The sequence below is a fragment of the Limosilactobacillus fermentum genome, assembly GCF_013394085.1.
In the GTDB taxonomy this organism is placed as follows: domain Bacteria; phylum Bacillota; class Bacilli; order Lactobacillales; family Lactobacillaceae; genus Limosilactobacillus; species Limosilactobacillus fermentum.
This window is the reverse complement of the sequence record NZ_CP040910.1, coordinates 389,872-445,959: the sequence shown is the minus strand read 5'-3', so window position 1 is coordinate 445,959 and position 56,088 is coordinate 389,872. Positions and strand designations below refer to the sequence as shown.

53 protein-coding genes, 1 other RNA gene and 6 pseudogenes (2 of these 60 cut by a window edge) are annotated in these 56,088 nt (G+C 52.5%); 8 read left to right on the top strand and 52 right to left on the bottom strand.

The features are described from left to right. The 3 genes from groL to FG166_RS02120 all read right to left on the bottom strand — a co-directional run. Positions 1–48, bottom strand: the 5' end (the start) of a protein-coding gene (groL, locus tag FG166_RS02130) for a chaperonin GroEL (RefSeq protein WP_003682571.1). 1,584 nt of this gene lie to the left of the window's left edge; the window shows 48 of its 1,632 coding nt (coding positions 1–48); the start codon lies at positions 46–48; its stop codon lies off the left edge, out of view. Between the two features lie 24 nt (positions 49–72). Beyond that, entirely contained in the window at positions 73–354 is a 282-nt protein-coding gene (gene groES, locus FG166_RS02125) for a co-chaperone GroES (protein WP_003682569.1), read from the bottom strand. Between the two features lie 312 nt (positions 355–666). Further along, positions 667–1,317, bottom strand: coding sequence for a redox-sensing transcriptional repressor Rex (locus tag FG166_RS02120; RefSeq protein WP_003682567.1), 651 nt, complete (start codon positions 1,315–1,317; stop codon positions 667–669). Positions 1,318–1,483: 166 nt separating this feature from the next. Here FG166_RS02120 and FG166_RS02115 point away from each other — a divergent pair, with 166 nt between their 5' ends. Further along, complete coding sequence (locus tag FG166_RS02115; protein ID WP_014562170.1) at positions 1,484–3,427, top strand: ABC-F family ATP-binding cassette domain-containing protein; 1,944 nt, start codon at positions 1,484–1,486, stop codon at positions 3,425–3,427. Positions 3,428–3,540: 113 nt separating this feature from the next. Here FG166_RS02115 and FG166_RS02110 read toward each other — a convergent pair whose 3' ends face one another. The 16 genes from FG166_RS02110 to FG166_RS02035 all read right to left on the bottom strand — a co-directional run bounded on the left by FG166_RS02110 (position 3,541) and on the right by FG166_RS02035 (position 15,238). Further along, positions 3,541–4,503, bottom strand: coding sequence for a biotin--[acetyl-CoA-carboxylase] ligase (locus FG166_RS02110; protein ID WP_003682563.1), 963 nt, complete (start codon positions 4,501–4,503; stop codon positions 3,541–3,543). Continuing rightward, positions 4,503–5,048 carry a biotin transporter BioY gene (locus FG166_RS02105; protein ID WP_012390850.1) on the bottom strand — a complete coding sequence of 182 codons (546 nt, stop codon included), beginning with the start codon at positions 5,046–5,048 and terminating at the stop codon, positions 4,503–4,505. Before FG166_RS02105 ends, FG166_RS02110 begins: the two co-directional genes overlap by 1 nt. A 108-nt stretch (positions 5,049–5,156) precedes the next feature. Next, positions 5,157–5,921 carry an enoyl-ACP reductase FabI gene (fabI, locus tag FG166_RS02100; RefSeq protein WP_003682560.1) on the bottom strand — a complete coding sequence of 255 codons (765 nt, stop codon included), beginning with the start codon at positions 5,919–5,921 and terminating at the stop codon, positions 5,157–5,159. Between the two features lie 17 nt (positions 5,922–5,938). Further along, positions 5,939–6,712: an acetyl-CoA carboxylase carboxyltransferase subunit alpha gene (accA, locus tag FG166_RS02095; protein WP_003682558.1), complete on the bottom strand. Its 774-nt coding sequence runs from the start codon at positions 6,710–6,712 to the stop codon at positions 5,939–5,941. Continuing rightward, a complete protein-coding gene (locus tag FG166_RS02090) occupies positions 6,705–7,553 on the bottom strand; it encodes an acetyl-CoA carboxylase carboxyltransferase subunit beta (RefSeq protein ID WP_003682555.1) in 849 nt (282 codons plus the stop codon). Before FG166_RS02090 ends, accA begins: the two co-directional genes overlap by 8 nt. Further along, the gene (gene accC / locus FG166_RS02085; RefSeq protein WP_003682553.1) at positions 7,522–8,919 is read right to left on the bottom strand and encodes an acetyl-CoA carboxylase biotin carboxylase subunit; all 1,398 of its coding nucleotides are present in this window, start codon (positions 8,917–8,919) and stop codon (positions 7,522–7,524) included. The genes FG166_RS02090 and accC overlap by 32 nt, the downstream gene beginning before the upstream one ends. 20 nt (positions 8,920–8,939) lie before the next feature. Next, positions 8,940–9,374: a 3-hydroxyacyl-ACP dehydratase FabZ gene (fabZ, locus tag FG166_RS02080; protein WP_003682551.1), complete on the bottom strand. Its 435-nt coding sequence runs from the start codon at positions 9,372–9,374 to the stop codon at positions 8,940–8,942. Positions 9,375–9,376: 2 nt separating this feature from the next. Beyond that, positions 9,377–9,823, bottom strand: a complete 447-nt coding sequence (accB, locus tag FG166_RS02075) for an acetyl-CoA carboxylase biotin carboxyl carrier protein (RefSeq protein WP_003682549.1) — start codon at positions 9,821–9,823, stop codon at positions 9,377–9,379. Positions 9,824–9,825: 2 nt separating this feature from the next. Further along, positions 9,826–11,064 (bottom strand): beta-ketoacyl-ACP synthase II, encoded by a 1,239-nt coding sequence (fabF, locus tag FG166_RS02070; RefSeq protein ID WP_003682547.1) that lies wholly within the window; start codon positions 11,062–11,064, stop codon positions 9,826–9,828. Between the two features lie 12 nt (positions 11,065–11,076). After that, on the bottom strand, positions 11,077–11,808 hold the full coding sequence (locus FG166_RS02065; RefSeq protein ID WP_003682544.1) for a 3-oxoacyl-ACP reductase family protein: 732 nt from the start codon (positions 11,806–11,808) through the stop codon (positions 11,077–11,079). Next, a complete protein-coding gene (locus tag FG166_RS02060) occupies positions 11,792–12,739 on the bottom strand; it encodes an ACP S-malonyltransferase (protein WP_003682542.1) in 948 nt (315 codons plus the stop codon). Before FG166_RS02060 ends, FG166_RS02065 begins: the two co-directional genes overlap by 17 nt. Beyond that, positions 12,739–12,987: an acyl carrier protein gene (locus tag FG166_RS02055; RefSeq protein ID WP_003682540.1), complete on the bottom strand. Its 249-nt coding sequence runs from the start codon at positions 12,985–12,987 to the stop codon at positions 12,739–12,741. Before FG166_RS02055 ends, FG166_RS02060 begins: the two co-directional genes overlap by 1 nt. Positions 12,988–13,015: 28 nt before the next feature. Beyond that, positions 13,016–13,975 carry a beta-ketoacyl-ACP synthase III gene (locus FG166_RS02050; protein WP_003682538.1) on the bottom strand — a complete coding sequence of 320 codons (960 nt, stop codon included), beginning with the start codon at positions 13,973–13,975 and terminating at the stop codon, positions 13,016–13,018. Positions 13,976–13,998: 23 nt separating this feature from the next. Then, entirely contained in the window at positions 13,999–14,439 is a 441-nt protein-coding gene (locus FG166_RS02045) for a MarR family winged helix-turn-helix transcriptional regulator (protein WP_003682535.1), read from the bottom strand. 75 nt (positions 14,440–14,514) lie between these two features. Then, positions 14,515–14,961: a 3-hydroxyacyl-ACP dehydratase FabZ gene (gene fabZ, locus FG166_RS02040; protein WP_004563311.1), complete on the bottom strand. Its 447-nt coding sequence runs from the start codon at positions 14,959–14,961 to the stop codon at positions 14,515–14,517. Continuing rightward, positions 14,885–15,238 (bottom strand): hypothetical protein, encoded by a 354-nt coding sequence (locus FG166_RS02035; RefSeq protein WP_003682532.1) that lies wholly within the window; start codon positions 15,236–15,238, stop codon positions 14,885–14,887. The genes fabZ (FG166_RS02040) and FG166_RS02035 overlap by 77 nt, the downstream gene beginning before the upstream one ends. Positions 15,239–15,316: 78 nt before the next feature. Between FG166_RS02035 and FG166_RS02030 the strand changes: the two genes are divergently transcribed. Further along, the gene (locus FG166_RS02030) at positions 15,317–15,799 is read left to right on the top strand and encodes a hypothetical protein (RefSeq protein WP_015638605.1); all 483 of its coding nucleotides are present in this window, start codon (positions 15,317–15,319) and stop codon (positions 15,797–15,799) included. A 135-nt stretch (positions 15,800–15,934) separates the two neighbouring features. On the opposite strand, the gene tsaD is transcribed toward FG166_RS02030, so the two are convergent. The 4 genes from tsaD to FG166_RS02010 form a co-directional block, all read right to left on the bottom strand. Beyond that, a complete protein-coding gene (gene tsaD, locus FG166_RS02025) occupies positions 15,935–16,969 on the bottom strand; it encodes a tRNA (adenosine(37)-N6)-threonylcarbamoyltransferase complex transferase subunit TsaD (protein WP_003682528.1) in 1,035 nt (344 codons plus the stop codon). Then, the gene (gene rimI / locus FG166_RS02020; protein ID WP_004563312.1) at positions 16,938–17,537 is read right to left on the bottom strand and encodes a ribosomal protein S18-alanine N-acetyltransferase; all 600 of its coding nucleotides are present in this window, start codon (positions 17,535–17,537) and stop codon (positions 16,938–16,940) included. The genes tsaD and rimI overlap by 32 nt, the downstream gene beginning before the upstream one ends. Beyond that, positions 17,527–18,258, bottom strand: a complete 732-nt coding sequence (tsaB, locus tag FG166_RS02015; RefSeq protein ID WP_137876820.1) for a tRNA (adenosine(37)-N6)-threonylcarbamoyltransferase complex dimerization subunit type 1 TsaB — start codon at positions 18,256–18,258, stop codon at positions 17,527–17,529. The genes rimI and tsaB (FG166_RS02015) overlap by 11 nt, the downstream gene beginning before the upstream one ends. 70 nt (positions 18,259–18,328) lie before the next feature. Next, the gene (locus FG166_RS02010) at positions 18,329–19,447 is read right to left on the bottom strand and encodes an aminotransferase (RefSeq protein WP_004563314.1); all 1,119 of its coding nucleotides are present in this window, start codon (positions 19,445–19,447) and stop codon (positions 18,329–18,331) included. A 463-nt stretch (positions 19,448–19,910) separates the two neighbouring features. Between FG166_RS02010 and FG166_RS02005 the strand changes: the two genes are divergently transcribed. Then, on the top strand, positions 19,911–21,032 hold the full coding sequence (locus tag FG166_RS02005) for a vitamin B12 independent methionine synthase (RefSeq protein ID WP_003684269.1): 1,122 nt from the start codon (positions 19,911–19,913) through the stop codon (positions 21,030–21,032). 150 nt (positions 21,033–21,182) lie between these two features. Here FG166_RS02005 and FG166_RS02000 read toward each other — a convergent pair. The 4 genes and pseudogenes from FG166_RS02000 to argF (FG166_RS01985) form a co-directional block, all read right to left on the bottom strand. Continuing rightward, a pseudogene (locus FG166_RS02000) lies at positions 21,183–22,569 on the bottom strand (basic amino acid/polyamine antiporter). A 120-nt stretch (positions 22,570–22,689) separates the two neighbouring features. After that, a pseudogene (gene arcA / locus FG166_RS01995) lies at positions 22,690–23,914 on the bottom strand (arginine deiminase). Between the two features lie 60 nt (positions 23,915–23,974). Then, entirely contained in the window at positions 23,975–24,904 is a 930-nt protein-coding gene (gene arcC / locus FG166_RS01990; protein WP_003684249.1) for a carbamate kinase, read from the bottom strand. Between the two features lie 15 nt (positions 24,905–24,919). Continuing rightward, entirely contained in the window at positions 24,920–25,921 is a 1,002-nt protein-coding gene (argF, locus tag FG166_RS01985; protein ID WP_004563317.1) for an ornithine carbamoyltransferase, read from the bottom strand. A gap of 488 nt (positions 25,922–26,409) precedes the next feature. On the opposite strand from argF (FG166_RS01985), the gene FG166_RS01980 reads away from it, so the two are divergent. Next, on the top strand, positions 26,410–27,261 hold the full coding sequence (locus FG166_RS01980; protein WP_178958860.1) for a DNA-binding domain-containing protein: 852 nt from the start codon (positions 26,410–26,412) through the stop codon (positions 27,259–27,261). 220 nt (positions 27,262–27,481) lie between these two features. Here the strand turns inward: FG166_RS01980 and galE (FG166_RS01975) are convergent, their stop codons facing one another. The 5 genes and pseudogenes from galE (FG166_RS01975) to FG166_RS01960 form a co-directional block, all read right to left on the bottom strand. Further along, on the bottom strand, positions 27,482–28,477 hold the full coding sequence (galE, locus tag FG166_RS01975; protein ID WP_003684257.1) for a UDP-glucose 4-epimerase GalE: 996 nt from the start codon (positions 28,475–28,477) through the stop codon (positions 27,482–27,484). Positions 28,478–28,566: 89 nt separating this feature from the next. After that, the gene (locus FG166_RS01970) at positions 28,567–29,520 is read right to left on the bottom strand and encodes a Ppx/GppA family phosphatase (protein WP_003684259.1); all 954 of its coding nucleotides are present in this window, start codon (positions 29,518–29,520) and stop codon (positions 28,567–28,569) included. 13 nt (positions 29,521–29,533) lie between these two features. Then, positions 29,534–31,684 (bottom strand): annotated as a pseudogene (locus tag FG166_RS01965) (RNA degradosome polyphosphate kinase); the annotation flags it as partial. 12 nt (positions 31,685–31,696) lie between these two features. After that, a pseudogene (gene tsaB, locus FG166_RS09495) lies at positions 31,697–32,341 on the bottom strand (tRNA (adenosine(37)-N6)-threonylcarbamoyltransferase complex dimerization subunit type 1 TsaB); the annotation flags it as partial. A 70-nt stretch (positions 32,342–32,411) separates the two neighbouring features. Continuing rightward, the gene (locus FG166_RS01960; RefSeq protein ID WP_004563314.1) at positions 32,412–33,530 is read right to left on the bottom strand and encodes an aminotransferase; all 1,119 of its coding nucleotides are present in this window, start codon (positions 33,528–33,530) and stop codon (positions 32,412–32,414) included. 463 nt (positions 33,531–33,993) lie between these two features. Between FG166_RS01960 and FG166_RS01955 the strand changes: the two genes are divergently transcribed. After that, positions 33,994–35,115: a vitamin B12 independent methionine synthase gene (locus tag FG166_RS01955; protein WP_003684269.1), complete on the top strand. Its 1,122-nt coding sequence runs from the start codon at positions 33,994–33,996 to the stop codon at positions 35,113–35,115. A 150-nt stretch (positions 35,116–35,265) separates the two neighbouring features. On the opposite strand, the gene FG166_RS01950 is transcribed toward FG166_RS01955, so the two are convergent. The 4 genes and pseudogenes from FG166_RS01950 to argF (FG166_RS01935) form a co-directional block, all read right to left on the bottom strand. Next, positions 35,266–36,684, bottom strand: a complete 1,419-nt coding sequence (locus FG166_RS01950) for a basic amino acid/polyamine antiporter (RefSeq protein WP_137876821.1) — start codon at positions 36,682–36,684, stop codon at positions 35,266–35,268. A gap of 120 nt (positions 36,685–36,804) precedes the next feature. Further along, complete coding sequence (gene arcA / locus FG166_RS01945) at positions 36,805–38,028, bottom strand: arginine deiminase (protein ID WP_003684247.1); 1,224 nt, start codon at positions 38,026–38,028, stop codon at positions 36,805–36,807. A 60-nt stretch (positions 38,029–38,088) separates the two neighbouring features. Further along, positions 38,089–39,018, bottom strand: coding sequence for a carbamate kinase (gene arcC, locus FG166_RS01940; RefSeq protein ID WP_003684249.1), 930 nt, complete (start codon positions 39,016–39,018; stop codon positions 38,089–38,091). Between the two features lie 15 nt (positions 39,019–39,033). Further along, positions 39,034–40,034 (bottom strand): annotated as a pseudogene (gene argF / locus FG166_RS01935) (ornithine carbamoyltransferase). A gap of 483 nt (positions 40,035–40,517) precedes the next feature. Between argF (FG166_RS01935) and FG166_RS01930 the strand changes: the two are divergent. Further along, positions 40,518–41,366 (top strand): annotated as a pseudogene (locus FG166_RS01930) (DNA-binding domain-containing protein). Positions 41,367–41,586: 220 nt separating this feature from the next. Here the strand turns inward: FG166_RS01930 and galE (FG166_RS01925) are convergent. The 16 genes from galE (FG166_RS01925) to tadA all read right to left on the bottom strand — a co-directional run bounded on the left by galE (FG166_RS01925) (position 41,587) and on the right by tadA (position 55,187). Further along, on the bottom strand, positions 41,587–42,582 hold the full coding sequence (galE, locus tag FG166_RS01925; protein ID WP_003684257.1) for a UDP-glucose 4-epimerase GalE: 996 nt from the start codon (positions 42,580–42,582) through the stop codon (positions 41,587–41,589). A gap of 89 nt (positions 42,583–42,671) precedes the next feature. Then, positions 42,672–43,625: a Ppx/GppA family phosphatase gene (locus FG166_RS01920; protein WP_003684259.1), complete on the bottom strand. Its 954-nt coding sequence runs from the start codon at positions 43,623–43,625 to the stop codon at positions 42,672–42,674. 13 nt (positions 43,626–43,638) lie between these two features. Then, positions 43,639–45,867, bottom strand: coding sequence for an RNA degradosome polyphosphate kinase (locus FG166_RS01915; RefSeq protein WP_004563319.1), 2,229 nt, complete (start codon positions 45,865–45,867; stop codon positions 43,639–43,641). Further along, positions 45,868–47,343: a hypothetical protein gene (locus FG166_RS01910; protein WP_014562160.1), complete on the bottom strand. Its 1,476-nt coding sequence runs from the start codon at positions 47,341–47,343 to the stop codon at positions 45,868–45,870. A 155-nt stretch (positions 47,344–47,498) separates the two neighbouring features. Further along, on the bottom strand, positions 47,499–48,254 hold the full coding sequence (locus tag FG166_RS01905) for an acyl-[acyl-carrier-protein] thioesterase (protein ID WP_004562769.1): 756 nt from the start codon (positions 48,252–48,254) through the stop codon (positions 47,499–47,501). 19 nt (positions 48,255–48,273) lie between these two features. Continuing rightward, complete coding sequence (gene rsmI / locus FG166_RS01900) at positions 48,274–49,134, bottom strand: 16S rRNA (cytidine(1402)-2'-O)-methyltransferase (protein ID WP_004562768.1); 861 nt, start codon at positions 49,132–49,134, stop codon at positions 48,274–48,276. A 2-nt stretch (positions 49,135–49,136) separates the two neighbouring features. After that, positions 49,137–49,472: a DNA replication initiation control protein YabA gene (locus FG166_RS01895; RefSeq protein ID WP_004562767.1), complete on the bottom strand. Its 336-nt coding sequence runs from the start codon at positions 49,470–49,472 to the stop codon at positions 49,137–49,139. Beyond that, complete coding sequence (gene holB, locus FG166_RS01890) at positions 49,465–50,505, bottom strand: DNA polymerase III subunit delta' (protein ID WP_004562766.1); 1,041 nt, start codon at positions 50,503–50,505, stop codon at positions 49,465–49,467. The genes FG166_RS01895 and holB overlap by 8 nt, the downstream gene beginning before the upstream one ends. Positions 50,506–50,522: 17 nt before the next feature. Continuing rightward, positions 50,523–50,843 (bottom strand): cyclic-di-AMP receptor, encoded by a 321-nt coding sequence (locus FG166_RS01885; RefSeq protein ID WP_004562765.1) that lies wholly within the window; start codon positions 50,841–50,843, stop codon positions 50,523–50,525. A gap of 12 nt (positions 50,844–50,855) precedes the next feature. Then, entirely contained in the window at positions 50,856–51,500 is a 645-nt protein-coding gene (gene tmk / locus FG166_RS01880) for a dTMP kinase (protein WP_004562764.1), read from the bottom strand. 19 nt (positions 51,501–51,519) lie between these two features. Then, entirely contained in the window at positions 51,520–51,768 is a 249-nt protein-coding gene (locus FG166_RS01875; RefSeq protein ID WP_004562763.1) for a YaaL family protein, read from the bottom strand. A 1-nt stretch (position 51,769) separates the two neighbouring features. Then, on the bottom strand, positions 51,770–52,369 hold the full coding sequence (gene recR, locus FG166_RS01870; protein WP_004562762.1) for a recombination mediator RecR: 600 nt from the start codon (positions 52,367–52,369) through the stop codon (positions 51,770–51,772). A gap of 15 nt (positions 52,370–52,384) precedes the next feature. Beyond that, positions 52,385–52,693, bottom strand: coding sequence for a YbaB/EbfC family nucleoid-associated protein (locus FG166_RS01865; RefSeq protein ID WP_004562761.1), 309 nt, complete (start codon positions 52,691–52,693; stop codon positions 52,385–52,387). Between the two features lie 22 nt (positions 52,694–52,715). Beyond that, positions 52,716–54,407, bottom strand: a complete 1,692-nt coding sequence (gene dnaX, locus FG166_RS01860) for a DNA polymerase III subunit gamma/tau (protein ID WP_004562760.1) — start codon at positions 54,405–54,407, stop codon at positions 52,716–52,718. A 129-nt stretch (positions 54,408–54,536) separates the two neighbouring features. Beyond that, positions 54,537–54,634: signal recognition particle sRNA small type (ffs, locus tag FG166_RS01855), an RNA gene on the bottom strand. 28 nt (positions 54,635–54,662) lie between these two features. Continuing rightward, positions 54,663–55,187: a tRNA adenosine(34) deaminase TadA gene (tadA, locus tag FG166_RS01850; RefSeq protein WP_004562759.1), complete on the bottom strand. Its 525-nt coding sequence runs from the start codon at positions 55,185–55,187 to the stop codon at positions 54,663–54,665. A 256-nt stretch (positions 55,188–55,443) separates the two neighbouring features. Here tadA and nrdH point away from each other — a divergent pair, with 256 nt between their 5' ends. Further along, a complete protein-coding gene (nrdH, locus tag FG166_RS01845; RefSeq protein ID WP_004563324.1) occupies positions 55,444–55,665 on the top strand; it encodes a glutaredoxin-like protein NrdH in 222 nt (73 codons plus the stop codon). Between the two features lie 99 nt (positions 55,666–55,764). Then, on the top strand, positions 55,765–56,088 hold the 5' portion of the coding sequence (nrdE, locus tag FG166_RS01840; protein WP_004562757.1) for a class 1b ribonucleoside-diphosphate reductase subunit alpha. It continues 1,848 nt past the right edge of the window; only the first 324 of its 2,172 coding nucleotides appear in the window; the start codon lies at positions 55,765–55,767; its stop codon lies off the right edge, out of view.

Below are 56,088 nucleotides of genomic sequence, written 5' to 3'. Positions count from 1 at the left end.
CAGCATTGCGCTCCGTGCGTCTTCTGAGAACTTTAATTCCTTTGCCATCTTTATCTCACCTCATTGAATTTCTTAGTCAACAACCGCAACTAAATCCTTTTCGTGGACAACCAGGTAGGTTTCACCATCGTATTCCACTTCGTTGCCGGCGTACTTGTCAAACAAGACCTTGTCGCCTTCCTTAACGGCGACCGCCACCACTTGGCCATTATCCAGCGTGCGACCTTGTCCAACGGCCACTACCACCCCAGTGGTTGGCTTGTTCTTAGCGTTGGAGGCTAAAACAATCCCCCCAACGGTTTGTTCTTCTTCTTGCGCCTTTAAAATGACACGATCTCCTAATGGTTTTAACATGGTTATCCCTCCATTATTTCAAGTCAATGATTAGTGGTTAGCACGGGGACGAGCACTCTGCTAGCACTCAACCCCCTCAAGTGCTAATTACATATTCTAATATAACACCTTTCCCCCGGAATGCAACCAAAAACTTTGACTAATTTTGACCAAACAAAAAAGAGGCTGGGAATTCCCAGCCTCCTTGCTGTATATCCGAATGTTAGACAGAAAAAGTGGCCAATCACCGCAGGTCTAGTGCCTAAGCAGGCCGAAGAACGATGCGCTCTTACATCCGACCCGCAGCGGAAGTTATTTTCCACTCTCTTCGGATTAATCTTCGTCGTCGGTCGTAACCTTGTTGCTTTCAATGAAGTAGATCAGTGTTTGCAACTCATTGGTTAAATCGATGTTTTGAACCTGCACGTCCTTTGGCACGGACAGGCGGACTGGCGTAAAGTTCAGGATCCCGTGAACCCCGGCTTCAACCAGTTGGTCGGTGACCGCTTGCGATTCCGAACCCGGCACCGTCAAAATAACGGCGTCGATTTGTTGCTCCTTAATCTGCTTTTTCATGTCTTCGACCGGGTAAACCGGAATCCCGCTCTTGACCGTGTTCGCCAGGGATTCCTTAGGGTCAAAGGCCGCTGAAATCCGCAGGTTGGTGCTCTGGTGGAAGTTGTAGTTCATCAGGGCCGACCCTAGGGAACCGACCCCCACTAGGGCGACGCTGGTTAACTTGTCTTGCTTCAAGATCCCCTTGAAAAAGTTCAACAACTTTTCGACGTCGTAGCCGTACCCCCGCTTTCCGAGCTCACCGAAGTAGGAAAAGTCCCGCCGGATCGTGGCAGAGTCCACCTGAACTGCTTCGGAAAGTTCCGTCGACGACACCCGGTGCTTATTAGCGTTCAATAAAACGTTTAGGTACCGGTAATAAACGGGTAAGCGCTTAGCCGTGGCACGGGGAATTTTACGATTTGGCATAATAATTCCTCCATTTCTTTGATTGTGAAATATTATTCCTTACTCATTCTAACAACCTCTAGTTTGTTTGTGAACTAACATTCATTACTTTTTGGTTATTTTTTCGGTTTTAAGATAAACTATGCTACACTTTGAAGTAGCTAAAATAGGAAAAGGATCACCACTCATGTTGTTACTTCAAACTAACGATGTCCTCCGCCGGTTTGGCGCCGACGTCTTATTTCACAATATTAACCTCCAGGTCGTTGATCATGCCCGCGTCGCCCTCGTTGGCCGTAACGGAGCTGGGAAGACGACCCTCTTAAAGATGATTGCCGGGATCACCCAGCCCGACGAGGGAACCATCACCAAGGCCAAGGGACTTTCCATTGGCTACCTAGCCCAGGATCAGGGCCTTGACAGCCAGAACTCGATCTGGGCGGAATTAGACACCGTCTTTGGTCCCCTCCACAAAATGGAAGCTGAAATTCACCACTTAGAAGGGCAGTTGGCAACGGTTGATTCAACCACCGACCGCTACCAAGAAATCTTAAGGGATTACGACCGCCTGCAAGAGCAGTTCCAAGAGGCGGGGGGCTTTGAGATTGACTCCCGGATGCGCGGCGTTTTGACCGGTTTTGGCTTTGAAGAAGAAAGCTACCAACGCCCCGTCAACTCCTTATCCGGGGGACAAAAAACCAAGCTGGCTCTAGCCAAGATCCTTTTACAAGCCCCCCAGCTACTGATCTTAGACGAACCGACCAACCACTTGGACATGGGGGTGTTAACCTGGTTAGAAGACTACTTAAAGGGCTACTCGGGCGCCCTTTTAATTGTCTCCCACGACCGTTACTTCTTAGACCGGGTGGTCAACGAAGTGTACGACCTCGATAACCAAACCCTCCACCACTACACGGGAAACTACTCGGCCTTCGTTAAAAACAAGACCGCCCGCTTGGCAACGGAAATGAAGCATTACGAACAACAACAAAAAGAGATTGCCAAGCTTGAGGACTTCGTTAATAAGAACCTAGTGCGGGCCTCCACCACCAAGCGCGCCCAAGCTCGGCGCCGCCAATTAGAAAAAATGGAACGCATGGAACGCCCCCAAACCGATGACAAGTCCATCCACTTCTCCTTTAGCTCCCAAAAGGAGAGTGGCAACGAGGTCCTAGACGTCGAAGGCCTCAAAATTGGCTACCAAGACACCGTTTTAGCTGGTCCCCTCACCTTTAACGAACGCAAGGGCCAACGCATCGGGATCATTGGCCCCAACGGGATCGGTAAGTCAACCCTGTTAAAGACACTGCTAAAAAAGATGCCGGCGATCGCGGGGACGATTAAGTTCGGCGCTAACCTAGACATTGGTTACTACGACCAGGAACAACAGCAGCTTCACCCGGAAAAGACGGTCTTAGACGAGGTCTGGGACGACCACCCCGAAATTGATGAAACCCAGATCCGCAACCTTTTGGGCTCCTTTTTATTCGTTGGTGACGACGTCTACAAACACGTCAGCGACCTGTCAGGGGGACAAAAGGCCCGTTTGGAGCTGACTAAGCTCTCCTTTGAACCGATTAACTTCTTGATCCTTGACGAACCGACTAACCACTTGGACATTGACAGTCGCGAGGTCTTAGAAGGGGCGATTAACGATTTCGACGGTACCGTCCTCTTCATTTCCCACGACCGCTACTTCATCAACCAGGTAGCTACCGATGTTTTAGCAATGCAAAAAGACGGCATTACCCGCTACCAGGGGGATTACGATGATTACCTACGGGCGGTCACCGAACAAGAACAAGCCAGCGCCGACGATTCAACCACCCCGGACCAAAAAAGGGCCCCCAAGGCTGGTTCCGCTGCCCAACAGTCCTACCAACAAAGCAAAGAAGCCCAAAAGGCCCGCCGTAAGTTGCAACGGACCGTTGCTGACCTTGAAGAACAGATGAACCAGTTGGGCGAACAACAAGAGCAAGTTGAAACCCAGATGGCCGACCCGGACGTGGCGACCGACATCGGCAAACTGACCGACCTGCAAAAAGAGCTCGACGCCCTGACAAAGCAACTAGAAGACGTCGAAGAACAATGGACCGCGGCCGCCGAACGGCTAGAAGAATTTGATAACTAAATTAAAACGAGGCTAAGAGCTAACAAACTACTCTTAACCTCGTTTTTAATTTTCGGCTGTTAATTGGTTATCCTTGGTCTCGCGTCTAAGTGTGGCCTGCAAGGCAATCCTCCTTAGAAGTTGACCTTAGTAACCTCCCCGGAAGAGAAGGTTCTTAGCTGACCATTAGGCGCCCTAACCACTAGTTGGCCTTGGTCATCAATGTTTTGGGCGATTCCGCTAAAGGTCGTTTGCCCAATTTGAAGGCTTACCGACCGCCCCAAAATCAGGGAGTGTGCCCGGTACTCCGGTAAAAAGATCCCTTGGGAATAGTCGGGGAGGTCGCTTAGGACTGCTTCGATCAACTCCGCAGCTAGACGGTTACGATCAACCGTGGCCGCCGGGTCAATTCCGGTTACCTTTTCTTTTAAGTCAGCCGGAAATTCCTTAGTGGTCAAGTTAATGCCAATCCCAATTACCAAAGAGGTCTGGCTAGTGGCTTCCAGGTCGGTTTGCATTTCCGTTAAAATCCCCACTACCTTTTGGTGTCCCAAGTACAGGTCATTGACCCACTTGTAACTCAGTCTTTGGGCGGGGAAAAACCGTTTTAAGACGGTTGCCACCGTTACGGCCACTCCGGTCGTTAACAAGCCTGGTTGCCCAGGAAAGGTAACGTTTGGAACCCCAATCGTCATATAAAGGCCCGTGGCTTTCGGGGCATAAAAGGCCCGGCCCCGCCTCCCGTAGGCCCCGATTTGGTGGTCAGCAATCACAACGAGGGGGGCGGTCGAATCTCCCGTTGCTAGTAGTTGCCGGGCCGTGGTTTGGGTTGATTCGAGTTCCTCTTCCACCACTAGTTTTACCTTCGTGGTGCCTAGGCCCAGTTCAATTACGGGTGCCAACATTTTAGCAGTCCCCCGGTAACAATAACCCCGTTTGCGGTCCGAATCAATTTGGTAGCCGGCCTGTTGGAGGGAACGAATTGCCTTCCAAACCGACTCCCGGCTAACGCCTAATTGGTCGGCTAGGCTCTGACCGGAAAACCACTGGTTTGGCGCTGAAAGTAAGTGGGCTAATAGCCGTTCTTTGGTCGCCATTAACGCCACCCCACCCGGTGGAGCTGTTGGCTAATCGTTACGCACAAGATGGCCTTCAACAAGTCCCCCGGCATGTAGACGACGCTCCCAATCAGGGCAGCCTTGAAGCTAATGTGGGTAATGAAGACTAACCCAATTGAACCCGCTAAGTTGATGAAGAGTACCCCACCGATTAAAACGGCGAAGAACTCCCATAACCAAGATGGGTTGGCCTTGAGGTTCATGATCGATGCGATGATCGCCGGGGCCAAGAGCCAGCCAACAAAGTAACCCGCTGAGGCACTGAAGAAGACGGCGACCCCGCCGGCACCACCGGTTAAAAATGGCATCCCAACGGCCACCAGGATAAAGAAACAAACCATGACCAAGGTCCCCTTCTTGGCCCCCAATAATTCACCCGCCAGCATGATCCCGGCGTTTTGCAACACAATTGGGGCCGGCAAAATACCCACTGGGATCCCCGGGAAGAAGGCTAAAACAATAATTACGGCTAGGACCATCCCGGCCCGGGTTAATTCAGTTATACGTGTACGACTTTGCGTCATTGATTTTTCATCCTTTCTCTTTTGTAACCCTAAAAAATCCAAGAGGGTTACAATCATGCCATGAAAAAGTCCCCCGCAAGGGACTAATTGAATAATTGCGAATAAATATTAAATTAAGTGGACACCTTTGTCAACGTAAATTACGTCACCGGTCACCCCGGTGGACAGATCGCTCATTAAGAAGGTGGCGGTGCCGCCCACCTCTTCGATCGTAACATCCTTGCCATCGACGGTCCGGGCCTTCGACATGGCCAATAATTCACCATGTCCTTGAATCCCCGTCACCGCTAAGGTCTTCAGGGCGCCAGCCGAAATGGCGTTGACCCGCACCCCATTTTTACCCATGTCACGCGCTAAATAGCGGACGTTGGCCTCTAGAGCCGCCTTGGCTACCCCCATCACGTTATAGTTAGGGATCGCCCGTTCGGCCCCAAAGTACGACATCGTGACCACGCTAGCTGGGTTCTTTAGCAACGGGGCTGCGGCCCGGCAAACGGCGATTAAGGAGTAGGCCGAAACGTCTTGGGCCAGGGCGTAACCCTCGCGTGAAACGTCGGTCATTTCCCCACCTAGTTCAGCCGGGTTGGCAAAGGCAACGGAATGAACCACCCCGTCCAGTTGGCCGAATTGTTCACCAATCTGTTGAAAGGCCCGTTGAATGCTTTCATCACTGGCCACGTCACATTGAATCATCCGGTCGGCCTTTTCTTCGCCCACTAGCTTAGTCAGGCGCTTTAAGGTCCGTTCCCGGTTGTAGGTGTAAATTACCGTAGCCCCTTGCTTTTCCATTTCCTGGACACAACCCCAAGCAATCGAACGACGGTTGGCAACCCCCATCACCACAATCGTCTTGTTCGCTAATAATCCTTCCATGAGTCTGTTTAATCCCCCTAAAACTTTCTGTATCGTGCCCGGCGCCGCTTGAGGAGTTCCTCGGGCGTCAGCTGGGCCAGCGTTGCAAGTTGTTTTTCTAAGACAACATCAATGTTTTGAATGGTTGCTTGGTGATCAGTTGTTTCTTCGATGATCCCTTCAATCACCCCTTGTTCAAGGAGTGCCTGGGGGGTCATCTTCATGACGGCGGCCGCTTCCGGTGCCCGACTACTATCCTTCCACAGGATCGAAGCAAAACCCTCCGGCGAAAGGACGGAGTAGGTGCTCTTTTCTAGCATCCAGATCTCATCGCCACAGGCCAGGGCTAAGGCGCCCCCACTGCCCCCTTCCCCGTAGATCAGGGTGATCAGTGGGGTCTTAGCCTGACTAATCTTGAGCAGGTTTTGGGCAATTGCCGATCCTTGCCCCTGTTCTTCGGCGGATTGGCCCGGGTAGGCTCCCGCCGTGTTGACCAAGGCAATCACCGGCCGGTGGAACTTAGCGGCGTTTTCAATTAAGCGCAGGGCCTTCCGGTAGCCACCAGGTGCCGGGCTCCCAAAGTGCTTGGCAACCCGTTGACCAACCGTCTTCCCACGGTCGGTGGTGATCACCGTAACTGGGCGGCCGTGATAGGTGGCTAGCCCCCCAATGATCGCCGGGTCATCGGTCCCGTTGCGGTCCCCGTGCAGCTCAAAGAAGTTATCAAAGAGTTGGTTGATGATCTCTAGCCCCGTCACCTTCCCGGCGCTACGGGCGGCTTGAACAATGGCATAAGCGTTTTCCTTAGTCATTTTGCTTCCCCCCGTACTTCATTAACCAGGCTAAGGTCGTCTTTTCATCCTGGCGGGTAACGATGTGATCGATGAAACCGTGCTTTAAGACGTTTTCGGCATCCTGTAAGTCGGCCGGGATTTCCGTGTGCGTGGTTTGTTCGATCACCCGGCGGCCGGCAAAGCCAACTAAGGCCCGCGGTTCAGCCAAAATTATGTCCCCCTCCATGGCAAAACTGGCCGTCACCCCACCCGTGGTTGGGTCGGTTAAGACCACAATGTACAGCAAGCCGGCGGCATCGTGTTCAGCAATCGCCGTTGAAACCTTGGCCATCTGCATCAAGGACATAATCCCCTCTTGCATTCGGGCCCCTCCGGAGGCGGTGAAGAGGACGACCGGACGCTGGTTTTTCGTGGCGTCTTCAAACAGGCGGGTAATCTTTTCGCCGGTAATCGTCCCCAAGGAACCCATAATAAAGGTCGGGTCCATGATCCCTAAGTTAAAGTCAACGTCACCAATCCGGGCACGGCCAGTCCAAACCGAATCATTGAGGCCGGACTTTTCCTGGGCCTTTTTCAATTTCCCCTCATAACCCGGGAAATTTAAGGGGTCTTGAGTTTGTAAAGCCGTGTCCATTGGCACCGCGGAATCCACCAGCCAACTCAGCCGCTGGTTAGCACTAATCCGAAACCCGTACCCGCAGCCCGGGCACGTAGCGTACTCATCCATCTGGGCGGCAAATAAGGTCCGCTGGCACTTTGGACAGGTCCGCCACAGGTCATCGGGGACCTTGGCGTCGGCCGTTCGGTCAGCTTGAACGTGGCGCTCACTAAGGGTGTTTTTCGCCTTGTAGAGTTTCACTTGCCAATTCCCCCTTCCAGCGTGGCAAAAATTCTTGTTCTAAGTAGTTAGTCGTAAAGGTGGCTTCATTAAAGACCGGATCGTTTAGAATCGCCAGGTGGAAATTCTGGTTGGTCGTGATCCCGGTAATTACCATTTCATTTAACAACCGCCTCAGGCGCGAAATGGCCTCCTGACGGTCGTTACCATGGGCAATTACCTTCGCCACCATCGAGTCATAATATGGGCTGACGGTTACCCCCGGGTACAAGGCGGTGTCGATTCGCATCCCGAGGTTACCAACTGGTAGGTATAAGTAAGTGACCTTCCCGGTTGACGGGAAAAAGCCCCGCTTTGGATCCTCAGCATTGATCCGGCATTCGATGGCGACCCCTTGGGCCTTGATGTCAGCTTGGGCAAACGGTAGGGCTTCCCCAGCCGCCACCACTAGTTGCGCCTTGACTAGGTCTATTCCCGTCACCATTTCCGTAACCGTGTGCTCAACTTGGATCCGGGTGTTCATTTCCATGAAGTAGAAGTTCTGGTCCTGGTCCATCAAAAATTCCAGGGTCCCAGTGTTGAGGTAATCAATTCCGTTGACGGCCCGCACGGCGATCTCACCTAACTCACGCCGCTTATCTTCTGAAATTAACGAGCACGGGCTTTCTTCGATCACCTTTTGCTTATTACGCTGCAGGGAACAGTCACGTTCCGGGAAGTAAACGGCATTACCAAAGCGATCACGGAATACCTGTACCTCAATGTGCTTAACGTTTTCCATGATCTTTTCCAGGTACATCCGGTCGTCGTTAAAGGATACCCGTGCCTCAGCCTGGGCCTCACTAAAGGCCTTCTCCAAGTCGCTGGCCTGTTCGATCTTTCGGATCCCCTTGCCACCACCACCGGCAGCGGCCTTCAGCAAAATCGGGTAACCAATCTTGTTGGCCACCGCTAGGGCAGTCTGGGCATCTTGAACGTACCCATCCGACCCCGGAATCACCGGCACACCCGCCTTTTGCATTTGCTCTCTGGCGTGCTCTTTATTCCCCATCAAATCAATTGTGGCGGCCTTGGGACCGATAAAGGTAATCCCGACGGCATCACACATTTGGGCAAAGGTGGCGTTTTCGGACAGGAAACCAAAGCCGGGGTGAATCGCCTGGGCCCCGGTTCCAATGGCGGCGGCCAGGATGTTTTTCATATTGAGGTAGGAGTCTTGCGGGCGGGGCCCCCCCACACACACCGCTTCATCAGCAAGCTGAACGTGAAGGCTGTCGCGGTCAGCGGTCGAATAAATCGCCACCGCTTTGATTCCCTGTTCCCTCAAGGAACGGATAATGCGGACCGCAATTTCCCCCCGGTTAGCTACTAAAACCTTCGCAAACATTCTTCTCTTCCCCTATCTATTTAGTCAATGAAGAAGGTCAGTTCCGCCGTGCAAGCTCGCTTGCCATCGACGGTTGCCACTCCCTTGCCCAGGCCAATGTGGCCGCGGACCTTTTCCAAGTGGACCTCTAACCTCATAGTATCGCCGGGGCGTACCACCTTCCGAAATTCAGCGGATTCGATCCCGCCGAAGTAGGCCGTCTTGCCCTTGAAATCCTCTTGGGATAAGAGGGCCACCGCCCCAGTTTGGGCCAGTGATTCCACGATTAAGGCTCCCGGTAACACCGGGTTGTTTGGGAAGTGGCCATTAAAGACCGCTTCGTTGATCGTGACGTTGCGCTTGGCAACCGCCATTTCCCCCGGCACCAATTCTTCGACCCGGTCGATCAAAAGCATTGGGTAGCGGTGCGGGATAATCTTTTGAATTGCCGTACTATCAAGCATTACCTTACTCATCGTTAGTCCTCCTTGAGGGTGATCAGGGGTTGTTCTACTTCAACTAACTCCCCGTCTTTAACGTTGATCGCACTCACGATCCCCGCGTGATCACTCTTGATTTCGGTCATCATCTTCATTGCTTCGATTACGCAAACCACGTCGCCTTCTTCAACCCGGTCGCCAACCTTAACAAAGGCCGGGGCCCCCGGTTTCGGTTGTAAGTAGACGGTCCCCACCAACGGGGCCTTCACACTAACCCCCGGTGCCTCCTTTGCGACGGGAGCTGGGGCTTGTGGTTCCGCCGGCGCCGCAGCTGGGGCCGGGGCTGCTTGAACCGGGGCCTCAACGGGGGCGTGGTGCTTATTTTTACTCAGGTAAAGGTGGAAGTCCCCGTCGTCAAGCTTAAACTCGCGACTGTCGGATTCTTCAAACACCTTCATCAGCTTCTCTAAATCCTTGAGTTCCATCCTTAATCATCCTCCCACTTCTTGAAGGTCAGCACAGCGTTGTGACCCCCAAAGCCAAAGGAATTACTGATGGCAAAGCGTGCTTGTGGTGCTGCTTGGTTTTCTGCGGTTACCAAGGTGACTGGGCAATCAGGATCTTGGTTATCGCAACCAACGTTAGCTGGTAACTTTCCTTGTTCTAAGGCAGCGACCGTCAAAACGGCTTCGATTGCCCCGGCAGCCCCTAAGAGGTGTCCGGTCATCCCCTTGGTCGAAGAAACCTTAACTTCGGAACCTTCGCCAAAGACCGTTTGAATGGCGTGCGCTTCACCAGAGTCGTTGGCGTGGGTAGCCGTCCCGTGAGCGTTAACGTATGCGACTTCGGCTGGCGTAATTCCGGCTTCGTCAATCGCCTGTTGCATAGCCCGCGCGGCGCCCTTCCCCGTAGGATCCGGTGAGGTGATGTGGTAGGCATCCCCCGTCGCCCCGTAACCAACAATTTCACCGAGGATCTTTGCCCCACGAGCCTTGGCGTGTTCGAGGCTTTCGAGCACCATGGCGGCGCCCCCTTCACCCAGCACAAACCCGTTGCGATCAACATCAAACGGCTTGGAGGCCTTCAGTGGATCTTCGGTCGTTGACAAAGCAGTCAGGGCCGCAAACCCGGCAATCCCGATTTCGTTAACGGAGGCTTCACTCCCCCCAGTGATCATTACCTGGGCTCGACCTTCCTTGACTTGACGGTATGCATCACCAATCGCGTTCGTCCCGGAAGCACATGCCGTTACCACCGCCGAGCACATGTTTTGGGCGTTGAAGCGAATCGCAATGTTACCGGCCGCCATGTTGGAAATAGCCATCGGAACAAACATTGGCGAAACCCGCTTTGGTCCTTTATCGTGCATCTTAATGATTTGTTCTTGGATCGTGGTTAAGCCCCCGATCCCAGACCCAAAGATCACCCCCATGTCCTCTGGGGCGGTGTTATCTTCGTTGATTCCGGCCATGTCAACGGCTTCTTGGGCCGTTTGAATGGCGTATTGGGAGTAGAGGTCCATCCGCCGGGCGTTTTTCTTGCCGACTACTTCAGCGGGATCGAAATCATCAATTTGACCTGCAACCGCAATCCCGGTCTCTTCGGCATCAAACTTAGTGATCTTCTTGATCCCGACCTGGCCGGCCAGACTGTTTTCTACGAAGGCGGTTAAGCCGTTTCCGTTCGGGGCAATGGCGCCCATTCCCGTGATTACTACGCGTGTCATCTTGTGTTCCTCCTAAATCGTCATCCCACCGTCAACGACCAATACTTGGCCGGTAACGTAATCATTTTGCGCCAAGAAGATTGCGCATTGTGCCACTTCATCGACCGTTCCTAGTCGCTTAAGCGGAATTTGTTCCACGATGCCCTCTTGAACCCGTTCGGAAAGGGCGGCCGTCATGTCGCTAGCAATCATCCCGGGTGCAATGGCGTTGCAACGAATTCCCCGCATGGCCCCTTCACGAGCCACCGTCTTGGTTAAGCCAACGATGCCGGCCTTACTTGCCGAGTAGTTGGCCTGCCCGGCATTACCGTGTAATCCAACTACGCTAGCCAGGTTGATAATGGCACCAGAGCGTTGCTTGTTAAACTTCTTGATCAAGGCCTTAATCAGTAAAAACGGTCCCCGCAAGTTAACGGCGATCACCTGGTCAAAGTCTGCTACCTTCATTCCGCCAATCAGACGGTCGCGGGTGATCCCGGCGTTATTAACCAAGACGTCGATGTGCCCGTAGGCATCCCAAGCCTCCTTGGCTAATTGAGCCACCGATTCTTCATCAGCTACGTCACCAATCAAGAACTTGTAATCGGCGCCAGCTTCTTCTAGCTTTTGCTTCATATCATCATCGAGGTCGTGGCGCCCGTTTAACACCAAGCGGCTCCCCTGCTTAGCAAAGGCCAGGGCGGTTGCCGCCCCAATTCCCCGGGTTGAACCGGTAATAAAGACAACCTTATCCTTGAGTTCCATCAGAAACCTCCTTAACAAAGGCCTGGTAATCGGCCAGGCTACTGATCCGGTAGCGGGTCAGCTTGCGATCAACTTGCTTAGCAAAGCGGGTGAGGGTCTTGCCCGGCCCAATTTCCAAGGTCGTATCAACCCCTTGGTGGTTAATCAGGTAGGCTAAGTCGTCACCAAAGTGAGTTGGCACTGCCAGTTGCCGGGCCAAGACGTCAGCCAGTCCCTCCTTTTCAAACGGGGTCACGGTGGTGTTAGAAATCACCGGCACCGTTGGCGTGTGGAAGGCGACGGTCTTTAAGCGCTCCGTCATCTTCTGGCGCGCACCGTTAAAGAACGGGGTGTGAAAGGCCCCGGAGACCTTTAAGACAACGGCTTTTTTCGCCGCTTCCTTAGCCGTGATTTCTTCAACCACTTGTTCCAAGGCTTCCTTAGCCCCCCCTAAAACCACCTGGTCCGGGGAGTTGTAGTTAGCAAAGTAAACTCCTTGCCCAGCCGCTTGTGCAGCTTCAACCGCTTGGCTGACCATGTCCAACTTGGGCTCAACAATCGCCGCAAGGGTGGACGGGACTTGGTCGGCATCTTCTTGCATGTAGCGGGCCCGGTCGGCTAACAAGGCCATTCCCGGTGTAAAGTCTAGCGCCCCAGCCGCCATCAAAGCGGCGTATTCACCCAGTGACAATCCGACCATCCCGGCAATCGGTAACTGCAGGTCGCGTTCCAACATCCGGTAAATCCCATAAGAAACCGTCACCAGGGCTGGTTGAACGTACTTGGTGTAATCAAGTTCGCCCCCCTCACCCTTCATCAGGGTGGCGATATCGAGACCGGTGGCTTGACTCGCTTCTTCTACCAATTGACAAAAGAGGGGGTCGCCCAAAAAGTCGACCCCCATCCCAGGTTTCTGGGCGCCCTGCCCGCTAAAAAGAACCCCGATTTGCATTAGGCGTCCTTTTCGTCCAGTTGCTTCTTAACAAAGTCAACCACGTCGCCGATCGTTTCGATCCCTTCTTCAACGTCTAATTGGATGTCGAACTTGTCTTCCAGTTCGTTCATGATTTCAAACACGTCCAGGCTGTCGGCTTCCAGGTCGTCCTTGATCTTAGCGTCCAAGGTTACTTGGTCTTCGTCAACGTCCAATTCTTCAACAACAACGTTCTTAACAGTTTCAAATACTTCTTCCTTAGTCATGGTAAATTTTCCTCACTTTAATTTTAATTTAGTATCTTAAGATTAGGGTTCCAACGGTCAGTCCACCGCCGAAACCGCTTAGGGCCACCAGGTCGCCCCGACGTAGGTGACCTTTTTGAACTTCTTCGGCAAATAAAATTGGCTCGCTGGCCGCCGACGTGTTCCCGTATTCGTTGATGTTAACGGGAAACCGTTGGCGATCCAGTTGCAAACGCTTCGCCACTTGATCGATAATCCGGGCGTTGGCTTGGTGCAACAAGAAGGCGTCAATATCTTCAATGGTTACCCCGGCCTGTTGGGCTGCTAACCGAATTGAAGTGGGCACCTCATGAGTGGCAAACCGGTAAACGGCCCGCCCGTTCATCGTAAAGGGAGCGACCTTCGTTACCGGTCCCGGGAAGGACGTTAATGGCGTCGTTTGCCCGGCACTCAGTTGGTCGGCTTGGTCGCCAAAGGTGGCTAGGTGCTCGCCCAACACGTGGGAGGGCCCGGTAGTTTCTTGTTCCACCAGCACCCCGCCGGCCCCGTCGCCAAACAGAACCGCCGTGGTTCGGTCTTGCCAATCAATCAGCTTGGATAAGACCTCGCTACCGATCACTAGGGCCCGCTGACCAGGGTTTAATAACCGCTCAACCGTGTGGAGGGCGTAAACAAAGCCCGAACACGCCGCTGACAGGTCAAAGGCCACCGCCTTGGTTGCCCCAATTTGTCCCTGGACAATTGCCGCCGTTGACGGGGTGTAACTGTCGGGTGACATGGTGGCCACCACGATCAGGGCCACTTGTTCCGCGGCTAGCCCCGCCTTTGCTAAAAGCTGATTAGCTACGTTAACCGCCAAGTCAGAGGTGGTCTCTCCTTGGCTGATGTGACGCTGCTTAATCCCCGTACGGGTGGTAATCCATTCGTCGCTGGTGTCCATCAACTGGCTCAACTCATCGTTAGTGACCACCCGGGCGGGAACGTAACTTGCGGTTTCAAGTATCCGCATGGCTATTTTCCTTTCTTCTAGAATCAGGATTTTTCATCTAAAAAGGCCTCGAGGTTCATCAAGGAACGGCGGATCACCCGTTTTTGTTCCTCATCGGTCCCCTTCAAAAAACTCTTCACCATCATGTTGTGAAAGGCCCGGTGGGAGCGGTACAAAACCCGCCCCCGTTTAGTTAAGCCCAAGCGGATTACCCGGCGATCATGCTCGTCTCGAAACCGTTGCACGTACCCCTTGCGAACCAGGCGGTCAGTGGTGGCGGTCATGGTACCCGGCGACAGGTGGAGTTTTTTGGCCACCTGCGAGGCCGTCTGGTGGTTATACATCGAGATCGCATCATTGGCGTGCATCTCCTTGATGGTCAAGTCCGAGAAGGAGGATTTCCTGAGTTCATGTTCTTCAATCCACATGATCCCGTTGTAAACCCGCACCAAGGCCTGATTGATTTCCCGGTAGTCGTCATCCATAATGCATTTCTCCTCTCGTTATTCTAGCAATTCGAATAATTTGAATATCAAAATACATTATAAACGAATTTGCTCCTAGAGTTTCTCCTCTCGCTCCGCCACGATAAAGGTCAGCTCTGCGCTGCAAACCCGCCGGTCGTCAACCGTCGCAACGGCCTTCACAATTCCCATGCGCGAGCGAACCTTCTCCATGTCGATGTGGAGCTTTAAGACGTCCCCCGGCCGAACCATCCCGCGAAACTTTGCTTTGCGGACCCGGCCCAGGTAGGCCGTCTTCTTATAAAAGTCGGGCGACTTGAGGATCAAGACCGAAGCCGCCTGGGCCAGGGTTTCAATAATTAAAACCCCTGGCATCACCGGGTTGCCCGGGAAGTGACCCCGAAAGAATGACTCGTTGATCGTCACGTTTTTCGTGCAGACGATCGACTTGCCTGGTTCCATTTCGTCAACCGCGTCGATGTAACAAATCGGGTAGCGGTTTGGAATCAGATCCATCACCTCTTGCGCTGTCATCAGTGCCAATTTTGTCACCTACCTTGTCGAAAAGTATTTCGAGTATCAAAAGATTCGATAGTGGAATTATATTCAATGTCTTTTGCACTGTCAAACCATCTTCGGCATTTTTAATTCTCCCGACCCCAACAAAGGTAATAGTTTGATCCTTCAAACTATCTTGTTTCAGAGCCAATTTGACGCGACCGGTTATCCATGAACTTTTATTCATTTTACTAGAAAACGACCCGCTAAATTTTTTCATTTTTGTTTCGACTATCAAAGTATTCTTCACTGTTTTTGCCATCACAAAAAGTTCACGATTTCCCTAATTGAATCCCCACGGGGCCTAGAGTAGAATAAAGTGAAATTTGGGAGGATTAAAATGAAAAAACCACTTTCCTATTCGCTGATCACCCTTTTGATCATTGGGCTAATCAGCGGAATTGGGTGGCACGGCTTAACCACGGCCACCAACCGGACCACCACTAGCCAAACCACCATCTCCGAATCCAAAGGCACAAGTTCCAGCACTAAGCAACGGAGCGCCGAATCATCGTCAGCCACTTTTTCTAGCGCCTCCGCTTCTTCGTCTAATTCGGCTTCCCCCACCACCCAAATAACGGTCGCTTCCACGGGCAATCACCGTTGGCACGGCCCCCGGGTTATTTCAAAGGAGGCCGCCATCAAGGTGGCCTCCCACAAACTAGGTACCAACGGCGGAGACTGGACCTGGGAGTGCGTCAGCTACGATGGTTACGCCTACCGCCTGCAAGCAACCTCCCAAAAAGCGATTAATAACGGCGCCCCCAATCCCATTGCCCTAACCGTTGTCGTTTACCACGATGGCTCACTAGAGGTAAACTAGGCACTATTAAAAAAGCTGGCGAGCACCGTTTGAAACGGTGCTCGCCAGCTTTTATTTACCACGTTTTCTGTCTAACATTCGTGGCTACAGTAAGGGGCCGGGAAAAACGATTTTCCCCTGGCCCCTTAATTGCCCTTAGTTTTCTTCTTTCAGGTGGGCAAAGGACAAGCCTGGCACGGCGTTTAAGGAACCATCGGCCCGATCCCCGTGTAAGTAGTTAACGTAGCCGGCCGCCCCGATCATGGCGGCGTTATCTCCACAATACTTGAGCGGGGCCTGAAGTAATTGCACCTCGGGATGCTTGGCTTGTAGACCGGCGCTTAGCTGCTTTCTGAGCCCCTGATTAGCGGCGACCCCCCCGGCCAAGATCAGTTGCTTAACCGGGAATTCATCTAACGCCCGAATGGTTTTGGCGACTAAGACGTCAACGACACTCTGCTGGAAACTCGCCGCCAGGTCATATTTATCCAGAACTTCGCCCCGTTGGTCGGCGTTATGAACCGTGTTGATAAAGGCCGATTTAAGGCCAGAAAAGGAGAAATCAAAGTTATCCTCTTTTTCCATCGCCCGCGGAAAGTGGAAGGTGTCATGCCCCTTGGCTGCCCACTGATCGACGGTTTTCCCGGCCGGATAATTGATCCCCATCACCCGGCCCACCTTATCGTAGGCCTCACCAGCGGCGTCATCGCGGGTTTCACCAATGATTTGGTAATCGTGCTCTTCTTTCATGTAGACCAGCTCCGTGTGACCACCGGAAACCAACAACCCAAGCATCGGGTAGGTAAAGTCACTCACGAACCGTGCCGCGTACAAGTGACCGGCCATGTGGTTGACCGGCACGAGCGGTAGTTGGTGGGCCCATGCGATCGTCTTAGCGGCCGTCACCCCAATCAAAAGGGAACCGACTAACCCCGGGCCATAGGTAACCGCCACCGCCGTTAGGTCTTGATAACTAACTCCGGCTTGCTCCAGGGCCTCCTTGGTACACTTGGTAATCTGTTCAATGTGGTGGCGGCTGGCCACTTCTGGTACCACCCCACCAAAGCGTTGGTGACTAGCAATCTGCGTCGCCACGATGTTTGATAACACACGGTGACCATCTTCGATCACCGCCACGCTGGTTTCATCACAACTCGATTCAAAGGCCAAGATCAGGTTTCGTTTTACCATTTGCTCGCTGTTCCCCCATCCTCATTAACTTCGTTTTCATTTCGTAGGCGTCACCACCGTCGGGCAGGTAGTAATGGTGTTTTTGCTGACACACCTCAAAGCCCAGGCGACGGTACAAGTGTTGGGCGCCTCGATTTTCAATCCGCACTTCTAGACTCATCGACGTCATCTTGTGAGCCACGGCCACGGCCATCATCGCCTTCATTAAATAGGTCCCCATTCCCCGTCCCTGGTAAGCTGGGGAAACGGCAATGTTGGTGATGTGACCATTCCGTTGGTGAAAGTGCAGTGACAACCCCACCAAGGCCACGATCACCTTACCCGTAGTTTCCACCACCACGTAAAGGCGGTCGGGCCGTTTAATATCGCCCACGAAGGCCGCTGCGTTCCACGGGGCTTCCCCGTAGATAACCCGTTCAATTTCGACCAAGGTGGGGGCGTCTTCGACCGTTGCTTGGCGCAGAATGTACGGGTCCCCCGCAATCATCACCCGCCGTGTCGCAAAGCAGAGCGAGGGATTACCCCCTTCCCTAGTCATCAGCCGGTGCAATAGGTCGTTAAACTTCATGAACGTACTCCTGGGCCGTTTGACCGGGATGTTGCTTTTGCCACTGGGCCTCGGCTTCGGTGAGTCGTAGGTAGTCTGGCACCAGGGCATCCGGATCGGCGACCGGGATGGCCGTTCTTCCCAGCAGGGCCAGGTGGTACGTTGACGGCAGGGTTAAATCGGCAGGCGCTAAAGTTACGTTAGTGGGCAACTTGGCCAGCTCGTCGGCCAGTTTCGGTGTGCTTTGCCCAATTAACAAAACGCCCTGTGGCTGTTGGGTCACCCTAACCATTAAGTCGCTAAAGGCGCAGTGCTGATCTTCCATCACCGCCACTAACTTTCCCGCTTGGTACTGGTACCCACCGGCAAAGACGTTGCCACGCCGGGCGTCGAAAAAGGGGACGATCAAGCGCTTGTCATCGGGAAGAACGTTGGTCGCCAAGACCTTCAGGCTTGATTCAGCCACCAAGTCGATCCCCAGCGTCGTGGCCAAAACCTTGGCCGTCGTGGTGGCAATCCGGATCCCGGTGTACGAACCCGGACCGTTTGCCACCACCACCCGGTTCAAATCCGCTGGTGTCCAGCCCAAATCATCCATTAACCGTTCAATGGTCGGCAAAACGTAAACGCTGTGGTTGCGGACCATGTTCAGGGTCGTTTGGGCCATGAGGCGGTCGTCTTCCACCAGGGCAATACTCATCGGGTGATTCGAGGTGTCAATCGCCAAAATTTTCAATTCCATCGATCCCTTCTACTTTTTTCTAACATACCCACGATACTCGCCCCACCAGCAATTGTCCATCCTATTCGCCTTAGTTTTGGGCGTGTAAAAAGGTGCTTAACCGGCGTAACCCTTCCTTTAAAACCGGTTGGGGAGCGCAGTAGCCTAAACGAACGTGGTGGGGCGTTTCGAAAGCCTCCCCGGGAACCAACAAGACGCCCGTTTGTTCCAGTAACCGGGTACAAAAACTAACCGTGTCTTCTTCAATTAACAGGCGGGGAAAGGAGGTTGAGACCCCGGCCGGGGCCACTAGGGAAACCAGCGGCTCCTTGGCCAGCCAGTCTTGATACAGGGCCCAGTTTTGTTCCACCAACGCCCGGTTGCGCGCCAAAACCTGGTGACGGTGGTTTAAGACGTAGGTGGCTAACAGGTCGTTGACCACCCCACCACAAATCATGGTGTAGTCCCGGACGCTTCGCAAACGGTCGGCCACTTCCCGGTTCGTCACCGTCCAGCCAATCCGTAGTCCCGGTACCGAGTAGGTCTTTGACAGGGAATCGGTCGCAATCCCCCGTTCGTAGAGGTCGACGATCGAACAAGCCGTCCCGTTTTTCATTAGTGGGTGGTAAACCTCGTCAACCAAAACGTAAGCCCCTACTTCACGGGCAATCTCAGCTACCCGACTTAACGTCTCCCTGTCTAGTACCGTACCAGTGGGGTTATTAGCGTTATTTAAGCAAATGAGCTTGGTTTTTTCGGTGACCAAGTTAGCTAACTCAGCCAACCGCGGCTGCCACCCTTCCTCTTCGCGTAGGCGCCAGTAATCAACCGTCGCTCCTAGCGAGCGTGGAATGTCAAATAACTGTTGGTAAGAAGGGTACTCCGCAATCACTTGATCTCCGGGCTCAACCAGTGCGTAGAGGACGGCTAGGTTAGCACCAGTGGCCCCGTTAGTTTGCAGAACCTGGTCGGGGTCGACGTGCTCGTACAGTTGCGCTACCGCCTCTTTAAAGGCTGGTGAACCTTCAATCAAACCGTAATTAAGCTTAGCGTCAAAGAGTAATTTGTCTAGGGTATTGGGATCATCGTCCAACTCCCGTAGGTCCGCCATCGATAAGGAGGCAATTGTGCTTTGTGAAATATCGTAGCGGGCCTTTTTTTCCCATTTATTTAACCAAGCTTCGACGCCAAACGGTGCTAATTCAACCATCTGTCCCACCCTTTCTATTAAAACCATTTTCATTTAATCTTAGCGCGCCTTCACCGGGTTTAACAAGGGGCGCCCGGATTAAATTTAGTACTTGCATTTTACCACCCCCTGGCTTAGAATGATGAAAATTAAATGATAAGTTGCTGAGAACAGATGAGTAACTAGTTGGCCCCCACCCAGAGAAGTGGGGGAGCTGAGAACCACGGGGTGGCTAACTAGTGAAGATGGTCTGGGAGCAAGTTCGACCAGTGAATTCATTAACTGGTGGCGGTTGGGCCCGTTATCACCCCGGGTATCTCCGTTTGGACGTACCTCGTGAGGGTTTTGCCGTGAGGGAGAACCGAATTAGGGTGGTAACACGCTTTTAAGATAACTTGAATGCGTCCCTAGAGAAGACAATGGTCTTTTCTAGGGACGTTTTTTAGTTCCCACACCATTGTTCAGATAGAAAGGATGTTTAATTATGACCACAACTTTAACCGCGCCCTTTAAAAATGACATCGTCGGCTCCTTTTTGCGTCCCCAAAAGCTCAAGGAAGCCCGGGAGCAATTCAAGCAGGGCGAACTGGATCAAGCCGGTTTAACCGCCGTGGAAGACGCCTGTATCACCGATTTAATTGAAAAGGAAAAGGCGGTCGGCCTGCACGCCGTGACCGATGGTGAATTTCGGCGGAGCTGGTGGCACCTGGACTTCTTGTGGGGGCTGACCGGGGTTGGTCACTACAACTACCACCAAAGCTACCGGTTTAAGGGTGCCAAAACCCGTACCGACAACGCCGAACTGGTCGGCAAGGTGGCCTACAACCCTGACCACCCCTTCTTCAAGCACTTCCAATTTACCAACCAGCAGGCCGGCCCGGACGTCTTAGCTAAGCAAACGATCCCGTCACCAACGATGCTCTTCCGGGATAACCGTTCCGACCACTGGCCGGACTTTTACGACCGCTACCAAGACTACTTAACTGACCTGGCAACGGCCTATCGACAAACGATCCACCGCTTTTACGAACTCGGCTGCCGTTACCTGCAAATTGACGACACCACCTGGGCCTTTTTAATCAGTAAGCTCAACGAAACTAAGGACCAACCTGGAGAACACCAAAAGTACGTCCAACTGTGCCAAGACGCCGTCACCGTAATTAACGGAGCCTTAAAAGACAAGCCGGCCGACCTAACAATTACCACCCACATTTGCCGGGGGAACTTCAAGTCCACCTTCCTCTTTTCCGGTGGGTACGCCCCGGTGGCCCCTTACTTAGCCCAGCTCAATTACGACGGCTTCTTCTTGGAATACGACAGCGAAGAACGCGACGGTAACTTTGCCCCGCTCAAGAAGATCCTCAATCAGCGCGACCAGGTCACCATCGTCTTGGGGCTAATCACCTCTAAGGACGGTCAACTAGAAGACCCCGACCAAGTCATCGCCCGGATCCACGAAGCCGCTAAAGAAGTGCCACTAGCTAACCTAGCCTTAAGTCCCCAGTGCGGGTTTGCCTCCACGGAAGAAGGCAATATCTTAACCGAAGAGCAACAATGGGCCAAGCTTAAGCTCATTAAGGAGATTGCGGACGCGGTTTGGGGCTAACGCGTGTCACCCCCTGAACACAAAAGCCACCTGCTACCTAATCGGTAACGGGTGGCTTTTATGTTTTCTAAACGCTACATCGCTAACGTGGTTAACAACCGCAGACCTAGCGCCTAAGTACGGCCGAGCAAGTTGTTTGCCACCTCTTTTCTACCCAACGGCAATCGTTCCGTTAAAGATCAGGAAGATGGCAATTAAACTAAAGGCTAAGACTACAACCATCGTTCCCTTTTCGCCCCCGCTCATCGTCCGGTTATTTTCACGTACCCCTTGGTAGTAGATGATAAAGCCCGGAATAAAGCTAATCGAAACCAGGAGCACTTGTTGCCAACCGGCCAAGAACATGCAGGCAATTTGGAAGAGAACCAACAAGAGTCCAATCGTCCACTGTCCCCACTCTTGGTGTTCTTGACTGTACTTCATTTGGTACAGCCCCACAAAAAGGTAGGAGAAGAGGATGGCGGCGGAGGCCAGTGAGTAAGCAAAGTTGTAGGCTTGTTCAGTGAAGAGTAAGGAGAACAGGAAGATCGTTTGCAAAACCCCGGTGATCATCAGCGAGGCCGTTGGGGCCTTCTTAGCGTTGAGTTTACCCCACACCTTTGGCATTGCCTTGTCTTCGGCAACTAGCATCGTCGTTTCGGCTGGCAGCATCGTCCAGGAAAGCCAGGAAATAATTACCGAAACAATTAAGCCGACGTTGATAATCGTGGCCCCCCAGGGCTGGTTGACTAGCGGCGGCCAGTTGGGCCCGGGTCAGGGTCCCGTAAGGAATAATCGAAATCATCACGTAAATGATCAACAAGAGGATGAACCCGATGATCGTCGCTTGTTGGGCTTGGGTCCGGTCCTTGGCCCGGTGACCCATGACGGAGGCCCCTTCAACCCCAATGAAGACCCAGATCAGTGTCAGCAGGGTCCCCTTCATCTGGGTGTATACCGAGCCCGTTTCCGTCCCCTTGGAAAGGTTGTTAGCGACGTGGCCCCAGAAGTCGGTCGTAAACATACCGGCCTTAAAGAAGATAATCGAAATAATGATGAATAATACCAGTGGAATGATCTTAAAGAAGGTCCCAATCGTGTTAATAAAGGTCGCCGTTTCCACCCCGCTGTTAACGAGGAGGGTCAAAACCCAACAGAAGATAATGGCCACGATGATCGACATTAGGTTCTGCCCGTTGCTAAAGACCGGGAAAAAGGTCCCCAAGGCACTCATCAGCATGGTGGCAAAGGCAATGTTACCCAACCAAGCTGACAACCAGTAGGCCCAACCGGAAATAAATTCCCCCATCGGCCCAAAGCCGGCGCCGGCATATGAGAAGATACCCGCTTCCAGGTTCGGCCGTTTTTCCGATAGGTTGTTAAGCGCAAAAACGAGCATCAAAAAGCCAAAACCGACGAAGAGCCATGCTAGTAGAGCGGGCCCAGGTGCCGCCGCGGCGGCCACCGCATTGGTGATCCCAAAGATCCCCGTCCCAATACAGGAACTGACGATCAGGGCAATCAGACCAATGCGCCCAATTCCGTTTTTGTTTTCCATCTTGATTTTCCTCCTTTTTTCCTCAACCCGCAAAAAAGGTGCAAGTGAGCCCGTGGTATTGAACTGACCACTACTCACCTCCACCTTCTTTGGTTCAATGCGTTACTAATTTTCGTTATCTTAGAGGTCCTCACGTACGATTGGGCAAGACATGCACCGTGGGCCACCCCGACCCCGGGATAGTTCACTGGAGCGAACCTCGTGAACTAAGATCCCGTGTTCTTTAAGCAGGGCGTTTGAAACGTAGTTACGGTTGTAAGTTACCACTTCACCCGGTGCAATCGCTAACGTGTTGGAGCCGTCGTTCCATTGTTCCCGTGGGGCCACGATTGGGTCACCATTCCCCGGTTGGAATCAGGTCAATTTCCGGCTTGTTTAAGGCCTGCTTGAGGACCGCCTTAATGTCAGTATGGTGCTCGATGGTAATTTCACCATCCTTGCCCGGGTGCAAGACCCAGTTGTCAACCTCACCCTTGTCATCTAGGATCGCCGGGTGAACGGTAAACTGATCGTGGTTGATCATCGTGAAGACCGTGTCCAAGTGCATCATAGCGTGGTTATGTGGGATCGAAATGGCAATCACGGTGTCGTAGTTAGAATCCTTAAAGAGGTTTCTAGCGATGTCTTCGATGGCGTCCGCCGTCGTCCGTTGGGAAACCCCAATTGCTAAGACGTGGTCGGACAAGACGAGCTCGTCGCCCCCTTCGATGTGGGATTCGTGGTTCCGGTCGCGCCATACCTCAACTTGCCCCGCAAACCGTGGGTGGTGGTTGATGATGTATTCCGTGATCAGGGATTCACGTTGACGGGCCGGGAAAGTCATCTTGTTAATGGAGATCCCGTCACCAATGGAGGCCTGCGGATCCCGCGTGAAGTAAGCGTTTGGCATTGGGTCCATTAAGAACGGCCAGTCCGTATTTTCGGAAACGGATTTCCGGTTGGGTTGGGCGATGTCAATGTCAGTCCCCCGCACCCCTTCGATGATCTTGTCAACCATTTCCTGCGGGGTCATTTGGTAGAGGTAGTCATATAAGGCGTCGTGGGTGGTACCCGCAACGTAACCAGATTCGGCGATCATCCGGTTTAAAAATTCCTTTCTGACGTCGTCACTTGCCAATGCTTCAGCGGCTAACTTTTCAAAGTACAGCACTTCAATCCCCTGGTCCCGTAAGGTTTGGGCAAAAAAGTCGTGTTCTTCTTGGGCAATTGGTAAGTACGGAATGTCATCAAAGAGGAGGCGCTCCATGTAGTCGGGCGTAATGTTTTCAATTTCACGTCCCGGCCGGTGAAGCATCACCGTCTTGAGCTTTCCAATTTCGGAGGTCACTTGAATTGGACTTGTCATTGTTTCTCGCACTCCTTATCTAGTCTTCGTTTCCAGCTTCTTTTATTAAGCGGGTGGTGATTAACCGTGAATCACCGTTCCTAACTTGCCTTCTAGGGCCTGGTCTAAGCCGGCGAGTGAGGTGATGATCGCCTTGCGTTCTGGGTGGCCCTTCACAAAGGACAGGCAAGCTTGGATCTTTGGTAGCATTGAACCAGCCGGGAATTGACCGGCATCGATCAGTTCCTGGGCCTGTGCTTGACTTAATTCGGTCAGCTTCTGTTCGTCCGGCTGGTTGTAGTTGATGTAAACGTAGTCAACCGCCGTTAAAATGATCAGCTGGTCGGCGTCAACGTTATCCGCCAAGAGGGCACTAGAGCGGTCCTTATCGATGACGGCCGGCACTCCGGTCAGGGCGCCGCCTTCTTCGACCACCGGCACCCCGCCACCACCAGCGGCAATGACCAAGGTCCCGTTTTCAATTAAGGTTTCAATGCTGTTTAACTCCACGATCCGCTTTGGTAGCGGGGATGGCACTACCTGACGGTAACCACGACCAGCGTCTTCGACAAAGGTGTAGCCCTTCTCTTGTTCGATCTGGGCGGCTTGTTCCTTGGTGTAGAAGTCACCGACTGGCTTAGTTGGGTTTTCAAAGGCCGGGTCACTAGGGTCCACTACCACTTGGGTAACCGTCGTCACAACGTCTTTTTCCATTCCCCGCTGGTGGAGTTCATTTTGCAAACTTTGTTGCAGGTGATAACCAATGTAGCCCTGGCTCATCGCCCCACACTCTGGGAACGGAAACGCCGCGGTCTTCCCGTTTTGAGCGGCAAAATCCATCCCGAGGTTAATTTGACCAACTTGCGGCCCGTTCCCGTGGCTGATCACCACCTGGTTACCGGCTTGGATCAGTCCAATTAACGAGGAAGCGGTATTTTTAACTAACTTCAGTTGTTCTTCGGGGGATTTACCCAAGGCATTCCCCCCTAAAGCAACGACGACTTTTGCCATGCCAGTTCCTCCTCTTTAGTCCCCTAAGGTTGCTACCATTACGGCCTTGATCGTGTGCATCCGGTTTTCGGCTTCACGGAAGACCACCGATTGTTCACTTTCAAAGACTTCGTCGGTAACTTCCATTTCCGTCAGGCCAAACTTTTCAGCGATTTCCTTGCCGACTTCCGTTTCCGTGTTGTGGAAGGCAGGTAAGCAGTGTTCGAAGATCGCCTTCGGGTTTTCGGTTGCTTCCATGACTTCCTTGGTAACTTGGTACGGCTTAAGCAGTTCAATCCGCTTTGCCCACATGTCGTCGGATTCACCCATGGAAACCCATACGTCGGCGTAGATTACGTCCATGCCCTTAACCCCGGCCTTAACGTCGTTAGTTACGACAATCTTAGCCCCGGTCTTAGCGGCGATTTCGTTAGCCTTTGCCAAGGTTTCGGCTTCTGGTTCAAGTTCCTTTGGCGTGACCACGTGGTATTCCATCCCCATTACGGCCGCCCCTAACATCAGGGCGTTGGAAACATTGTCGCGGCCGTCACCAACAAAGGCAAACTTGATTTGTTGGTATGGCTTCTTCAGTACTTCGTGAGCGGTCAAGAAGTCAGCCAAGACTTGAGTGGGGTGGTCTTCGTCAGTTAACCCGTTCCAAACCGGTACCCCGGAGTATTCGGCCAAAATTTCAACGTTACGTTGGGAGAAACCACGGTATTCGATCCCGTCGAACATCCCCCCGAGTACCCGTGCGGTGTCCTTAACGGATTCCTTGTGGCCGATGTGGGAACCAGATGGGCCGAGGTAGGTAACGTGCGCCCCTTGATCCTTAGCCCCCACTTCAAAGGAGCAACGGGTCCGCGTGGAGCTCTTTTCAAAGATTAAAGCGATGTTCTTACCCTTTAAGTGTTGTTGTTCCGTCCCGGCGTACTTAGCCTTCTTCAAATCCTCAGCGAGGTCGAGCATGTATTCCATTTCACGAGTGTTAAAGTCAGCCAAAGTTAAGAAACTGCGGTTACGTAAGTTAAAAGCCATTTTCGGGCCCTCCTTTAATCTATCAGTGTTCTCTTTACAATTTTTAGTATAGCAAGAGCTTTCAAGGACCATCGCAAAGCGCCCGGAATCATCACCAAATCCGAACGATTTTCTTTTTCCACCTCTGTGGTTGTGAATGGAAACTCAAGTCTTTGTATATTGGATGTTTATATTCAACGGACGGGCGTTTTTTACCCACCTCCTATTCCCTTTTGGTGAGCAAAAAAACAACTTAATCGGGTTTCAAAAAACTTCGCACTACTTCAGCTTGATTCAAAAATGGTCCAACGAGCGGCGCCCCCTAACCTCCCCCTAGTATAGTTGTCATCACCTTAATTACGCCATTAAATCAATTAATTTAGTACAATCTATTGCTAAAAGTCATAAAAAGTACTATTCATTAAATAGTAACCGCTTTTATTCTAACGTTAAAAAAAGGGGCGCACCCCTTCAATCACCTTCAACCACCGTGCGAAAGGAGCTAACCCGTGAACTTCTACCTTCTTCAAGACGACCAGGCCACTAGTGCCCTTCTCCGTGACCTAATTGAAAACGACTTCGACAACACCCTGGTCGGCTTAACCGCCGATCCCAACCGGGCCTACGAAGAACTCCTCCAACTACGGGTCGACATCATGATCCTCCCCTACCAACCTCACGGGATGGACGGGGTTGAGCTAATCTACCGCCTCCAACAAGTCAACAACCACCCCCACTTCATCATGGTGGGGCCACCGACCCCCACCGCCAAGGAGGCCGCCTACCGGGCTGGCTGTGACTTTTACCTTTCTCACCCTCTCAACCACACCGAAGCGCGCCACATCATTCGCCAGGTCGCCACCCACGTCCGCTTACTCAACCAGGTCAACCGGATTTACGAAATTTCCTCCTCTTCAATCGCCCCGTATAACCGACCCCAGGCTGCCCAACGCCGCCAAATGGATCACGTGGACACCGTCCTGCGCTTCTTAGGGATTGCCTCCGAGACGGGGAGTGAGGATATCCGTAAGATCATCCGGGTGATGATCGATCAAAAGGCCAGCTTTTCTTCCATTGATTTCCAGCGCGACTTCCACGCTGATGACCACGAAAAAAAGATCGCCTACCAACGAATCCGGCGGGCCCTGCGGGTGGGGATCACCAACCTGGCCACCATGTGCATCGACTACCCGGAAAATGATATCCTACTCGAGTACGCCAACAACCTCTTTGAGTACCAAAATATCCACGTGGAGATCCAGCACCTCCACCACCAAGACGTCCGGCGGGGCCAGGTGTCAATCCAACGCTTCTTCGACGGTTTGCTCCAAGAATCCGCCCGCGACCAGGAAGTTGACTAAGCGTAGGAGGAAAGTGGGAAATAACCTTCGATGCAGGTCGTATGTAAGATCGGACGAACGGTTTGGTGCGGCACGCACCGTTCTTCGGCCTGCTTAGAAACTAGGCCTGCGGCTATTTCCCACGTTTTCCGTTGAACATTCGAATATACGGCAAGAGGCAAGGAGAAAACACGGTTTTCTCCTTGCCTCTTTGGTTTCAGGACTGCAGTGGTCCCTTTATTTAGTTACGATCGTTGTAGCCTTGGGGGTGGCTTTCGTGCCACTTCCAAGCGGTGGCAATGATGTCGTGAACGTCATCGTACTTGGGCTTCCAACCTAAGACGTTGCGGGCCTTGTCAGAGGCGGCCACTAACGAATCCGGATCTCCCGGGCGGCGTGGGGCCATCTTAGCCGGGATTGGTTTGCCAGTGACTTCCCGGGCCGCTTCTAGCATTTGCTTGTTGGAAAAGCCGGTCGAAGAACCGAGGTTAAAGGCGTTGGATTCATTCCCGGCAAAGAGGTACTTAAGTGCTAGGAGGTGGGCGTCAGCCAGATCCATTACGTGAACGTAGTCACGGACGTTGGTACCATCCGGGGTGTTGTAATCATCACCAAAGATGGACAGTTCAGCGCGCTTGCCCTGGGCGACTTGCATGATGATAGGAACCAGGTGGGTTTCTGGGCCGTGGTCTTCACCAATCGAACCATCCGGCGCTGCCCCGGCCACGTTGAAGTAACGCAGGGCGACAAACTTAACCCCGTAAGCCGAATCGGCCCAGGCCATCATGTGTTCCATCATTAGCTTGGACAGACCGTATGGGTTGATCGGCTTTTGCGGATCGGTTTCCTTAATCGGCATGTGTTCCGGCACCCCGTAAGTGGCCGCCGTTGAGGAGAAGACAATGTATTTAACCTTAAAGTCGCGCATTGCCTCGAGCAGGGTGATCATGCCCCCCGTATTGTTATCAAAGTACTTGAGGGGTTCACTCATTGATTCCGGCACGATGGAGAAGGCGGCAAAGTGGACCACCGCCTTGATGTCTTCGTTAATGAAAATTTGGTCTAAAAAGGCCCGGTCGCGAATGTCACCAATGTAGAACTTGGCCCGCGGGTCCACAGCCTTGCGGTGACCGGTTGAGAGGTTATCGGCAACCACAACCTCCTCCCCGTTTGCGAGTAAGTCCTTTACCATGTGGGAACCAATGTATCCCGCCCCACCAGCGACTAAGATTGCCATGCTGTTACCATCCTTTCGATTTTTACTAAAACTTTTACTACAACCAGATTGTACCACACTCGTCGATAAAAAGCGCTTTCAATCTTTAATTAAGCCTGGTCGGTACGAAAACCCCCAAACTTTTGGTCAATGTATTCAAACAAGAGCCCCTCCCGTAGCCCGTTGCTAGAAAACATCACTTGCTTCATATTTAACTGGCGCAAGAGGGCCATGATCGGCAACAGTCCCCCGATAATCACGTCGGCCCGGGCCGTCGATACCCCCCGTACCTTGCCCCGCTGCTCCCGGTCCATCCGCAGCAGGTCGTCCATCATTTCGTAGGCGTCAACCGTCTGCATGGTTAACCCGTGGACCGGCAAGGGAACGTCCTCCCCGTCCGATAGGCGCCACCGGTACATCTTAGCTAAGGCCCGGTTAGAGCCCCCAAGGGCCACCACCCGGGTGTGGCGGGCCCGACTCAACCAGCGTTGACTAGAGAGAACCTCATCGACTTTGATTACGGCGTCGTACAGGTTGGCGGCGCTTACTTGGTCGCCAAGGTGGTAACGTTGGGACAACAGGACCGAACCGATCGGCAAGGAAACCGTCTCCTCGGCCTGGCCCTGGTCAACTAAGATTAGTTCCATTGAGGCCCCACCGGTATCAATGATGATCCCGTTTTCCAGTGGTAGGGTCCGGGAAACCCCTAGGTAATCAAGGTAGGCCTCCCGTTTGCCGGAGATCACTTGAATCGTCAGGCCCACCTCTTGTTCAACGCGCTCCAGAAAGTCCCGTTGGTTGGTAGCTTGGCGAACGGCGGCGGTGGCCACGGCGATGATCTCACCGTCAAACTGGTCGTAAATCTCCTTAAAGTCCTTTAAAGCCTTCAGGGTCCTGGCCATAGGCTCCTCTTTTAGCGTCCGCTCCGGACCCATGTTTTCTGACAGGCGCACGTACTCTTTTTCGTAGCGCAGTAGTTCCGTTTGGCCATCATCTAAAATTTTGGTGATCCGCAGACGCACCGAGTTAGATCCCAAATCAATCACCTTTAAGTTGGTTGACATTTTCCTCCCCCTTTTACTTCTTGAGGCGTAGGTTATTGACGTGACGACTAAGGGTTTCAAAGACGTTGTTTAAGTGGCGCCGGTTCTTTTGTTCTTGGCGCTGCCCTCGTTCTTGTTGTTTAACCTGATCAACGAAGATCTCTTGGCAATCGACCTGACCGCTGAACGGCAGCGGGGTGTACCGGTCGCCCTTTAGAACCCGGGTCTTGACGTCGTCTTGCCACATTGTATCAAAAATTTCGATCGCCCGTGCCTTGGTATCTTCTTGGGTGACCGGGAAGAGCTCTTCAACCCGCCGGTTAAGGTTTCTGGTCATCATGTCGGCCGAGGCTAAGTAGATCTCCGAGTGCCCGTTGGCCTCAAAGTAGTAAATCCGCGAGTGTTCCAAAAAGCGCCCGACAATTGAGTGGACCGTGATGTTACCGTGTAAGAACGGTAAATCGTTTCTCAGGCACGTAATCCCCCGGATCAATAGCTCCACCTTCACCCCGGCCGCAGCAGCAGCGTATAGGTGGGCGATAATTTGTTTATCCGACAGGGAATTCATTTTCATCCGGATCTTGGCCGGCAGTCCCTTGTTGGCCACCTCAATTTGTTCATCGATCTTTTCGTTAATGAAGTTGCGAATCCCACCCGGTGAAACCCGCAACTTGTGGAAGTACCGTGGCCGGGCGAAACCGGACAGCATGTTAAAGAGGTTGGTTAAGTCGACCCCGAGTTCGTAATCACAGGTAAACAACCCCATATCGGTGTAGAAGTTGGCGGTCACGTCATTGTAATTCCCGGTTCCCAGGTGCATGTAGCGGCGAATTCCGTCTTCATCGCGGCGAATGACCAAGGCGAGCTTACAGTGGGTCTTGAGCCCCACTAACCCGTAAATTACGTGGCAACCCATCCGCTCTAGCCGACGAGCCCAGTGAACGTTGTTTTGTTCATCGAACCGGGCCTTAACTTCCACCAGCACCGTTACCTGTTTGCCCTGCTGGGCTGCCATCCCCAAGTACTTGATGATTGGAGAATTTCCGGATACCCGGTAGAGGGTCATCTTGATCGCTAGGGTCTTGGGGTCGGTGGCCGCCTGGTGAATAAAGTTAACGACGGCTTGGAAATCATCGTAGGGGTGTTGCATCAGGTGATCCTTTTCCCGAATGGCGTCAAATAAGTTGTGTTCCATATCCAATTCCGGGGCTAGGTACGGGGTAAACTTGCTGTAGCGGTCTTCTTCGTGGTCGGAAACCATGCCGGAGAGCTTCTTTAAAAAGGTTAAGTCAATCGGGCCCGCAATGCGGTAAACCCCTTCTTCGCCGACCTTAAGGTTATCAATCAGGTGGGCCGCCAGCCAATCGTCCATCCCCTGCTCCACTTCTAGGCGAATAACGTGACCGTGCTCGCGTTCCCGCAACTGGTGCTGAACCGCCCGCAACAAGTCGGAGGTGTCTTCTTCGGCCACGTCCAGGTCCATGTCCCGCACGACCCGGTAAGTACCAGTTGCTTGCACGGCGTAGCCCGGGAAGAGGACGCTGATAAAGGTCTTGATCACGTCGTCTAAGAGGACAAAGATGTTGGATGACGGCATCTTAACCAACCGCTTATAGACCTCGGGAACCCGGACGGTGGCGAATTCCTCTTCGTACTTACCGTCTTGTTCCTTTTTTTCGTGGGGCTGGGAAATGGTGGTCACCACTTCCTGATCGCCCTCGAGCACTTCCTTAGCGGTCGTTGCCGGAGCCGTACGAATCAGCTTAACGGCCACGTTTAAGGAGTTATTAGAGATAAAGGGGAAGGGCCGCGATGAGTCGTCGGCCATCGGGGTTAGGACCGGTAATAATTCATCGTTAAAGTAACGCTGCAAGTAGTCGTGTTGGTGTTGATCCAAGTCCTTAACGGCTACCAGGTGGATGTCTTTAGCTTCCAAGGCCGGAAGTAAGACGTCCTTATACACCTGGTAGCGCCGGGCCACCATCTGGTGCTCCTTTTCGTTGACCGCCGTCAGTTGTGCTGCCGGGGTCATCCCGGAGGCGTCCGTTGTCGTTACCCCAGCGGCGGCTAACTTACTCAAAGAAGCCACCCGCACCATGAAGAATTCATCGACGTTACTTTGGGTAATCCCCAAAAAATTGGCCCGTTCCAACAGGGGGTTGGTTGGGCTGGCGGCTTCGGTGAGTCGTAGGTAGTCTGGCACCAGGGCATCCGGATCGGCGACCGGGATGGCCGTTCTTCCCAGCAGGGCCAGGTGGTACGTTGACGGCAGGGTTAAATCGGCAGGCGCTAAAGTTACGTTAGTGGGCAACTTGGCCAGCTCGTCGGCCAGTTTCGGTGTGCTTTGCCCAATTAACAAAACGCCCTGTGGCTGTTGGGTCACCCTAACCATTAAGTCGCTAAAGGCGCAGTGCTGATCTTCCATCACCGCCACTAACTTTCCCGCTTGGTACTGGTACCCACCGGCAAAGACGTTGCCACGCCGGGCGTCGAAAAAGGGGACGATCAAGCGCTTGTCATCGGGAAGAACGTTGGTCGCCAAGACCTTCAGGCTTGATTCAGCCACCAAGTCGATCCCCAGCGTCGTGGCCAAAACCTTGGCCGTCGTGGTGGCAATCCGGATCCCGGTGTACGAACCCGGACCGTTTGCCACCACCACCCGGTTCAAATCCGCTGGTGTCCAGCCCAAATCATCCATTAACCGTTCAATGGTCGGCAAAACGTAAACGCTGTGGTTGCGGACCATGTTCAGGGTCGTTTGGGCCATGAGGCGGTCGTCTTCCACCAGGGCAATACTCATCGGGTGATTCGAGGTGTCAATCGCCAAAATTTTCAATTCCATCGATCCCTTCTACTTTTTTCTAACATACCCACGATACTCGCCCCACCAGCAATTGTCCATCCTATTCGCCTTAGTTTTGGGCGTGTAAAAAGGTGCTTAACCGGCGTAACCCTTCCTTTAAAACCGGTTGGGGAGCGCAGTAGCCTAAACGAACGTGGTGGGGCGTTTCGAAAGCCTCCCCGGGAACCAACAAGACGCCCGTTTGTTCCAGTAACCGGGTACAAAAACTAACCGTGTCTTCTTCAATTAACAGGCGGGGAAAGGAGGTTGAGACCCCGGCCGGGGCCACTAGGGAAACCAGCGGCTCCTTGGCCAGCCAGTCTTGATACAGGGCCCAGTTTTGTTCCACCAACGCCCGGTTGCGCGCCAAAACCTGGTGACGGTGGTTTAAGACGTAGGTGGCTAACAGGTCGTTGACCACCCCACCACAAATCATGGTGTAGTCCCGGACGCTTCGCAAACGGTCGGCCACTTCCCGGTTCGTCACCGTCCAGCCAATCCGTAGTCCCGGTACCGAGTAGGTCTTTGACAGGGAATCGGTCGCAATCCCCCGTTCGTAGAGGTCGACGATCGAACAAGCCGTCCCGTTTTTCATTAGTGGGTGGTAAACCTCGTCAACCAAAACGTAAGCCCCTACTTCACGGGCAATCTCAGCTACCCGACTTAACGTCTCCCTGTCTAGTACCGTACCAGTGGGGTTATTAGCGTTATTTAAGCAAATGAGCTTGGTTTTTTCGGTGACCAAGTTAGCTAACTCAGCCAACCGCGGCTGCCACCCTTCCTCTTCGCGTAGGCGCCAGTAATCAACCGTCGCTCCTAGCGAGCGTGGAATGTCAAATAACTGTTGGTAAGAAGGGTACTCCGCAATCACTTGATCTCCGGGCTCAACCAGTGCGTAGAGGACGGCTAGGTTAGCACCAGTGGCCCCGTTAGTTTGCAGAACCTGGTCGGGGTCGACGTGCTCGTACAGTTGCGCTACCGCCTCTTTAAAGGCTGGTGAACCTTCAATCAAACCGTAATTAAGCTTAGCGTCAAAGAGTAATTTGTCTAGGGTATTGGGATCATCGTCCAACTCCCGTAGGTCCGCCATCGATAAGGAGGCAATTGTGCTTTGTGAAATATCGTAGCGGGCCTTTTTTTCCCATTTATTTAACCAAGCTTCGACGCCAAACGGTGCTAATTCAACCATCTGTCCCACCCTTTCTATTAAAACCATTTTCATTTAATCTTAGCGCGCCTTCACCGGGTTTAACAAGGGGCGCCCGGATTAAATTTAGTACTTGCATTTTACCACCCCCTGGCTTAGAATGATGAAAATTAAATGATAAGTTGCTGAGAACAGATGAGTAACTAGTTGGCCCCCACCCAGAGAAGTGGGGGAGCTGAGAACCACGGGGTGGCTAACTAGTGAAGATGGTCTGGGAGCAAGTTCGACCAGTGAATTCATTAACTGGTGGCGGTTGGGCCCGTTATCACCCCGGGTATCTCCGTTTGGACGTACCTCGTGAGGGTTTTGCCGTGAGGGAGAACCGAATTAGGGTGGTAACACGCTTTTAAGATAACTTGAATGCGTCCCTAGAGAAGACAATGGTCTTTTCTAGGGACGTTTTTTAGTTCCCACACCATTGTTCAGATAGAAAGGATGTTTAATTATGACCACAACTTTAACCGCGCCCTTTAAAAATGACATCGTCGGCTCCTTTTTGCGTCCCCAAAAGCTCAAGGAAGCCCGGGAGCAATTCAAGCAGGGCGAACTGGATCAAGCCGGTTTAACCGCCGTGGAAGACGCCTGTATCACCGATTTAATTGAAAAGGAAAAGGCGGTCGGCCTGCACGCCGTGACCGATGGTGAATTTCGGCGGAGCTGGTGGCACCTGGACTTCTTGTGGGGGCTGACCGGGGTTGGTCACTACAACTACCACCAAAGCTACCGGTTTAAGGGTGCCAAAACCCGTACCGACAACGCCGAACTGGTCGGCAAGGTGGCCTACAACCCTGACCACCCCTTCTTCAAGCACTTCCAATTTACCAACCAGCAGGCCGGCCCGGACGTCTTAGCTAAGCAAACGATCCCGTCACCAACGATGCTCTTCCGGGATAACCGTTCCGACCACTGGCCGGACTTTTACGACCGCTACCAAGACTACTTAACTGACCTGGCAACGGCCTATCGACAAACGATCCACCGCTTTTACGAACTCGGCTGCCGTTACCTGCAAATTGACGACACCACCTGGGCCTTTTTAATCAGTAAGCTCAACGAAACTAAGGACCAACCTGGAGAACACCAAAAGTACGTCCAACTGTGCCAAGACGCCGTCACCGTAATTAACGGAGCCTTAAAAGACAAGCCGGCCGACCTAACAATTACCACCCACATTTGCCGGGGGAACTTCAAGTCCACCTTCCTCTTTTCCGGTGGGTACGCCCCGGTGGCCCCTTACTTAGCCCAGCTCAATTACGACGGCTTCTTCTTGGAATACGACAGCGAAGAACGCGACGGTAACTTTGCCCCGCTCAAGAAGATCCTCAATCAGCGCGACCAGGTCACCATCGTCTTGGGGCTAATCACCTCTAAGGACGGTCAACTAGAAGACCCCGACCAAGTCATCGCCCGGATCCACGAAGCCGCTAAAGAAGTGCCACTAGCTAACCTAGCCTTAAGTCCCCAGTGCGGGTTTGCCTCCACGGAAGAAGGCAATATCTTAACCGAAGAGCAACAATGGGCCAAGCTTAAGCTCATTAAGGAGATTGCGGACGCGGTTTGGGGCTAACGCGTGTCACCCCCTGAACACAAAAGCCACCTGCTACCTAATCGGTAACGGGTGGCTTTTATGTTTTCTAAACGCTACATCGCTAACGTGGTTAACAACCGCAGACCTAGCGCCTAAGTACGGCCGAGCAAGTTGTTTGCCACCTCTTTTCTACCCAACGGCAATCGTTCCGTTAAAGATCAGGAAGATGGCAATTAAACTAAAGGCTAAGACTACAACCATCGTTCCCTTTTCGCCCCCGCTCATCGTCCGGTTATTTTCACGTACCCCTTGGTAGTAGATGATAAAGCCCGGAATAAAGCTAATCGAAACCAGGAGCACTTGTTGCCAACCGGCCAAGAACATGCAGGCAATTTGGAAGAGAACCAACAAGAGTCCAATCGTCCACTGTCCCCACTCTTGGTGTTCTTGACTGTACTTCATTTGGTACAGCCCCACAAAAAGGTAGGAGAAGAGGATGGCGGCGGAGGCCAGTGAGTAAGCAAAGTTGTAGGCTTGTTCAGTGAAGAGTAAGGAGAACAGGAAGATCGTTTGCAAAACCCCGGTGATCATCAGCGAGGCCGTTGGGGCCTTCTTAGCGTTGAGTTTACCCCACACCTTTGGCATTGCCTTGTCTTCGGCAACTAGCATCGTCGTTTCGGCTGGCAGCATCGTCCAGGAAAGCCAGGAAATAATTACCGAAACAATTAAGCCGACGTTGATAATCGTGGCCCCCCAGGAACCAACGATCAACTTCAAGTCGTTCCCCAGGGCTGGTTGACTAGCGGCGGCCAGTTGGGCCCGGGTCAGGGTCCCGTAAGGAATAATCGAAATCATCACGTAAATGATCAACAAGAGGATGAACCCGATGATCGTCGCTTGTTGGGCTTGGGTCCGGTCCTTGGCCCGGTGACCCATGACGGAGGCCCCTTCAACCCCAATGAAGACCCAGATCAGTGTCAGCAGGGTCCCCTTCATCTGGGTGTATACCGAGCCCGTTTCCGTCCCCTTGGAAAGGTTGTTAGCGACGTGGCCCCAGAAGTCGGTCGTAAACATACCGGCCTTAAAGAAGATAATCGAAATAATGATGAATAATACCAGTGGAATGATCTTAAAGAAGGTCCCAATCGTGTTAATAAAGGTCGCCGTTTCCACCCCGCTGTTAACGAGGAGGGTCAAAACCCAACAGAAGATAATGGCCACGATGATCGACATTAGGTTCTGCCCGTTGCTAAAGACCGGGAAAAAGGTCCCCAAGGCACTCATCAGCATGGTGGCAAAGGCAATGTTACCCAACCAAGCTGACAACCAGTAGGCCCAACCGGAAATAAATTCCCCCATCGGCCCAAAGCCGGCGCCGGCATATGAGAAGATACCCGCTTCCAGGTTCGGCCGTTTTTCCGATAGGTTGTTAAGCGCAAAAACGAGCATCAAAAAGCCAAAACCGACGAAGAGCCATGCTAGTAGAGCGGGCCCAGGTGCCGCCGCGGCGGCCACCGCATTGGTGATCCCAAAGATCCCCGTCCCAATACAGGAACTGACGATCAGGGCAATCAGACCAATGCGCCCAATTCCGTTTTTGTTTTCCATCTTGATTTTCCTCCTTTTTTCCTCAACCCGCAAAAAAGGTGCAAGTGAGCCCGTGGTATTGAACTGACCACTACTCACCTCCACCTTCTTTGGTTCAATGCGTTACTAATTTTCGTTATCTTAGAGGTCCTCACGTACGATTGGGCAAGACATGCACCGTGGGCCACCCCGACCCCGGGATAGTTCACTGGAGCGAACCTCGTGAACTAAGATCCCGTGTTCTTTAAGCAGGGCGTTTGAAACGTAGTTACGGTTGTAAGTTACCACTTCACCCGGTGCAATCGCTAACGTGTTGGAGCCGTCGTTCCATTGTTCCCGTGGGGCCACGATTGGGTCACCATTCCCGGTTGGAATCAGGTCAATTTCCGGCTTGTTTAAGGCCTGCTTGAGGACCGCCTTAATGTCAGTATGGTGCTCGATGGTAATTTCACCATCCTTGCCCGGGTGCAAGACCCAGTTGTCAACCTCACCCTTGTCATCTAGGATCGCCGGGTGAACGGTAAACTGATCGTGGTTGATCATCGTGAAGACCGTGTCCAAGTGCATCATAGCGTGGTTATGTGGGATCGAAATGGCAATCACGGTGTCGTAGTTAGAATCCTTAAAGAGGTTTCTAGCGATGTCTTCGATGGCGTCCGCCGTCGTCCGTTGGGAAACCCCAATTGCTAAGACGTGGTCGGACAAGACGAGCTCGTCGCCCCCTTCGATGTGGGATTCGTGGTTCCGGTCGCGCCATACCTCAACTTGCCCCGCAAACCGTGGGTGGTGGTTGATGATGTATTCCGTGATCAGGGATTCACGTTGACGGGCCGGGAAAGTCATCTTGTTAATGGAGATCCCGTCACCAATGGAGGCCTGCGGATCCCGCGTGAAGTAAGCGTTTGGCATTGGGTCCATTAAGAACGGCCAGTCCGTATTTTCGGAAACGGATTGCAGATCCGGTTGGGCGATGTCAATGTCAGTCCCCCGCACCCCTTCGATGATCTTGTCAACCATTTCCTGCGGGGTCATTTGGTAGAGGTAGTCATATAAGGCGTCGTGGGTGGTACCCGCAACGTAACCAGATTCGGCGATCATCCGGTTTAAAAATTCCTTTCTGACGTCGTCACTTGCCAATGCTTCAGCGGCTAACTTTTCAAAGTACAGCACTTCAATCCCCTGGTCCCGTAAGGTTTGGGCAAAAAAGTCGTGTTCTTCTTGGGCAATTGGTAAGTACGGAATGTCATCAAAGAGGAGGCGCTCCATGTAGTCGGGCGTAATGTTTTCAATTTCACGTCCCGGCCGGTGAAGCATCACCGTCTTGAGCTTTCCAATTTCGGAGGTCACTTGAATTGGACTTGTCATTGTTTCTCGCACTCCTTATCTAGTCTTCGTTTCCAGCTTCTTTTATTAAGCGGGTGGTGATTAACCGTGAATCACCGTTCCTAACTTGCCTTCTAGGGCCTGGTCTAAGCCGGCGAGTGAGGTGATGATCGCCTTGCGTTCTGGGTGGCCCTTCACAAAGGACAGGCAAGCTTGGATCTTTGGTAGCATTGAACCAGCCGGGAATTGACCGGCATCGATCAGTTCCTGGGCCTGTGCTTGACTTAATTCGGTCAGCTTCTGTTCGTCCGGCTGGTTGTAGTTGATGTAAACGTAGTCAACCGCCGTTAAAATGATCAGCTGGTCGGCGTCAACGTTATCCGCCAAGAGGGCACTAGAGCGGTCCTTATCGATGACGGCCGGCACTCCGGTCAGGGCGCCGCCTTCTTCGACCACCGGCACCCCGCCACCACCAGCGGCAATGACCAAGGTCCCGTTTTCAATTAAGGTTTCAATGCTGTTTAACTCCACGATCCGCTTTGGTAGCGGGGATGGCACTACCTGACGGTAACCACGACCAGCGTCTTCGACAAAGGTGTAGCCCTTCTCTTGTTCGATCTGGGCGGCTTGTTCCTTGGTGTAGAAGTCACCGACTGGCTTAGTTGGGTTTTCAAAGGCCGGGTCACTAGGGTCCACTACCACTTGGGTAACCGTCGTCACAACGTCTTTTTCCATTCCCCGCTGGTGGAGTTCATTTTGCAAACTTTGTTGCAGGTGATAACCAATGTAGCCCTGGCTCATCGCCCCACACTCTGGGAACGGAAACGCCGCGGTCTTCCCGTTTTGAGCGGCAAAATCCATCCCGAGGTTAATTTGACCAACTTGCGGCCCGTTCCCGTGGCTGATCACCACCTGGTTACCGGCTTGGATCAGTCCAATTAACGAGGAAGCGGTATTTTTAACTAACTTCAGTTGTTCTTCGGGGGATTTACCCAAGGCATTCCCCCCTAAAGCAACGACGACTTTTGCCATGCCAGTTCCTCCTCTTTAGTCCCCTAAGGTTGCTACCATTACGGCCTTGATCGTGTGCATCCGGTTTTCGGCTTCACGGAAGACCACCGATTGTTCACTTTCAAAGACTTCGTCGGTAACTTCCATTTCCGTCAGGCCAAACTTTTCAGCGATTTCCTTGCCGACTTCCGTTTCCGTGTTGTGGAAGGCAGGTAAGCAGTGTTCGAAGATCGCCTTCGGGTTTTCGGTTGCTTCCATGACTTCCTTGGTAACTTGGTACGGCTTAAGCAGTTCAATCCGCTTTGCCCACATGTCGTCGGATTCACCCATGGAAACCCATACGTCGGCGTAGATTACGTCCATGCCCTTAACCCCGGCCTTAACGTCGTTAGTTACGACAATCTTAGCCCCGGTCTTAGCGGCGATTTCGTTAGCCTTTGCCAAGGTTTCGGCTTCTGGTTCAAGTTCCTTTGGCGTGACCACGTGGTATTCCATCCCCATTACGGCCGCCCCTAACATCAGGGCGTTGGAAACATTGTCGCGGCCGTCACCAACAAAGGCAAACTTGATTTGTTGGTATGGCTTCTTCAGTACTTCGTGAGCGGTCAAGAAGTCAGCCAAGACTTGAGTGGGGTGGTCTTCGTCAGTTAACCCGTTCCAAACCGGTACCCCGGGAGTATCGGCCAAAATTTCAACGTTACGTTGGGAGAAACCACGGTATTCGATCCCGTCGAACATCCCCCCGAGTACCCGTGCGGTGTCCTTAACGGATTCCTTGTGGCCGATGTGGGAACCAGATGGGCCGAGGTAGGTAACGTGCGCCCCTTGATCCTTAGCCCCCACTTCAAAGGAGCAACGGGTCCGCGTGGAGCTCTTTTCAAAGATTAAAGCGATGTTCTTACCCTTTAAGTGTTGTTGTTCCGTCCCGGCGTACTTAGCCTTCTTCAAATCCTCAGCGAGGTCGAGCATGTATTCCATTTCACGAGTGTTAAGTCAGCCAAAGTTAAGAAACTGCGGTTACGTAAGTTAAAAGCCATTTTCGGGCCCTCCTTTAATCTATCAGTGTTCTCTTTACAATTTTTAGTATAGCAAGAGCTTTCAAGGACCATCGCAAAGCGCCCGGAATCATCACCAATCCGAACGATTTTCTTTTCCACCTCTGTGGTTGTGAATGGAAACTCAAGTCTTTGTATATTGGATGTTTATATTTCAACGGACGGGCGTTTTTTACCCCCCCTATTCCCTTTTGGTGAGCAAAAAAACAACTTAATCGGGTTTCAAAAACTTCGCACTACTTCAGCTTGATTCAAAAATGGTCCAACGAGCGGCGCCCCCTAACCTCCCCCTAGTATAGTTGTCATCACCTTAATTACGCCATTAAATCAATTAATTTAGTACAATCTATTGCTAAAAGTCATAAAAAGTACTATTCATTAAATAGTAACCGCTTTTATTCTAACGTTAAAAAAGGGGCGCACCCCTTCAATCACCTTCAACCACCGTGCGAAAGGAGCTAACCCGTGAACTTCTACCTTCTTCAAGACGACCAGGCCACTAGTGCCCTTCTCCGTGACCTAATTGAAAACGACTTTACAACACCCTGGTCGGCTTAACCGCCGATCCCAACCGGGCCTACGAGAACTCCTCCAACTACGGGTCGACATCATGATCCTCCCCTACCACCTCACGGGATGGACGGGGTTGAGCTAATCTACCGCCTCCAACAAGTCAACAACCACCCCCACTTCATCATGGTGGGGCCACCGACCCCCACCGCCAAGGAGGCCGCCTACCGGGCTGGCTGTGACTTTTACCTTTCTCACCCTCTCAACCACACCGAAGCGCGCCACATCATTCGCCAGGTCGCCACCCACGTCCGCTTACTCAACCAGGTCAACCGGATTTACGAAATTTCCTCCTCTTCAATCGCCCCGTATAACCGACCCCAGGCTGCCCAACGCCGCCAAATGGATCACGTGGACACCGTCCTGCGCTTCTTAGGGATTGCCTCCGAGACGGGGAGTGAGGATATCCGTAAGATCATCCGGGTGATGATCGATCAAAAGGCCAGCTTTTCTTCCATTGATTTCCAGCGCGACTTCCACGCTGATGACCACGAAAAAAAGATCGCCTACCAACGAATCCGGCGGGCCCTGCGGGTGGGGATCACCAACCTGGCCACCATGTGCATCGACTACCCGGAAAATGATATCCTACTCGAGTACGCCAACAACCTCTTTGAGTACCAAAATATCCACGTGGAGATCCAGCACCTCCACCACCAAGACGTCCGGCGGGGCCAGGTGTCAATCCAACGCTTCTTCGACGGTTTGCTCCAAGAATCCGCCCGCGACCAGGAAGTTGACTAAGCGTAGGAGGAAAGTGGGAAATAACCTTCGATGCAGGTCGTATGTAAGATCGGACGAACGGTTTGGTGCGGCACGCACCGTTCTTCGGCCTGCTTAGAAACTAGGCCTGCGGCTATTTCCCACGTTTTCCGTTGAACATTCGAATATACGGCAAGAGGCAAGGAGAAAACACGGTTTTCTCCTTGCCTCTTTGGTTTCAGGACTGCAGTGGTCCCTTTATTTAGTTACGATCGTTGTAGCCTTGGGGGTGGCTTTCGTGCCACTTCCAAGCGGTGGCAATGATGTCGTGAACGTCATCGTACTTGGGCTTCCAACCTAAGACGTTGCGGGCCTTGTCAGAGGCGGCCACTAACGAATCCGGATCTCCCGGGCGGCGTGGGGCCATCTTAGCCGGGATTGGTTTGCCAGTGACTTCCCGGGCCGCTTCTAGCATTTGCTTGTTGGAAAAGCCGGTCGAAGAACCGAGGTTAAAGGCGTTGGATTCATTCCCGGCAAAGAGGTACTTAAGTGCTAGGAGGTGGGCGTCAGCCAGATCCATTACGTGAACGTAGTCACGGACGTTGGTACCATCCGGGGTGTTGTAATCATCACCAAAGATGGACAGTTCAGCGCGCTTGCCCTGGGCGACTTGCATGATGATAGGAACCAGGTGGGTTTCTGGGCCGTGGTCTTCACCAATCGAACCATCCGGCGCTGCCCCGGCCACGTTGAAGTAACGCAGGGCGACAAACTTAACCCCGTAAGCCGAATCGGCCCAGGCCATCATGTGTTCCATCATTAGCTTGGACAGACCGTATGGGTTGATCGGCTTTTGCGGATCGGTTTCCTTAATCGGCATGTGTTCCGGCACCCCGTAAGTGGCCGCCGTTGAGGAGAAGACAATGTATTTAACCTTAAAGTCGCGCATTGCCTCGAGCAGGGTGATCATGCCCCCCGTATTGTTATCAAAGTACTTGAGGGGTTCACTCATTGATTCCGGCACGATGGAGAAGGCGGCAAAGTGGACCACCGCCTTGATGTCTTCGTTAATGAAAATTTGGTCTAAAAAGGCCCGGTCGCGAATGTCACCAATGTAGAACTTGGCCCGCGGGTCCACAGCCTTGCGGTGACCGGTTGAGAGGTTATCGGCAACCACAACCTCCTCCCCGTTTGCGAGTAAGTCCTTTACCATGTGGGAACCAATGTATCCCGCCCCACCAGCGACTAAGATTGCCATGCTGTTACCATCCTTTCGATTTTTACTAAAACTTTTACTACAACCAGATTGTACCACACTCGTCGATAAAAAGCGCTTTCAATCTTTAATTAAGCCTGGTCGGTACGAAAACCCCCAAACTTTTGGTCAATGTATTCAAACAAGAGCCCCTCCCGTAGCCCGTTGCTAGAAAACATCACTTGCTTCATATTTAACTGGCGCAAGAGGGCCATGATCGGCAACAGTCCCCCGATAATCACGTCGGCCCGGGCCGTCGATACCCCCCGTACCTTGCCCCGCTGCTCCCGGTCCATCCGCAGCAGGTCGTCCATCATTTCGTAGGCGTCAACCGTCTGCATGGTTAACCCGTGGACCGGCAAGGGAACGTCCTCCCCGTCCGATAGGCGCCACCGGTACATCTTAGCTAAGGCCCGGTTAGAGCCCCCAAGGGCCACCACCCGGGTGTGGCGGGCCCGACTCAACCAGCGTTGACTAGAGAGAACCTCATCGACTTTGATTACGGCGTCGTACAGGTTGGCGGCGCTTACTTGGTCGCCAAGGTGGTAACGTTGGGACAACAGGACCGAACCGATCGGCAAGGAAACCGTCTCCTCGGCCTGGCCCTGGTCAACTAAGATTAGTTCCATTGAGGCCCCACCGGTATCAATGATGATCCCGTTTTCCAGTGGTAGGGTCCGGGAAACCCCTAGGTAATCAAGGTAGGCCTCCCGTTTGCCGGAGATCACTTGAATCGTCAGGCCCACCTCTTGTTCAACGCGCTCCAGAAAGTCCCGTTGGTTGGTAGCTTGGCGAACGGCGGCGGTGGCCACGGCGATGATCTCACCGTCAAACTGGTCGTAAATCTCCTTAAAGTCCTTTAAAGCCTTCAGGGTCCTGGCCATAGGCTCCTCTTTTAGCGTCCGCTCCGGACCCATGTTTTCTGACAGGCGCACGTACTCTTTTTCGTAGCGCAGTAGTTCCGTTTGGCCATCATCTAAAATTTTGGTGATCCGCAGACGCACCGAGTTAGATCCCAAATCAATCACCTTTAAGTTGGTTGACATTTTCCTCCCCCTTTTACTTCTTGAGGCGTAGGTTATTGACGTGACGACTAAGGGTTTCAAAGACGTTGTTTAAGTGGCGCCGGTTCTTTTGTTCTTGGCGCTGCCCTCGTTCTTGTTGTTTAACCTGATCAACGAAGATCTCTTGGCAATCGACCTGACCGCTGAACGGCAGCGGGGTGTACCGGTCGCCCTTTAGAACCCGGGTCTTGACGTCGTCTTGCCACATTGTATCAAAAATTTCGATCGCCCGTGCCTTGGTATCTTCTTGGGTGACCGGGAAGAGCTCTTCAACCCGCCGGTTAAGGTTTCTGGTCATCATGTCGGCCGAGGCTAAGTAGATCTCCGAGTGCCCGTTGGCCTCAAAGTAGTAAATCCGCGAGTGTTCCAAAAAGCGCCCGACAATTGAGTGGACCGTGATGTTACCGTGTAAGAACGGTAAATCGTTTCTCAGGCACGTAATCCCCCGGATCAATAGCTCCACCTTCACCCCGGCCGCAGCAGCAGCGTATAGGTGGGCGATAATTTGTTTATCCGACAGGGAATTCATTTTCATCCGGATCTTGGCCGGCAGTCCCTTGTTGGCCACCTCAATTTGTTCATCGATCTTTTCGTTAATGAAGTTGCGAATCCCACCCGGTGAAACCCGCAACTTGTGGAAGTACCGTGGCCGGGCGAAACCGGACAGCATGTTAAAGAGGTTGGTTAAGTCGACCCCGAGTTCGTAATCACAGGTAAACAACCCCATATCGGTGTAGAAGTTGGCGGTCACGTCATTGTAATTCCCGGTTCCCAGGTGCATGTAGCGGCGAATTCCGTCTTCATCGCGGCGAATGACCAAGGCGAGCTTACAGTGGGTCTTGAGCCCCACTAACCCGTAAATTACGTGGCAACCCATCCGCTCTAGCCGACGAGCCCAGTGAACGTTGTTTTGTTCATCGAACCGGGCCTTAACTTCCACCAGCACCGTTACCTGTTTGCCCTGCTGGGCTGCCATCCCCAAGTACTTGATGATTGGAGAATTTCCGGATACCCGGTAGAGGGTCATCTTGATCGCTAGGGTCTTGGGGTCGGTGGCCGCCTGGTGAATAAAGTTAACGACGGCTTGGAAATCATCGTAGGGGTGTTGCATCAGGTGATCCTTTTCCCGAATGGCGTCAAATAAGTTGTGTTCCATATCCAATTCCGGGGCTAGGTACGGGGTAAACTTGCTGTAGCGGTCTTCTTCGTGGTCGGAAACCATGCCGGAGAGCTTCTTTAAAAAGGTTAAGTCAATCGGGCCCGCAATGCGGTAAACCCCTTCTTCGCCGACCTTAAGGTTATCAATCAGGTGGGCCGCCAGCCAATCGTCCATCCCCTGCTCCACTTCTAGGCGAATAACGTGACCGTGCTCGCGTTCCCGCAACTGGTGCTGAACCGCCCGCAACAAGTCGGAGGTGTCTTCTTCGGCCACGTCCAGGTCCATGTCCCGCACGACCCGGTAAGTACCAGTTGCTTGCACGGCGTAGCCCGGGAAGAGGACGCTGATAAAGGTCTTGATCACGTCGTCTAAGAGGACAAAGATGTTGGATGACGGCATCTTAACCAACCGCTTATAGACCTCGGGAACCCGGACGGTGGCGAATTCCTCTTCGTACTTACCGTCTTGTTCCTTTTTTTCGTGGGGCTGGGAAATGGTGGTCACCACTTCCTGATCGCCCTCGAGCACTTCCTTAGCGGTCGTTGCCGGAGCCGTACGAATCAGCTTAACGGCCACGTTTAAGGAGTTATTAGAGATAAAGGGGAAGGGCCGCGATGAGTCGTCGGCCATCGGGGTTAGGACCGGTAATAATTCATCGTTAAAGTAACGCTGCAAGTAGTCGTGTTGGTGTTGATCCAAGTCCTTAACGGCTACCAGGTGGATGTCTTTAGCTTCCAAGGCCGGAAGTAAGACGTCCTTATACACCTGGTAGCGCCGGGCCACCATCTGGTGCTCCTTTTCGTTGACCGCCGTCAGTTGTGCTGCCGGGGTCATCCCGGAGGCGTCCGTTGTCGTTACCCCAGCGGCGGCTAACTTACTCAAAGAAGCCACCCGCACCATGAAGAATTCATCGACGTTACTTTGGGTAATCCCCAAAAAATTGGCCCGTTCCAACAGGGGGTTGGTTGGGCTGGCGGCTTCTTCTAACACCCGCCCATTAAAGTCAATCCAGGATAGTTCCCGGTTCACGTAATTTTCTGGTTGGTAAAAATCCCTGTAGTCCATTTAGTTGTCCCCCTTTGCAATTAACTCCGGTTGCAAACCATAAACGTCGGTGAATAACTTATTTTTACGTTGGAAGGCCCACTTTTCTAGCACCAAGTCATCGCTAGCGTGGGCATAAATCAAGAGGCGGTTGCCTTCCAAAGCGAGTTCTAACTTACTAATCTTTTGCTGGCGGGAGTCGTCTAGCGAATCGGCCACCCGTAAAATAGCCGCCAACTTGGCCACCGGTAGCTGAATTTCGTCATCCATGTTCCGGTAGTGGTGTTCATCAACGTCCGGGCTTTCCGACGAGTGGTAGCGAGAAACCTCCGCAATCACCCGGTTATCTTGATCCGAAAGGCCGATCAGGGGGTTGGCCTCTAAAATGTAAGCGGAGTGCCGGTAGTGCCCCTGGGGGCTGATGAAGTTACCGATGTCATCAACCTTGCTGGCGATCTCAACTAACAAGCGGTAGTGCTCGTCCAAGCGGTGGATCGGGGCGAGAGCGTCAAACAGTTCCAAGGTCACCTTGGTTACAAAAGCGCGGTGGGCCAATTTGACCCCGTAGCGACGGGCAATGTTGTCCGCCGACGTCCGAATCATCTGGCTAATTTGGGATTCCTGCCCTTCACGGACGGCGATTAAGCCTTCAAAGGGGGTCACCCCAGTTACGTAAAGCTGCTTAGCGTGTAGGAGCCGCAACGTTTGGGAGATAATTAAAAAGCTTGGTAACACCCAACCCACGCTTTGTTCATCCACTTGGTAGTGGTTGATAACGTACTGGTCGGTCGAGTCGGTAATCCGTCGGTAGCTGGTGTCAAAGTCATCCAAGGCCACTTCCCCTAGGAATTGCCCACGCTCCAAGTAGGCGTCCGCTAACACCGAGACCCCCTGGACGATCAGCGTGGCGTTTTCAACGTCGCCCAGTTCCCCCACTAGGTATTCGACCTTGCTACTAATGTAGTCGAATATGATGTCACTCGGCGTGGCCGTGGTCTGCCGTAGGTTCTCGGCGAGTTGACTGATTTTGGCCTTCCCTAAGTCGATGTTCCAAGAGGTCTCAAAGACGCCCTTTTTAAAGTAAGCGAGGGTACTAGTCGATAGTCCCACTAACAGAACAAAGGTGTCCGCCCCTTCTTTGATCCCTTGGCGTTTGTGCTGATGCTTAATTGCAACTAAGGTCCGAGCGATAAGCTGGTTGTCACTAAGCCAGTTAACTTCCAGCCCGCAGCGGACGCTTAATTGATCGGCCACGTAACGGGCCGTTACCTCATCTAGGTCCTCTAGGGCCCCGTAAAATTCCACCTCGTCTACTTGGTACTCCTTGAGGACCCGTTGAAACCCAATCAGGTTGTCGACAATCGCATCCATATTTTCGGCATAGTTGGCCACCATGCTAGTCCCCACGTTTAGGTTCCCCGATTCGACGGTTGTCACCGGTCGTTTCTCCTGGCGATCAATGATCCGGAGTCCCACTTGATCGGGCTCCAAAAACATGATCCCACCGTACCGTTGCTTTGCCACGTTCACCACTCCCCATCATAATTAAGTTCTTCCTTTAGGATAGCACGATTATTACTTTTCTGTTGATCAAAAACGGGATCAGCCCCCAAAGTCGTTTCCGACTCCCGTAAGGTCTGATCCCGTTTCATTTAATTCCGTGGTTGCCAGTAAAAGGTCGCCCGGGCGCTCTCTTGTCCTTGGCAGGTGATTTGGTGATGGGTCACCATTAGCCCCTCTTTTTCAACCGGGGTCGACCCGGTGCTCGTAACCGTTTGCCCGTAGCGAACTTCGTGGGCAAACTCGGTCTGCATCTTAACTACCTGGTGGGTGCGCAAAAAGTCGCCGTCCAAGACGTCCATCATCCACTCAAAGTAGTGGGCGTTATTGACGTGTTGGTTACCATCGATGTCAAAGTAACGAACACGGTAGTCCCGTTTCGCCCAGCCGGCTTGGTCTTCTGGCAGGCTGGGTTTTTCCAGGCGTGGTAAGCGCTTGGTTTCGTCCATCTGGAAGGTATCAATCATCTCCTGGGGAATCGTCATAATCTTACGCTTGGCCAGGTTCATGAAGACAAAGGTCCCACTCACCTTAGCGTAGTAGTTGCCCGCTAAATCCTTGACCCAAAAGTCACGAATCACAAAGAAGCGGTTGTACGCCCGGACCCGAGTCCCTAAGATTACCTCTTCACCCTTCACCGGTTGCTTTTCAGCTAGGGTTCCTTCGTAGTTGATGATCACCCAGCCACCACCGTACTGGCCCGCCCGCTTTAGGCCGACCCCGTTTTCCTTGTTATCGGCTTCGGAAGCGAGGATCAGCATTGCAACGATCATGGCCAGGGTGGGGTGACCACTGGTGTCACATTCGTAGTACTTAACGTGGTGGTGCATTTCAAATTCCGTTGCCATCCTGCTCGTTCGATCCTTCCTATAATTGGTGGTACTGCTTATACAAGTCCTGACGGTTCAAGCCGAGCCGTTTGGCGACCTGCTTAATCGCGGCGTTAGGACTTTGACCGCCATCCACGGCGGATTGAATTTGTTCTAAGGGCGTTCCCGAGGGGCGTTGTTCATCTTCTTGGGGGTGGTCATTGCCGGCCACCATCACCACAAACTCGCCCCGGACCCCTTCTTTTGCCCACGCCACGAGTTCCGCTAGGCTGCCCCGCTCAAACTCTTCGTAGCGCTTGGTCAATTCCCGGGCCAAAACGGCTTGGCGCTCCTCTCCAAAAACCTCAGCCATCGTGGTTAAGGTTTTAGCCAACCGGTGGGGCGCCTCGTAAAAAATCATCGTCTCGCCCCGGTTCCTTAAGGCCGTTAATTCTGTCACCTGTTGCTGGTGCTTGCGCTCCAAGAAACCGTAAAAGTAGAAGGGCTGGGGGGAAAGTCCTGAAGCAATCAAAGCGGTGAGCGCGGCGTTGGCCCCGGGGAGGGGGACCACCGGAATCCCTTCTTTAACGCAGGCCGCCACTAGCTCCTTGCCGGGGTCTGAAATCGATGGCATCCCAGCGTCACTGCACTGGGCCAAGTTTTCCCCTTGCTTTAAGCGGGCCACCAGCTCTGGCAGCCGCTGTTCAGTGTTGTGTTCGTGAAAGCTAATCGCCTTGGTGGTAATCTCAAAGTGGTTTAGTAGCTGCCGGGTGTGGCGGGTATCCTCGGCACAAATCAGGTCAACCTCTTTTAGCACCTTAATCGCCCGGAAGGTCATGTCGTCTAAGTTACCAATGGGAGTGGGTACTAAGTACAGCCGCCCCGTTTCGGTTGCTTGAAAACTTGCCTGTCTTTGCATCCCTATTTTCCTTTCTTACGCGGGTTTAACGCCGATTGACAAAAGAGGCACTCATCATCGCGACGCTTTCCGTAGTATTCGTGACAGATGTGAAAGCCCTCCTCGTAGATCTTTTGGAGCTTCTTTTGTGAAGCCGTCAGCCCACCGGCATCCTTTTGGCTCTGTGATTCCAATAGGCGCCTTAGGTGGTCATTTTCAATTGACAAGGCGGCGTTTTCTTCTAATACCTGCGTCATCATCTTTTGCAACCCCTCCATGCTGACCACTAGTTCCCTGGTCTGCTGAATGGCCTGGTTCAAGCGATCATACAGGTTGCCCTTATCAAGGTGTTCACTCACGGTTGCTGCCCCTTTCCTCACTAAAGTCACCCTTCATCACCAAGAGGAGGCGGAGCGTTAATTGCTCCACCACATTTTGAAAGCTTATGTTTTGATCAAGCAAGTGGCGCCCCTCTAAGGTTAGTTCACTGGCCACGAGAACTTGCTGGGCCGAACTTGGCATGATCAGTTGGGCCACTTCTGCTTGCCACTGACGAAAGTGAAGCCGCTCTGGTTCGGTCACCCGGTTCTTTAACAAGAGGGCGTCGCGCCAAACCATCGTCACTAGGTCCAACAAGACTAGTTGCTTTGCCCGGTCGCTACCCTGCTTTAAAAAACCAGTTTGGACGTCCACAAAGCTGAGCGGATCGCCACTAGCTACCTCCTTAAACCAGTCGAAAACTAGTTTCACGCTGGTGGGGAGCCAGTCGTCTTCCATCAAAGAGGCCCCCTGCTTGGCGCTTAGTCCCAGCCCCGCGGCCAGGGGGCCCAGGTATTCTGGTACCCCCGCCTCTTGCAGCTGCTCTTTAACCATTTCACTTGGCAAGGGGCGTAATTCGATTACTTGGCACCGGGATTGAACCGTCTGCAAAACGGCATTTTTGTTAGGAGTTAACAAAAAGATGTAGACCCCCGGTCCGGGTTCTTCGATAAATTTCAATAAGGAGTTAGCAGCCGAGCCGGTTAAGGTTTCGGCCCCCTCGATGATGAACACCTTTTTCTCCCCTTCAACCCCGGTTTTGGAAAATTCAGCCTTTAGATAGCGGACCTGATCAACCTTAATCTGACGCCCCTCGGGACGGGCAACCACCACGTCCGGGTGGTTCCCCGAAAGAACCCGCTGGCACTCTGGGCACGTCCGATCGGGATGCCCCTGGTCGTCTTGATGGGGGCAAAACAAGCGTAATGCGACCTCCGTTGCTAACGCGACCGTTCCCATGTTGACGTTGCCCACTAGGAGGTAGGCGTGAGCCAGCGTCCCCCGCTCAATTAGGCTGGCAAAGCGCGCCGTGATTTCAGGTTGTAGTGCGGTGGCGGTTAGCTCACGCTCCATGTTCTCTTCCCTCCGTCCTAGAAGTGTAAGAACTGCTCAACCGGTAAGACGAAGACGGTCGCGCCCCCGACTTGCACGTTAATTGGCATGGCGCCCGCCCCGTTATCCATGTGGGTAGGCGGCGTCATGTATTGCTCCCGGGACTCGGCGTTTTTCTTGATGATCTCTAAGACATCGTCAACACGATCGTCGGCGACCCCAATCAAAAAGGTCGTGTTCCCTTCCCGCAAAAAGCCCCCGGTACTCGAAAGTTTGGTGGCGCCAATCTTGGCGTCGTTAAAGGCGTCGCGAAGGCGGTTGCTGTCTTTTGGTTGCACAATGGCCATAATCATCTTCATGACGGTTCCTCCTTAGTTGGTAAATAGGTCTGCGTAACGTGCGTGAATTGCGCTTCGTACGTCTTCAATTACCCGCGCTAATTCCTGATCGGCGTTTACCTTCACAATTCGTTCTGGGAAGCGCTCGGCCAGGGTTAAGTAGGCCTGACGGACCCGCCGGTGGAAGTTGGTGGTTTGCTCATCCAAGCGGTTAATTGTCTCCGCCCGTCCCTTTTCAATCCGGGCTAACCCGGTTTCCACGGGGAGGTCCAAAAAAATGGTTAGGTCCGGCAAGAGACCGTCAATGGCGTACTGGTTTAACTCCCAGATTCGGTCGATCCCTAACTCACGTCCCCCACCCTGGTAGGCAATTGAACTATCCAAGTAGCGGTCGCACAAAATTAGCTTCCCCGCTTCAAGTGCCGGTTTAAGGGTTTCAACCACGTGTTGGCGCCGGGAAGCCGCGTATAATAAGGCCTCCGTCCAGTCATCCATCGCCCCGTTTTGCTTATCTAACAAGACCGCCCGTACTTGTTCGGCGATTGGGTTTCCCCCGGGTTCACGGGTATAGACAACTTGATCACCCAACTGGTTAACTAGGCCCGTCCGGATCGCGGTTAAGACACTTGTCTTCCCGGCCCCGTCTGGCCCCTCAAAACTAATAAATCGTCCGCTCATCTCTTGGTGCGCCCCTATCTTATTGCATAATTACACCAGCGTTGGTCTTACCGTGCAAGCCTCGCTTACGTGCCCGTTCGTACAAGTATAAGTACTTACGCTCTTGCAGCTTAGTTCGCTCCTTGAGCTCGTTATTAACATGGCTTTCGTAAACAGCTTGCTCCGTTTCCTTTGCGTGATCCCAGCTGGCCTTGGTTTGGTAAATCAAGTTTAACAAGCGTTGGTTACCTTCCTGTTCAACTTGATGTTGTGGTCGTTTGAAAAACATCTTACATCTCCGTTCGCCCTTGAACCGCCCGGAAGAGGGTCACTTCATCAGTGTAATCAATGTCCGCCCCCGCTGATAAACCATGGGCTAAGCGGGTTACTTTGATCCCAGCTGGCTTAATCAAGTGGGCCAAGTACTGGGCGGTGGTTTCCCCGTCTAAAGAAGCGTTGGTGGCCACGATCACCTCTTGGATTTCCTTATGCGCTTCAAGGCGCTTTAAGAGGCTCTCCAAGTTAATGTCTTGGGGGCCCGTCCCTTCGCTTGGCGATATCGTCCCGTGTAAGACGTGGTAAAGGCCGTGGTATTCCTTCATCCGTTCCATGGCCATAATGTCTCTGGACCGTTCCACCACCAAGACCCGGCTTTGGTCACGGGTCTTATCCTTACAAATGGGACACGGGTCGTCTTCGGTAATGTTCCCGCACACGCTGCAGTAGTGCAAGTCGCGCTTAACGGCCCTTAACGACTTGGCAAAGTTATCCACGTCCGCATCGGACATGCCCAAGGTGTAAAAGGCGAGCCGGGTGGCAGATTTCTCCCCGATTCCCGGCAGCTTCATGTAGCTATCGATTAAACGGGCAATCGGTTCTGGGTACTGCATTTGCTCACCTAAACCTTACATTCCTAACCCGCGGGTGTACTTACCCATCTTAGCTTGGGTGGCCTGTTCAACCTTGTCTAAGCCATCGTTAACCGCCGCTACGATTAAGTCGCTTAACATATCCACGTCATCTGGGTCCACCGCCTCTGGGTTAATCTTCAAATCCTTGAGCTTCTTGTCCCCGGTTAAAGTCGCCGTTACCATTTCGTCCGGCGCTTGGCCAACAAATTCCATGGCCGCTAATTCTTCTTGTTCGGCCATCATTTGCTTTTGCATTTTTTGGGCTTGCTTCATCATCTTTTGCATGTTCATTCCGCGCATCATAATTCATTACCATCCTTTATTATTAATCGTTTTTTACTTCAATTGCGTCCGGGCCAAACAACTTTTCGGCCTGACTGACTACCGGATCAGTTGCCTTGGGGGCCTCCTTTTTAGCGGTTCCCTTTTTTAAGTAACCATTTTCCACTAAGAAGTCTTGGCGCATTTGGGGCCACTTGTCCTTAGGCACGAAGACCACTTGGCGTTCGCTACCGGTCAACTGTTGTAGGGCCGCCCCCATTGCGTTACCTAGGTTGCCCCCGTTGGCCTGTTCAAAGAGGAAGTTATTATCAAAGGATACCACGACCCCCGCCGGACTGGCAGCCACCGGCTCAGAATTATTGATCAACGAGCTCTGAGCGTTATCTAATAAGGAAAGCATGTCTCCCCACAGGCCCTTTAAATTCTCTAACTCAGGCCGGGTTGCGTTGGTCAAGATCAAGTTAACCTGGGCTAAGTTAATCCGCAACGCCTGTTTATTGCTAGTCGACCGGCTCGGCCTTGGCGCCGGTGTTTTCACCTCTGCTGGTGGGGTTTGGCGTAGCTGATTAACCTCTTGTTGTAAGGCAGCTACCGCCTGGCGAAGCTGCGTAAGTTCCGCTTGGTCAGCACCTGGCTGGGTTCTTTCGTCCCCTCTAATCTGGCACAACCGGACGGTTAACACTTCTAGGTAGACGTCCGGGTGCGTCGTAAAGCGCATCTCCTGTTGGATATCGTTTAGGGTATCGATCATTTGATACAGAGCCGTCGAACCTGCGGCGCCGCTCAGTTGATCAAAATCTTCCTTACGCAGGCCCGTCGCCGGCAGGTCAATCAAACTTGGTGATTCCTGGTACAAGAGGACGTCGCGAATAAAGGAGATCAGGTCCTCAATGAAACGCTGACCGTCCTTGCCCGCCCCGGTGATCTTAGTAAGGGTCTCTAAGGCCGGGGCGCTATCACCCTTGGCTACTTGCAGGAAATATTCCTGCACCAGCTGCTTGGTCACACTCCCGGTCACCAATAAGGCGTCATCAATGGTCACCTGCTCATCGCCAAAGGACAGTGCCTGGTCGAGAATACTTAAGGCGTCCCGCATCCCCCCCTCAGCGGCGTTGGCAATCACCCATAGGGCGTCCTCTTGGTAGGCGACCTTTTTTTGATCCAGGATGTATTTCATCCGCTCAAAGGCGTCCTTTGCGCTAATTCGTCTAAAATCAAAGCGCTGAACCCGGGAAATGATCGTCAGCGGGATCTTGTGCGGTTCCGTAGTAGCCAAAATAAAGATCACGTTGGCTGGCGGTTCCTCCAAGGTTTTCAAGAGGGCGTTGAAGGCCCCGGTCGATAACATGTGGACTTCGTCAATGATATAAACCTTATAGTCAGCCTGGGTGGGGGCGTACTTGACCTTATCTCTAATGTCACGGATCTGCTCAACCCCGTTATTGGAAGCGGCGTCGATTTCAATTACGTCATTTAGTTGCCCCGCCGTGATTGCTTGGCAGAGTTCGCACTCGTTGCAGGGTTCCCCATCCGTTTGGTGGTGGCAGTTTACCGCCTTGGCAAAAATTTTCGCCGCCGATGTCTTCCCCGTTCCCCGTGGACCGGCAAAGAGGTAGGCGTGACTAATTTTTTTGGTGATGATGGCGTTTTTTAAGGTGGTCGAAACGATCTGCTGACCAACGAGGTCACTAAACCGCTGGGGTCGCCAAACCCGGTAGAGCGCCTGATAACTCATCTCTGTTCCTCCCTGCTTTTGAAGATATCTTTATCCATTATACTAGCTTTTAATCATCTACCAAAAGAGATATCTCAAAATTCAAAGAGGCTGGGAGAAAACAATGTTTCTCCCAGCCTCCTGGTTAATTTCATTCAAACTTAGGGCACAAGAAATCGCAAACTTAGTGCTGCTCCCTTCCAGGCCTGACACGGTTCGTAAGGACGCCCTTGCCCTAAGGCCTAACGGCAAAAACAATCATACACTATTTTTCGGTCACTGACCAGCCTTTTGAGCCGCATTTTCTTCCTGGCGCCGTTTTTTCTTCGCCGTCTTTTGCCGCTTACGGATCGCCCGAAAGAACTCCTTGAGCATTTGACTGGCTTCTTCTTGCATTAGGCCCTGGTGAACTTCAACTTGGTGGTTCAAGCGGGTATCTTCTAATAGGTGGTAAAGGGAGGATACCGCCCCCGCCTTTTCATCCGGGGCCGCAAAAAAGACTCGTTTAATCCGTGAATTGATGATCGCCCCGGAACACATGATGCACGGTTCAAGGGTGACGTAAAGATCACATTCTTCTAGTCGCCACGAACCCAACGCTTGGCAGGCCTCCATGATTGCTAATACTTCGGCGTGGTAGGTGGCATCTTGGAATTTTTCCCGCATGTTGTGTCCTCGTCCGATAATTTTCCCCTTATAAACGACGACCGCCCCAATTGGAACTTCGCCCAGCAAGGCCGCTTGGTTAGCCTCCTTGAAGGCCTCCTTCATATAACCACGCTCCGTTATTTTTTCTTCCATTCTTTGCCCCCCTTTTGGCTAGTTTTTTATCGCTCTTCAGTGTACAATATGCTCTTAGTTACTTTCAAATCTGTCGATATGACTGTTCAATCATCGGCTAAAAATTTTTCAACTTTTTTTGATTCGGTCCTAACCACGTCCCATCAACCACCATATCTTGTGTTATCGTTTTCGACCAGCACGAGATATGGTGGTCTTTTTATGATTGATCGGCTATACTAGAAAACATCAAATATTGGTAAGGGAGGAAATGCTCATGGTAACCGTCTTTTCCAAGAATAATTGCATTCAATGCAAAATGACCAAGCGTTTCTTAGAGGAACACAATGTAGCGTTCATTGAACACAACATCGATGAACAACCTGAATTCATCGAAAACTTAAAGGCAGAAGGCTTTTTGGCAACCCCCGTCGTTAAACTTCCCGACGGTAACGCCTTCACCGGTTTTCGACCGGATCGCCTTTCAGCCTTGGCCTAAGGGCGCTGCAAAAATTTTACGGGCGGCGACACCTGTTCTAGGTGCCCGCCCTTTTTATTGTTATTAACTCAGGTATAAAAGAAAGTAGGAACGTGATCAATGGCTCTTTCAGAAATTGATATGACCAAGGTGAAGTACTTCGACCTAAACAACGAGATCAACATCCCCAAGGATGGTCAAATCCAGTTGAACCTCGATCAAGAAGCCCTAGACGACTTTATTAAGGAAAACGTGGAACCAAACACCAAGAAGTTCTCCTCCGTAATGGAACGGCTAAACTGGTTAATCGAAAACGACTACCTCGAAGAAGACTTTATTCGCCAATATACGCCCGCCTTTTTAGATCGACTCTACCAATACTTAAAGGAACAAGACTTCCACTTCCACTCCTTTATGGCCGCCTACAAATTTTACGCCCAATAC

What these genes read in the sequence shown, in the direction of transcription:
- groES (WP_003682569.1), bottom strand. Translation starts at nt 354, where the DNA reads ATGTTAAAACCATTAGGAGATCGTGTCATTTTAAAGGCGCAAGAAGAA.
- FG166_RS02120 (WP_003682567.1), bottom strand. Translation starts at nt 1,317, where the DNA reads ATGCCAAATCGTAAAATTCCCCGTGCCACGGCTAAGCGCTTACCCGTT.
- FG166_RS02115 (WP_014562170.1), top strand. Translation starts at nt 1,484, where the DNA reads ATGTTGTTACTTCAAACTAACGATGTCCTCCGCCGGTTTGGCGCCGAC.
- FG166_RS02110 (WP_003682563.1), bottom strand. Translation starts at nt 4,503, where the DNA reads ATGGCGACCAAAGAACGGCTATTAGCCCACTTACTTTCAGCGCCAAAC.
- FG166_RS02105 (WP_012390850.1), bottom strand. Translation starts at nt 5,048, where the DNA reads ATGACGCAAAGTCGTACACGTATAACTGAATTAACCCGGGCCGGGATG.
- fabI (WP_003682560.1), bottom strand. Translation starts at nt 5,921, where the DNA reads ATGGAAGGATTATTAGCGAACAAGACGATTGTGGTGATGGGGGTTGCC.
- accA (WP_003682558.1), bottom strand. Translation starts at nt 6,712, where the DNA reads ATGACTAAGGAAAACGCTTATGCCATTGTTCAAGCCGCCCGTAGCGCC.
- accC (WP_003682553.1), bottom strand. Translation starts at nt 8,919, where the DNA reads ATGTTTGCGAAGGTTTTAGTAGCTAACCGGGGGGAAATTGCGGTCCGC.
- fabZ (WP_003682551.1), bottom strand. Translation starts at nt 9,374, where the DNA reads ATGAGTAAGGTAATGCTTGATAGTACGGCAATTCAAAAGATTATCCCG.
- accB (WP_003682549.1), bottom strand. Translation starts at nt 9,823, where the DNA reads ATGGAACTCAAGGATTTAGAGAAGCTGATGAAGGTGTTTGAAGAATCC.
- fabF (WP_003682547.1), bottom strand. Translation starts at nt 11,064, where the DNA reads ATGACACGCGTAGTAATCACGGGAATGGGCGCCATTGCCCCGAACGGA.
- FG166_RS02065 (WP_003682544.1), bottom strand. Translation starts at nt 11,808, where the DNA reads ATGGAACTCAAGGATAAGGTTGTCTTTATTACCGGTTCAACCCGGGGA.
- FG166_RS02060 (WP_003682542.1), bottom strand. Translation starts at nt 12,739, where the DNA reads ATGCAAATCGGGGTTCTTTTTAGCGGGCAGGGCGCCCAGAAACCTGGG.
- FG166_RS02055 (WP_003682540.1), bottom strand. Translation starts at nt 12,987, where the DNA reads ATGACTAAGGAAGAAGTATTTGAAACTGTTAAGAACGTTGTTGTTGAA.
- FG166_RS02050 (WP_003682538.1), bottom strand. Translation starts at nt 13,975, where the DNA reads ATGCGGATACTTGAAACCGCAAGTTACGTTCCCGCCCGGGTGGTCACT.
- FG166_RS02045 (WP_003682535.1), bottom strand. Translation starts at nt 14,439, where the DNA reads ATGGATGACGACTACCGGGAAATCAATCAGGCCTTGGTGCGGGTTTAC.
- FG166_RS02035 (WP_003682532.1), bottom strand. Translation starts at nt 15,238, where the DNA reads ATGGCAAAAACAGTGAAGAATACTTTGATAGTCGAAACAAAAATGAAA.
- FG166_RS02030 (WP_015638605.1), top strand. Translation starts at nt 15,317, where the DNA reads ATGAAAAAACCACTTTCCTATTCGCTGATCACCCTTTTGATCATTGGG.
- tsaD (WP_003682528.1), bottom strand. Translation starts at nt 16,969, where the DNA reads ATGGTAAAACGAAACCTGATCTTGGCCTTTGAATCGAGTTGTGATGAA.
- rimI (WP_004563312.1), bottom strand. Translation starts at nt 17,537, where the DNA reads ATGAAGTTTAACGACCTATTGCACCGGCTGATGACTAGGGAAGGGGGT.
- tsaB (WP_137876820.1), bottom strand. Translation starts at nt 18,258, where the DNA reads ATGGAATTGAAAATTTTGGCGATTGACACCTCGAATCACCCGATGAGT.
- FG166_RS02010 (WP_004563314.1), bottom strand. Translation starts at nt 19,447, where the DNA reads ATGGTTGAATTAGCACCGTTTGGCGTCGAAGCTTGGTTAAATAAATGG.
- FG166_RS02005 (WP_003684269.1), top strand. Translation starts at nt 19,911, where the DNA reads ATGACCACAACTTTAACCGCGCCCTTTAAAAATGACATCGTCGGCTCC.
- arcC (WP_003684249.1), bottom strand. Translation starts at nt 24,904, where the DNA reads ATGGCAAAAGTCGTCGTTGCTTTAGGGGGGAATGCCTTGGGTAAATCC.
- argF (WP_004563317.1), bottom strand. Translation starts at nt 25,921, where the DNA reads ATGGCTTTTAACTTACGTAACCGCAGTTTCTTAACTTTGGCTGACTTT.
- galE (WP_003684257.1), bottom strand. Translation starts at nt 28,477, where the DNA reads ATGGCAATCTTAGTCGCTGGTGGGGCGGGATACATTGGTTCCCACATG.
- FG166_RS01970 (WP_003684259.1), bottom strand. Translation starts at nt 29,520, where the DNA reads ATGTCAACCAACTTAAAGGTGATTGATTTGGGATCTAACTCGGTGCGT.
- FG166_RS01960 (WP_004563314.1), bottom strand. Translation starts at nt 33,530, where the DNA reads ATGGTTGAATTAGCACCGTTTGGCGTCGAAGCTTGGTTAAATAAATGG.
- FG166_RS01955 (WP_003684269.1), top strand. Translation starts at nt 33,994, where the DNA reads ATGACCACAACTTTAACCGCGCCCTTTAAAAATGACATCGTCGGCTCC.
- FG166_RS01950 (WP_137876821.1), bottom strand. Translation starts at nt 36,684, where the DNA reads ATGGAAAACAAAAACGGAATTGGGCGCATTGGTCTGATTGCCCTGATC.
- arcA (WP_003684247.1), bottom strand. Translation starts at nt 38,028, where the DNA reads ATGACAAGTCCAATTCAAGTGACCTCCGAAATTGGAAAGCTCAAGACG.
- arcC (WP_003684249.1), bottom strand. Translation starts at nt 39,018, where the DNA reads ATGGCAAAAGTCGTCGTTGCTTTAGGGGGGAATGCCTTGGGTAAATCC.
- galE (WP_003684257.1), bottom strand. Translation starts at nt 42,582, where the DNA reads ATGGCAATCTTAGTCGCTGGTGGGGCGGGATACATTGGTTCCCACATG.
- FG166_RS01920 (WP_003684259.1), bottom strand. Translation starts at nt 43,625, where the DNA reads ATGTCAACCAACTTAAAGGTGATTGATTTGGGATCTAACTCGGTGCGT.
- FG166_RS01915 (WP_004563319.1), bottom strand. Translation starts at nt 45,867, where the DNA reads ATGGACTACAGGGATTTTTACCAACCAGAAAATTACGTGAACCGGGAA.
- FG166_RS01910 (WP_014562160.1), bottom strand. Translation starts at nt 47,343, where the DNA reads ATGTTTTTGGAGCCCGATCAAGTGGGACTCCGGATCATTGATCGCCAG.
- FG166_RS01905 (WP_004562769.1), bottom strand. Translation starts at nt 48,254, where the DNA reads ATGGCAACGGAATTTGAAATGCACCACCACGTTAAGTACTACGAATGT.
- rsmI (WP_004562768.1), bottom strand. Translation starts at nt 49,134, where the DNA reads ATGCAAAGACAGGCAAGTTTTCAAGCAACCGAAACGGGGCGGCTGTAC.
- holB (WP_004562766.1), bottom strand. Translation starts at nt 50,505, where the DNA reads ATGGAGCGTGAGCTAACCGCCACCGCACTACAACCTGAAATCACGGCG.
- FG166_RS01885 (WP_004562765.1), bottom strand. Translation starts at nt 50,843, where the DNA reads ATGAAGATGATTATGGCCATTGTGCAACCAAAAGACAGCAACCGCCTT.
- tmk (WP_004562764.1), bottom strand. Translation starts at nt 51,500, where the DNA reads ATGAGCGGACGATTTATTAGTTTTGAGGGGCCAGACGGGGCCGGGAAG.
- FG166_RS01875 (WP_004562763.1), bottom strand. Translation starts at nt 51,768, where the DNA reads ATGTTTTTCAAACGACCACAACATCAAGTTGAACAGGAAGGTAACCAA.
- recR (WP_004562762.1), bottom strand. Translation starts at nt 52,369, where the DNA reads ATGCAGTACCCAGAACCGATTGCCCGTTTAATCGATAGCTACATGAAG.
- FG166_RS01865 (WP_004562761.1), bottom strand. Translation starts at nt 52,693, where the DNA reads ATGATGCGCGGAATGAACATGCAAAAGATGATGAAGCAAGCCCAAAAA.
- dnaX (WP_004562760.1), bottom strand. Translation starts at nt 54,407, where the DNA reads ATGAGTTATCAGGCGCTCTACCGGGTTTGGCGACCCCAGCGGTTTAGT.
- tadA (WP_004562759.1), bottom strand. Translation starts at nt 55,187, where the DNA reads ATGGAAGAAAAAATAACGGAGCGTGGTTATATGAAGGAGGCCTTCAAG.
- nrdH (WP_004563324.1), top strand. Translation starts at nt 55,444, where the DNA reads ATGGTAACCGTCTTTTCCAAGAATAATTGCATTCAATGCAAAATGACC.